Consider the following 54340-nt stretch of genomic DNA (forward strand, 5'->3'; position numbering starts at 1 on the left):
GGGAGTGTTAATAACCGCTGTGGAATCTGTGGATAACTGCCTCTTGGCCAGATGCCGGGCGGCAGGGCCCTGTTGAGTTCCTGTGATTCGCGGTCCACCGAAAGCTGTTTCCCCGGTGGACAGGATCCGCGCGGTTCCGCGGGTTCCACAGCCCGAGCCGCAGTTGTGCCGAGGTTCTCCACCGCAGCCCGGCGGTATTCCACAATTTTATCCACAGGTGTGGGTTCTGTCCTGTGCACAGCCGCTCCACAAGGGGCCGTTTCCTGTGCAGAAGCGGGTCGGCCGGCCCGGAACGGCGCGGCGGCGGCCTGTGGACGAATGACAAGAAAACGGGCCCGCCGGTGTCCCGGCGGGCCCGTCGGCGACGGGTTCGCGGCGGTCAGCCCTCGCGCTGCTGCTGCTTGATGCGGTTCGTCAGTTCGGTGACCTGGTTGAAGATCTGCCGGCGCTCGGCCATCAGGGTGCGGATCTTGCGGTCCGCGTGCATCACCGTGGTGTGGTCGCGCCCGCCCAGCTCCTGGCCGATCTTCGGCAGGGACATGTCGGTGAGCTCGCGCAGCAGGTACATCGCGATCTGCCGCGCCGTGACCAGGGTGCGGGTGCGGGACTTGCTCTTGAGCTCCTCGAGGGTGATGTCGAAGTACACCGCGGTCTGGGCCAGGATCGAGGCCGCGGTGATCTCCTGCGCGCCGTCGTCGGTGATGAGGTCCTTGAGCACCAGCTCGGCCAGGGGCAGGTCCACGGCCTGCTTGTTCAGCGAGGCGAAGGCGGTCACGCGGATCAGGGCGCCCTCGAGCTCGCGGATGTTGGTGGAGATGTGGGAGGCGATGTACTCCAGCACGTCGTCGGGGGCGTCCATGCCCTCGCTGGTGGCCTTCTTGCGGAGGATGGCGATGCGGGTCTCCAGCTCCGGGGGCTGCACGTCCGTGATCAGGCCCCACTCGAACCGGGAGCGCATGCGCTCGGCGAAGCCGGTGAGCTGCTTGGGCGGCATGTCCGAGGTGATCACGATCTGCTTCTCGTGGTTGTGCAGCGCGTTGAAGGTGTGGAAGAACTCCTCCTGCGTGTGCTCCTTGCCCGCCAGGAACTGGATGTCGTCGATCAGCAGCATGTCCACGTTGCGGTAGATCTCCTTGAAGGAGGAGCCCTCGTCGTCGCGGATCGAGTTGATGAAGTCGTTGGTGAACTCCTCCGAGTTCACGTAGCGCACGCGCACCTGCGGGTACAGCCGCTTGGCGTAGTGGCCGATGGCGTGCAGCAGATGGGTCTTGCCCAGGCCGGACTCCCCGTAGATGAACAGCGGGTTGTACGCCTTCGCGGGGGTCTCTGCGACCGCGAACGCCGCGGCGTGGGCGAACCGGTTGGACTGCCCGATCACGAAGGAGTCGAAGACGTACTTCGGGTTCAGCCGCGCCGAGCTGTCCCACTCCCCCACCACGGCGGGGGCGGTGCCGGTGTCCTGCACGGGGCGGCGGGGCGGGGCGGCCTGCGGGTCGCGCGGCGGGGGCAGGGTGCGGCCGCCGCCGGCCGGCTCCGGGCGCGCCGCGGCGAGGTCCAGCACGCGCTGATCGATCTCCATGGCGTCGGCGGTGTCCCCGGCATCGGTCCGGGTGGGCCCGTCGGTGCGGTTGCGCTCGGCCTCCAGCTCACTGATCGGCGGCAGCGCGGCCGTCTGCGGTCCCGGCTCCGGGGCGGGAGCGGCCTCGAGGTCGGCGTCGACGACGAACGCCACGAGCGTCTCCGGGCTGAAGGCGCGTCCCACGGAGGAGCGCAGGACCGAGGCCATCTGGTTCTGGAAGAACTCCCGGGTCAGCTCGTTGGGGACCGCGACGAGCAGCGTGGTGCCGATGAGCCCCTGCGGCTGGGCCAGGGAGATGAACCCCCGGTACCGGCCGGTGGTCATGGGGTCCTCGTACATGTACTGCACGCATTCGGCCCACTGCGCGCTGAGCGCCTGATTGTCCTGCGTGCCCACGCGTACTCCTGCTGTCGTCGGGTTGTCATCGGGATGTCGTCGGGATGACGAGGTGGTTGACGGGTCGTCCCGGCCCTGCTGCGGTGGCCTTTTCCACAGAGTTGTTCACAACGGTGGAAAAGCTGTTCGGGGGCCGACCGGGAGTGCCAGCCTAGAACATGCTCCGAAACTGTTCATAGCTGATCCGCTGGGCTCCCGGGAACTACAGACGTGTAGTTCGGCCCCCGATCCGCGCCGTTCCGCGGCCGGTGGCGCACGGGTTTTCCACAGGATGTGAGCAAGATCCGTGCACAGCTGTGGGTAGGATGTGCACTGCACAGCGCCGCCCGGCCCCGGAGGCCGCACCGGCGCCCGTCCGTCCCCTGCTCCCCCTGCGCCGCACGCCCGGTGCCGCCCGGAGGAGCCGGCGCCCAGGGGCGTCGTCGGCCGCTGATTTGACCGTCCCCGGCCCGTTGTCTAGGGTGAGGTAGTCTCTTGTGTCCCCTGTCATGCCTTTCCGCATGCTCGGACGCATCCACCAGCACTGCTGCGCCCGCCCCTTCGCCGTACCGACCCGGTGCGCCGAGGACCACGCGGCGCACACCCCGACGCCTTTGGAGTAACCAGTGAGCAAGCGGACTTTTCAGCCGAATAACCGCCGTCGCGCCAAGAAGCACGGCTTCCGCGCCCGGATGCGCACCCGTGCCGGCCGCGCCATCCTCGCCGCCCGCCGCAGCAAGGGCCGCACCGAACTCTCGGCCTGAGCCGTCCCATGTCGGCACCGGCGTCCCGGACGACCACCCCTTCCCGGGTGGCAGGATCCGTGCCGGGACCGCCGGAGCACCGGGCCCGTCAGGAGCCGGACCGTGCTGCCTGAGCAGCACCGGATCCGGACCTCGGCCCAGTTCTCGGCCACCACGCGTTCCGGCGCCCGCAACGGGCGCCGGAACGTCGTCGTATATGTGCGCCCCACCGCCGAGGACCGCCCGGCGCGCTTCGGCTTCGTCGTCTCGAAGGCGGTGGGCAACGCCGTCCGGCGCAACAAGGTGAAGCGGCGCCTGCGGGAACTCGCCCAGACCACGGTCAGGCAGGTCCCGTACGGTTGTGATGTGGTCGTCCGAGCGCTCCCGCCCGCCTCCGCCGCGGACTGGGCGGAGCTGGCCGCCGACTACGCAAAGGCCTGGCGGACGGCGTCCGCGCGCGCGGGCGTCCCCCGCGCCGCGGCCGGGACGCCTCCGGCAGAAGACCACCGACCCGGACGGGAGGAGCCAGCGTCATGAGCCAGCACGCCCATGGGCACGAGGACCTCCTCACCGCGGCTCCCCACGAGTACGTCCGCCCGGCGTCGGCGTGGCAGGCTCTCTGGTTCCTGCCGCAGAACGCGCTCATCGCGGGCCTGAAGCTCTACCGGACCATCGTCTCCCCCCTGTACGGGGACGTCTGCCGGTACTTCCCCTCCTGCTCGGCCTACGCCCTCGAGTCCGTCGCGGTGCACGGCGCCGTGCGCGGCCTCGGGCTCAGCGTCCGCAGGCTCCTGCGCTGCCACCCCTGGGCGGCCGGTGGGATCGACAGGGTCCCGGACGGCGGTCGGAGCTTTCCCGACTTCGCGTCCCTGCCCAAGATCGTCCTGCTGAACCACCCCACCCTTGCCGAGCGCCACCAGCACCACCCCGCCGGAGGCACCGGCCCCGCGGCCCAAGGAGAGCCCTCCCCATGAATCTGTTCGAACTGATCCTCTTCCCCTTCAGGTGGGTCGTCTCCGCCGTGCTGTGGGTCTTCCACGAGCTGCTGACGGCCGTCGGGATGGATCCCGCCGCGGGCATCACCTGGGTGCTGTGCATCGTAGGTCTCACCCTGGTCATGCGCACGCTGACCATCCCGCTGTTCCTCAAGCAGATCAAGTCCATGCGCGGCATGCAGGAGCTGCAGCCCGAGATGGCCAAGCTGCAGGCCAAGTACAAGGGCAAGAAGGACCAGCTCTCCCGTCAGGCCATGGCCCAGGAGCAGATGGAGCTCTACAAGCAGCACGGCTCCAACCCGTTCTCCGCGTGCCTGCCCATCCTGGTGCAGATGCCGATCTTCTTCGGCCTGTTCCAGGTCCTCAACGGAGTGCCCACGTCGGCTGCGGCCGGCGAGGGCGTGCACGTGCTCAATGCCGCCACCGTGCAGTCCTTCAACGAGGCCACCTTCTTCGGCGCCCCGCTCTTCTCCACCCTGCTCAACCCGGGCGACGGCAACCACGTCGCCACCGTCGTCCTGGCCGTCGTGATGATCATCGCGATGTCCGCCTCGCAGTTCTTCACCCAGAAGCAGCTGACGGCCAAGAACATGAGCGAGACCGCCAAGGCCTCCCCCATGTACCGCCAGCAGCAGATGATGCTCTACCTGTTCCCGCTCGTCTTCGCGATCGGCGGCATCAACTTCCCCATCGGCGTGCTCATCTACTGGACCGTCTCCAACGTGTGGTCCATGGGCCAGCAGTGGTGGGTCATCCGCAACAACCCGACCCCCGGCTCCCAGGCCGAGCAGGAGCTCAACGAGCGCCGCGCCGCCAAGGGACTCCCCCCGTTCGCCAAGACCCGTGAGGAGCACGAGGCGGAGGTCGAGGAGCAGCGTGCCCGCGCGGCCGCGGGACAGCGTCAGCAGCCGGTCGGCAAGAAGCGGCAGCGGCAGCAGGCGAAGAAGAAACAGGCGGGATGACCGCTGCGGGCCACCCCCGCGACTTCCTCCCCGCACGGGGCCGGGATTCCCGGCCCCGTGCTTCCACGGCCACAGGAGACGACATGAGCGACATCCGGCAGACCACCCAGGACGCCGACGAGGCGCAGCCGACCCCCCACCCCGTCGAGGGCGACGCGCCGGCGGACCCCGCCGCGCAGACCGGCCAGGACCAGGACCCGGCAACGGATCCCACGCTCGATCCCCTCGAGGAGGAGGGCGAGGTCGCGGCCGACTACCTCGAGGAGCTCCTGGACACGGCGGACCTCGACGGGGACATCGACATCGAGGTCCGCGACGGCCGCACGTACCTGTCCGTCGTCGCGGAGGGCGACGACGACGAGAGCCTGTCCGTGCTCGTCGGCGAGGACGGGGAGGTCCTCGAGGCGCTGCAGGAGCTCGTGCGGCTCTCCGTCCTGTCCACGACCGGACGCCGCTCGCGGCTCGTGCTCGACATCGGGGGCTACCGCCTGCGCCGGTCCACCGCGCTGCAGGAGATGGCCCTCGCCGCCGTGCGGGAGGCCCAGGAGACCGGGGAGCGGGTGCACCTCGAACCCCTGTCCGCCTACGAGCGCAAGATCGTGCACGACGTGGTCGCGGAGCAGGGCCTGGTCAGCGAGTCCGAGGGCGAGGGGGCGGGACGGCACATCGTGGTCTCCGCCGAGCAGGCCTGATGGCCGGCGACCCCCGCCCCGCCCCCGCCGCGCAGGAGCCCCCGCTGCCGGACCCCCAGGAGCGTCTGGCCGCCGAGCGGCTGTTCGGGGACCGGCTGGCACTCGCGGAGCGTTACGTCGCGCACCTGGCATCCTCCGGAATCGTGCGCGGGCTCATCGGTCCCCGCGAGGTGCCGCGGCTCTGGAGCCGCCACGTGCTCAACTGCGCCGTGGTGGAGGAGCTCCTCCCCCAGGACGCGAGGGTGGCCGACGTCGGCTCCGGAGCGGGTCTGCCGGGGCTGTGCCTGGCGCTGGCCCGGCCCGATCTGCGGCTCACGCTGATCGAACCGCTGGAGCGCCGGGTGCAGTGGCTCGACGAGGTCGTGGCGGACCTGGGACTGACCAACGTCCGGGTGCTCCGCGCCCGGGCCGAACAGGCCAAGGACGAGGTGGGTGACGTGGACGTCGTCACGGCCCGTGCGGTCTCCGCGCTCGTGGGCCTGCTCGACATCACGCTGCCGCTGCTGCGCGGCACGGGCGAGCTCCTGGCGCTCAAGGGACGCTCCGCCGCCCAGGAGATCGACAAGGCGCAGAAGAAGCTGGCCCGCCACGGCGCCCGCTCCACCGAGGTCCTCACCGTGGGCGACGCCCTTCTCGCCGAGCCGACCACGGTGGTCCGTGTGCGGCTGTGAGCGCTCCGGCCGTCGGCGACGTGCGACGCCGGTAGGCTGGGGGTCGTGTGCCGTGGGCGTGGCGCCGTGGCCGTCCTCTCGGGGTGGTCCTCGCTCCCCCGCCCGGCGGCCGGACCCGGACGCCTCCCGCAGGGAGGATGCGCCCGGAGGGAACCACATCCAGACGAACCGGGAAGGTGCGCGGTCAGATGCCGATCGACGACGGTGAGCAAAGCCCGGTGGGCTTCGGCGAGGAGTTCCCACCGGATCCGATTGATCAACCGCTCAAGGTTGTACCCGACCGCGGCACCCGTGTTTCACGTGAAACCGACGGACAGCTGTCCAAGATGACGACGATGGCGGACGACACACCGCTGGGGAGGACGCTCGTGGAAGAGACCAGGCGACGCGCCAGGCTGAAGAAGGTCCAGCTGGAGAAGCCCGCCGCGACGCGGGTCTTCACCATCAGCAACCAGAAGGGTGGCGTGGGCAAGACGAGCACCTCGGTGAACCTCGCCGTCGCGCTGGCGCGACAGGGCCAGAACGTCCTGGTGATCGACAACGACCCGCAGGGCAACGCCTCGACCGCCCTCGGTGTGGAGCACAGCTCCGAGGTGGACAGCACCTACGACGTCCTCATCGACGAGATGCCGATCGCCGACGTGGTGAAGACCTCCGTCGAGGCCGAGAACCTGTGGGTGGTGCCCGCGACCATCGACCTCGCCGGGGCGGAGATCGAGCTGGTGTCCATGGTGGCCCGTGAGCACCGCCTGCGCCGGGCGCTTGAGGCCTACGCCAGGCAGCGGGAGACGGACGGTCTGGAGCGGCTCGACTACGTCTTCATCGACTGCCCGCCCAGCCTGGGTCTGCTGACCCTCAACGCGTTCGTCGCGGCCACCGAGGTGCTCATCCCCATCCAGTGCGAGTACTACGCGCTGGAGGGACTGAGCCAGCTGCTGAAGAACATCGAGATGATCCAGAAGCACCTCAACCCGGAGCTCAAGGTGTCGACCATCCTGCTCACGATGTACGACGGCCGGACCAACCTGGCGTCCCAGGTGGCCGAGGAAGTGCGGACCCATTTCCCCGCCGAGGTCCTGGAGACCATGATTCCTCGCTCGGTGCGCATCTCCGAGGCGCCGAGCTACCAGCAGAGCGTCATCAGCTACGACCCCAGCTCGACCGGTGCCCTGTCCTATCTCGAGGCCGCCGCCGAGATCGCCCAGCGCACCGGCCGCTGACCGGTTCCACTTCCCAGAGCGCCCGCCTCCCCCGGAGGCGGGCGCTCTGCTGTGCGTGCACCGCGAGCCCGGAGGACCCGGCCCGAGGATTTCCGATGTTTCACGTGAAACGTCCACTGCGCGGGTTCGCTCCGCCCACTGTTGACCGCATTACGTGTGGTGGCCGACGCGGCAGGGCCTATGGTGCTCGCCGTAAGACCACGTCCTGTCGCGGAGCATGACAGCGGGCCGCCCCGCGGTCCTCCGGCCATCGTCGCCGGCGCGGCCGGGGCGTGGAGCGACCGGGCGGGGACGTGGCTCCGCTAGAATTGACCGGATTGCCGCACGAGGAGAGGAACACCGTGAGCGAACGACGACGTGGTCTGGGTCGGGGACTGGGAGCGCTCATTCCGAGCGCGCCGGCCGCAGAGGCACCGACGGAAGCGTCGGCGACGCCGGTCGGTGCCACAGCGGCCGGGGAGGCCGAGGGGCAGTCGTCTCCTCCCCCGGCTCCTGGCACCGGCATCGCAGACGTTTCACGTGAAACGCCGGCCGTCTCGTCCTCGGAGGATGCCCGGACCAGCGGGTCTGGGGGCCGGAGTGAGAGCGCGGTCAAGTCCGCGCCGAAGCGGTCGCGCGCTGCAGCGGGCTCGCCGGCGTCCCGATCCGCGGTCACCTCCGCATCCGCCTCCGCGCAGTCCCCCGAGCCGCCACTGGCCGTCCCCGACCGGAGCGATGAGCAGGGCACCACGGAACGAGGCCCCGCTGACACGCTGTTCGCCGACGAGGCCGTGGCGCCGGAGTCCGGGTCCGACGCGAGTGAGTCGGGGGGAACCCGTACCGAGGGGAGCTCCGCGCCGACCGGCCGCACCGCAGCCGGGCCCCGCAGCCGGTCCGTGAGCCCGGCGGCGCGTCAGAAGGCCATGAAGGCCCGCATGGACATGGGCGAGGCGCTGCGCAACACGACCCTGGTCAGCCGACCGTCCGACATGTTCTTCCTGCCCTCGAGCGCTCCGGACACGCCGGCGAACCCCGAGGCGCCGAGCTCGGCAGCCCAGGACAAGACGGCCGCCGGCAGCGGGACCGTCGCGGAAAACGGCAGGACCGGCACGCCCGAGGACGGATCGCCGACCTGGTCCGAGGACACCAGGGCCCCTGCAGATGACGTTTCACGTGAAACGGAGCCGCGGACACCGGAGCGTCCTGACGCCCAGGAGTCGCCGCAGCCGGCACGGCGTGCGCCGGACGGACAGGCGGTGAGTGGTGACATGGACGGCAACGCGGATGTTTCACGTGGAACGGAGGAGTTGGTTCCAGAGCTGACCGCCGTCCCCGGCGCCACGTTCGCGGAGATCGCGGTCGACGCCATCCACCCGAACCGGAAGCAGCCGCGGCAGGTCTTCGACGAGGAGGAACTCGCCGAGCTGGCGTACTCCATCGGCGAGCTCGGCGTGCTGCAGCCGATCGTGGTTCGCCCCAGCCGGGAGGACGGCGACACGTCCTACGAGCTGGTGATGGGAGAGCGGCGCTGGCGGGCGACCCAGCGCGCCGGCCTCGGCACCATCCCGGCCATCGTCCGGGAGACCTCCGACGACGACCTGCTCCGTGACGCCCTGCTGGAGAACCTGCACCGCAGCCAGCTGAATCCCCTGGAGGAGGCCGCCGCGTACCAGCAGCTCATGGAGGAGTTCAACACGACGCAGGAGGAGCTCTCGCGCCGCATCGGGCGGTCCCGTCCGCAGATCAGCAACACGATCCGCCTGCTGCGGCTGCCGCCGCTCGTGCAGCGCCGGGTCGCGGCCGGTGTCCTCGCGTCCGGTCACGCCCGCGCCCTCCTGTCCCTGGCCGACCCCGCGGAGATGGAGCGGCTCGCGCAGCGCATCGTCGCCGAAGGGCTCTCCGTCCGGGCCACCGAGGAGGCCGTGTCGCTGAGCGAGGGGATCGAGCGGAAGACGCCGCGCGCGGCGGCGCCGGCCGGCCGGCACAAGGAGCGGCTGGACTACATCGCGGAGGCCTTCACCGATCGGCTGGACACCAGCGTCAAGATCGCGCTCGGGGCCCGGAAGGGCAAGATGACCATCGAGTTCGCCTCGGTGGAGGACCTGAACCGGATCATCGAGGTCCTGGACCCGGGGATCGAGCGTTCCTGACGGGAACGGAGACGACGGAGCCCCGGTGTTTCACGTGAAACACCGGGGCTCCGCGCTGTGCGGGACGGCCTCAGCGGCCGTTGAACTCCGCGACGTCGTCCAGGCGCATGGTGCCCGTGGGCACGTCGTCCTCCGCGAGCAGGAACATCCGCTGCAGGCCGAACACGACGGCTTCCGCCAGGTGGCTGCGGTGCTCGGGATCCGCGAGGGCCGCGCGGTCCGTAGCGCTGGAGAGATAACCGAGGTCCAGCCAGACCGTCGGGGCGTCATGGGTGCGCAGCAGCTCCCACTGCCGGGCGTGGCTGCCGAGATCGAGGGCGCCGGTGCGGGCCACCATCTCCTTGAGCACGAGACCGGCGGCACGCTCACCGATGGGGGAGTAGACCTCCGAGTGGTCCTGCTCGCCCCAGTAGTACGAGGCGAGACCCGTGGCGGCGGGGGAGTCGTTCCAGTCGCAGTGCAGTGACACGACGACCGAGTCCGGATGGCCGCCGATGGCGTCGTGCACGGAGGGCACGCACCGGACGTCGTCGCCGCGACGGTCCCTGAGGGTGCGGTCCGGTGCGACGATCGCCGGCTCGGCGCCGATCTCCCGCAGCAGACCGAAGGCCAGGACGGCGACGTCGGTGGTGACCTCGTCCGCGCGCTCGGCGAAGTCCGGGGCGGCCGAGGCCGGTGGCTGCTGTCCCGCGGCGCGCGACGGCACGAGGACCACGGAACGTCCACGGAGCGCAGAGGTGGCGCGCTCGAGCCGGTGGTAGTCCCGCAGCGAGAATGCCTTCGAGGAGGTGATGTTTTTGTTGATCCGGGCGAGGGCGGCGATGGTCTCACGGTCCACCACGCCCGTGGCAGCCACGCCGAGGCTCTGCTGCAGCTCCAGCACGGCATGGTGCGTGCCCCGGGTGAAGATCCCGTTGAGGTGCCCGTAGTAGAAACCCAACCGAGAAAGGTTGTGCTGTAGCCCCGCGACGTCGTCGCCGCGCAACGGGCGGTCCTCGTCGAGATAGAGGGAGCGGTCGCCCAGCGCGTACTGGGCCTCGTTGAGGCCGCGGTCGGTCTCGGGGCCCACCAGGCCGTCGACGATGAGACCGCGCTCCTGCTGGAAGGCCCGCACGGCGGCGTCGACGTGGTCGTCGAAGTAGGAGGGGTCGTTCACGTCCTGCGGCGCGAGGTAGGCCACGGTGACGCCCGCCCGGAGCAGACGCTCCCGGAGGCCCACCACACGCCGGTTCGTCATGCTCCGGCGCAGCATCGGTTCGGTGTCGTCGAGTTTCACAGGTGTCCCACGGGTCGTCGGGTCGGCGTCAGTGCCAGTACAACGGCTCATCCGTCCCCTCCCGCTCGGGGGAGAGGACGGATGAGCGCGGTGCGGCCGGGATGTCGGTACGGCCGATCAGTTCCCGGGGGTCAGGTAATCGGCGAACTCCTTCTCGAGGGCGCTCTTCGGCTTGGCGCCGATGGCCTTCCTGACGACCTCGCCGCCCGAGAAGAGGTAGATCGCGGGGATCGAGGTGATGCCGTACTGGGACGCCACGGCAGGGTTCTCGTCGACGTTGAGCTTGACGACCTCGATCGCCTCGGCGTGCTCGGCGGCGATCGCGTCCAGGACGGGGCCGACCATGCGGCACGGGCCGCACCACTCGGCCCAGAAGTCGACGATGACGGGCTTCTCCGACTCCAGGACCTCGGTCTTGAAGTCGGCGTCGGTGACGTTCTTGGCGGCGCTCATGTTTCTCCTTGTCCGGGCGCCGGCACGCTCGGGGCGTGCTCGGCGCTCTGGGTGGAACTCGTGAAGGGCGGAACTGGTTCGATTATGGACCATGCCGGCCGGGGCGGCCGGAGCCGCCCGGCCCGGCTGCAGGGCCGGGGACGCTCAGCTGTGCAGCACCGAGCGGTCGTGCAGGGCGGCGAGATAGTGTTCGGCGTCGACCGCGGCCACGCACCCGGAGCCGGCGGCGGTGATCGCCTGGCGGTACGTCGCGTCCACGACGTCGCCCGCGGCGAAGACTCCGGCGAGGCTCGTGGTGGAGCTGCGCCCGTCCACCTGGATGGTGCCGTCGACGGTGAGCTCGAGCTGGTCGGCGACCAGCGCGGTGCGCGGGTCGGAGCCGATCGCGACGAACAGTCCCGTCACGGGCAGCTCCGAGGTCTCCCGGGACTCGGTGTCCTGCACGGTGACGGAGCGGACCTTCTCCTCCCCGTTGATGGCCACGACCTCGGCGTTCCACAGCACCTCGATCTTCGGGTCCTCGAAGGCGCGCTGCTGCATGATCTCGGAGGCGCGGAAGCTGTCCCGCCGGTGGATGATGGTCACCTTCGAGGCGAAGCGGGAGAGGAAGGTCGCCTCCTCGAGGGCGGAGTCCCCGCCGCCGACGACCGCGATGTGCTGCTCCTTGAAGAAGAAGCCGTCGCAGGTGGCGCACCAGCTCACACCGTGGCCGGAGAGTCGCTTCTCGTCCGGCAGACCGAGCTCCCGGTACGCGGAGCCGGTCGCGATGATCACGGCGTGCGCGCGGTGCACCGAGCCGTCCTCGAGGGTCACGGTCTTGACCTCGCCCTCGAGCTCCAGGGCCACGACGTCCTCGTAGCGGATGTCGGCGCCGAAGCGCTCGGCCTGCTGCTGCATGTTGGACATCAGTTCCGGGCCCTGGATGCCGTCGATGAAACCGGGGTAGTTCTCGACCTCGGTGGTGTTCATGAGCTCGCCGCCGGCGGTCACGGAGCCCGCGAACACGATGGGCTGGAGGTTGGCGCGTGCGGCGTAGATCGCGGCGGTGTACCCGGCGGGGCCGGAACCGACGACGATCACCTCGTGGACGACCTCGTCCTCGGGGGCGGACGTCGGCTCGCCGCCGCGCGGGGTGAGATCAAGGGCGTTGATCACGGGACCGAAGTCGGGGCTCACTGTTCTGCTGACCTTCCGTACAGGGAGCGGCCGGACGGGTCCGGCCGCGGGGACCACTGGCACAACGGGGGGCGCACGGCGGATATTCCGGTGCCGTGCCCCCCGGCCGCGGCCGCCGGGGGAGCGGGGTGTCAGTCCAGCTGGATCTCGCCGACCCGCAGGCCGTAGGTGAACCCGGCGATGGGGTTGGTCAGCTGCGGCAGCTGGGTCCAGTTGACGATCACGTACTGGTGGCTCTCCTCCCGGGCCCCGGCGGCCAGCGGGACCGTGATCTCCGGGCCGGTGAAGGAGCCGGAGCCCACCTGCTGGGCGCCGTCCAGGGTCGGGGCGTCGTTGACGTAGACGTCGAACATGCCGCCGGACCCGGAGGACTGGCTGAGCCGCAGGCTCTCCACCGGTGCGGGCTCCTCGAGCTCGACGGCCAGGCCCACGCTGGGCGCCTGGTTGCCGAAGTTCTGGTCGGAGAAGCCGTAGCTGATCCAGTAGGTCGAGGGATTGCCGTCCACGGTCTGGCTCAGCTGGGCGTCCTGATCGACCATGAAGTCCGCGTTGCCGGGCACGATCCGGGTCACGGCCGCGGGCTGCGGGTCCGCCTCCGGGGCCTCCGGCTCGGCCTCCGCGCTCGGCTGGGCCTGTTCCGCCCCCTCGTTTCCCCCGGCAGGGGCGCTGGCGGCCGGATCCGGGGCGGTCGCCCCGCCGAAGAGCCCGCCCAGGCGGTCGAAGCTGAACACCACGGCCCCGATCAGCAGTGCGAGCAGCACCACCACCAGCAGGAGGAGGCCCTTGCCGCCCTTCTGGGTGCGCGGAGCGGTGTCCTTGCCGCGCGGCGGCGGGCCGCCGGCCGTCTCCGGCTCGCGGTGGGGGGCCTCCTGGTGCTCGTCGTAGTAGCTGTCGTAGCGGTTGTCGCCGTCGTAGCCGGGATCGATGTCGGTGCCGGCGGTGCGGCCGGCCACGGCGGCGGTGCCGCTCGCGGCCGCCCGGTCGAAGAGCGTGGAGCGGGTCGAGGTGGCGCTGACCCGCACCGGCCGGCCGAGGCGGGTGCGCACCGAGGGCGCGGGCGCGGCGTCGTCGTACGAGTCGTCGTCCCGCCACCGGGTGACCTTGGGCTCGGGGGCCGCGGCGCCGAGGTCGTCGGAGGGCTCGGTGGCGACCACCGGGGTCGGGCTGGTGGGGTCCGGCTCGTCGTAGACGTACGAGGCGCTGCCGGTGCCGCGCGGTGCGCCGAAGATGTCGTCGCTGAGGGACTCGTCCTCGATCTCGTCGGGCTCCACGAGCAGGGAGTCCAGCATGTCCGCGGCCGGGGTGTGCGAGGTGACGAGGTAGGTGTGGTCCTCCGCCTGCCCCAGGTCGAGGATCTGGAACGGGGCGCCGATGCTGCCGTTGGCCATCGAGCGCGCGTTCTCCACCAGCAGGGAGGTGTGCCGCTCCGCGGGCAGCAGGATCGAGACGCGGCGGCCCAGGATCTGGTCCTGGCCCTCGAGCACGTGGTCGCCCTCGGCGGTGGCCAGCACATCGGTGATCACTTTGTAGCGGCCGCCGAGGACGGAACCGAGCTTCATCGGTGCGGGCACGTTGGCTCCCTGGGGGTCGGGAATTCGCGGAGGGGCCGGAATTCGCGGGTGGGGGTGGCCGGCGGGGCAGAAGGGGTGTTCCTGACCCACGTCACCGACCACTCAGCACTTTACCGGTCCCGGCGGCCCGCGGCGGAGAGCCGTGTCACACGGTCAGCGGCCGAGCCGGGCGAGGACCGGGCGCACGAGGCTGTCGAGCTCCCGGACGCGGCAGAGCCGCAGGGCGCCCAGATAGGCGGTCCCCATGACGGTCCCGCCCACGGCCACGGTCGCGATCGCGGTCAGCTGGTTGGTCCAGGGGAAGCCGTCCGGGTCGTAGCCGCCGAGCAGGAACAGGACCACGGCACCCACCAGGCCGGCGAGCAGGGACGCCACGAGGATCCGGGCGTGGGAGTCCATGATGCGGGCGAGGTCGTAGTCCCCGATCCGGCGGACCAGGACGAGGTGGTAGACGAGCGTGCTCAGGATGTTCTGGGCGGCGTAGCACGCGGCGACCGCGAAGATGATGTGGTCCGGGGCGATGAACCACCAGATCAGCAGGGCGGACAGCACCGTGAAGAGCGCCACCCCGACCTGCACCAGGAACGGGGTGCGGGCGTCCTCCTGCGCGTAGAAGGCCCGGCCGAGCATGAAGGAGATGGACATGAAGGGCGCGCCGATCGCGATCACCGTGATCACCTGGCCGATCACGGCTCCGGCGGAGGGCACACCGCCGCTGAAGAGCATGCCGAGGGGTCCCGCGAAGACGATGAGGGCGACGGTGGCGAAGACCGTGGCCACGCCCGTGATCCGCAGGCTCGAGGACAGGGACGCCACCATGCCGGCCCGGTCCCCGTCCGTGGAGGCGGCGGCCATCCGGTTGAACAGCACCGTGGCGATGGACAGCCCGATCACCCCGTGCGGCAGGGAGTACAGCATCGAGGCCTGGTTGAGCGCCGCGACGCCCGCGATCTGCTGCGGTGGGTCCATGGCGAGGTACTCCGGGCGGTAGCCGGTGGGGATCGCGGCGACCTTGGTGAGGGCCAGGAACGCCAGATTGGCGATGATCCCCGTGGCCAGGGTCCAGCCGGCCAGCCGCGCGGCGGTGGAGAGCCCGATGCCGCGCCAGCCGAAGCGGGGGCGCAGCCGCAGTCCCAGCCGGCCCAGCGGCCAGAAGAGCACGAGAGCCTGGGTGGCGACGCCCACGGTCGCCATGGCCGCCAGCCAGAACGTCTTGGCCGGTGTCCAGTCGTCCAGGGAGTGCTCCGTCTGGGCGTACGTCCCGAACTGCTGGATGAACACGAGCAGCGCCGCGATGGCCACCACGTTGTTGACCACCGGCGCCCACATGTACCAGCCGAAGGCGCCGCGGGCGTTGAGCACCTGACCCACCACGGTGTAGAGGCCGTAGAAGAAGATCTGCGGGAACGTGAACAGCGCGAACGTCAGTCCGAGCGAGAGCTGCGCCTCGGTCCAGTCGGTGCCCATGGTCCGCACGATGGGTCCCGCCAGGGCCACCACGACCGCCGTCACCCCCAGCAGCGCGAGCACGGCCAGGGTGAGCAGGCGGGAGATGTAGTCGGCCCCGCCGTCGTCGGCGGTCCTGGAGGCCTTGATGATCTGGGGCACCAGGACGGCGTTGAAGATCCCGCCGGCCACGAGGACGTAGATCAGGTTCGGCAGCGTGTTCGCCAGCTCGAAGACGTCGGAGACGGTCGTGACCGAGCCGATGGCCACCGTGATGAGCACGATCTTGACGAACCCCAGCGCGCGGGAGACGAGCGTGCCGGAGGCCATGATGGCGCTGGAGGCCGCACCCGAGCGCCGGACCGGGGCGGGTGGCGCGTCCTGGCGCTCGCCGGGGGAGCGCTCCGTCTCAGAGCTGGTGGATGATGTATTCACGGGCGATGTCGGCGATGCGCCGCTCGTTGGGGAAGGACAGCTTCCGGCCGAGGTCGTCGATGTCCACCCACGCGACATCCACGGCCTCGTGGTCGGGGTCGTTGTCCGTGGTGAGGTGCCCGCCGGTGGCGCGCAGCAGGAAGTGGTGCACCGTCTTGTGCACGCGGTGCCCGGAGACCGTGAACCAGTAGTCGATGCTGCCCAGTGGGCTCAGCACCTGCCCGGCGATGCCGGTCTCCTCCTCGATCTCGCGGATCGCGGCTTCCTCGTTCGTCTCCTCGCCCTCGGGGTGGCCCTTGGGCAGGCACCACTCGAGGCGTCCGCCCCGGTTGATCCGGGCGATGATGGCCACCGGGTGGGAGGGTGTGGCGAGGTCGACGACGATCCCCCCGGCGGAGACTTCCTCGACCGTGGGCAGCGCGGCGGCCGGCGCGGTGGGCCGCTTCTTCGGTGCGCTGGGGACGGGGAAAGCCATGTCTCCTACCTTGCCACAATCCCCCCGGCTCCCGCCCGAGCGCCGGAGGGTCCGTACGGAGGCCCTCGACGCGCCGGGGCACCCGTCCATGATCGGGTCCGGGAACGGGGCCGCAGGCGGGTCCGCGAACCGGTTCCCGGACCGCCCGAGGGCCCTGTCCGGACGGGCCGGCGGTCCCGGGTCTGGAACAATGGGCGGCACCATGACGCAGCTCCCCGACATCGACGCGATCCATCCCGCCGCCCTCGACCTGGGGCGGCGGTTCGCCGACGCCGGCCACGAGCTCTCGCTCGTGGGCGGGCCCGTGCGCGACCTCTTCCTGGGCCGGCCCGCCCTGGACCTGGACTTCACGACCGACGCCACGCCCGACCAGACCCTCGGCGTGGTCGCGGGCTGGGCCGACGCGGTGTGGGAGATCGGCCGGGACTTCGGGACCATCGGGATGCGCCGGGGCGACGTGCAGCTGGAGGTGACCACCTACCGGGCCGAGGCGTACGACGCCGAGTCCCGCAAACCGCAGGTGGCCTTCGGCACCTCCCTCGAGGACGACCTGTTCCGCCGCGACTTCACGATCAACGCGATGGCGCTGCGCCTGCCCGGGCTCGAGCTCGTCGACCCGCACGGCGGGGTCAAGGACCTGCACGCCCGGGTGCTGCGCACACCCGGCGCCCCGGAGGACTCGTTCTCGGACGACCCCCTGCGGATGATGCGCGCCGCCCGCTTCGCCTCCCAGCTCGACGTCCAGGTGGCCCCGGAGGTGCGCGAGGCCATGACGGACATGGCGGAGCGGATCGCGATCGTCTCGGCCGAGCGCGTCCGGGACGAGCTCGTCAAGCTGATCTGCGGGCGCCGGCCCCGGCAGGGGGTCGATCTCCTCGTGGGGACGGGGCTCGCCGCGGTGGTGCTGCCCGAGGTGCCCGCCCTGCAGCTCGAGCGGGACGAGTACCACCGGCACAAGGACGTCTACCAGCACTCCCTCACGGTCCTCGAGCAGGCCGCGGAGCTGGAGTCCGGCCCGGACGGTCCCGTGCCCGCGCCCGACTTCGCCCTGCGCTTCGCGGCCCTCATGCACGACGTCGGCAAGCCCGCGACCCGCCGCTTCGGGGCCGACGGTGCGGTGAGCTTCCGCCACCACGAGGTGGTGGGTGCCAAGCTCACCGCGAAGCGGATGCGCGCGCTGCGCTTCGACAACGACACGATCCGCACCGTGAGCCGGCTGGTGGAGCTGCACATGCGCTTCTACGGCTACGGGGACGCCGGCTGGACCGACTCGGCCGTGCGCCGATACGTCCGGGACGCGGGGGAGTGCCTCGAGCGGCTGCACCGGCTGACGCGGGCGGACGTGACCTCCCGGAACCGGCGGAAGGTGGCGCGGCTGTCCGCGGCCTACGACGACCTGGAGCGGCGCATCGCCGAGCTCTCCGCGCGGGAGGAGCTCGACGCGGTGCGCCCCGAGCTGGACGGCCAGCAGATCATGGCGGTGCTCGGCGTCCCCCCGGGCCCCGTGGTCGGGCGGGCCTACCGGTTCCTGCTGGACCTGCGTCTCGACGAGGGGGAGCTGGGCCCCGAGGAAGCGGAGCGGCGGCTGCGGGCCTGGGCGGCGGACACCCTGTGAGCACCCGGGTGGAGTCCGTCCCGGACACCCCCCGCACCGCCCCGGACCCGGGGCGGCACTCCGCGCCGCCGGAGCACCCGGTGCCGCAGACGGGCGCCGTCGGCGTCCTGCCGTCCGCCGCCGCGACGACGAACCGGTTTCATGCTCCTCGAGGCATATATCGCGGACTCCATGTCCTGCTCCCGACGGGTGCCCGGAGCGGCATCGCCCTGCACCCGGTGGCGACGGCCTCTCCGGCGGCCCGGGTCACGGCGGACGCGCTGCGCGGACGGCGGTGCACCGGATGAGCCGGCTGGGCGGGCGCCTCGGCGGCCACGGGCTGCAGCTGGCGGGTCTGTGCCTCTACACGGTCATGGTGGCCTACCTGCTGCGGCTGCCCTGCCGGGTGCCCGGTGGGGCGGCCGCCGAGCAGCTTCCCGCGCTGTGCGCCACCGAGGTGACCCCGGCGGCCACGGCCGGGACGCTGGACGGGTTCTTCACGGGAGGCCCCGCCGGGGACCAACCCGCGCTGGTCGGGATGATCACCACGGTGCTCGGGTGGGTCGCGGCCCGGCTCTCCGCACTGCTCGGCACGGACGTGGGCGGCGGGGTGTTCGCGAACCTGTCCGTGGTGCTGCTGGCCCTTCTGTGGCTGGCCACGGTCGCCGTGGTCTCCGGGCTCTCCGGCCGCCGCCGGGCCGATGCCTTCGTCCTGGCCCTGGCCCCGGTGGCGGCACTGGTGGGCTTCACCACGTGGGACCTGTGGGCGGTGCTGCTCATGGTCCTGGCGCTGCTCCTCCACGTGCGCGGCCGCCCGGGACCGGCCGGGGTGTTCCTCGGCCTGGGGGCGTCCGTGGCGCTGTTCCCCCTGGTGGTCCTGCTGGCCGTGCTGTTCCTCGCCGCCCGGTACCGCCAGTTCCGGGACTTCGCGGTGGTACTGGCCGGGACCCTGGCCGCCTGGCTGCTGGTCAACGGCCCGTTCATGATCGCGGCGTGGGAGCAGTGGCTCGGCCGGTTCCGGGCGGCGGCCGACCGCCCGGTGGCAGGCTCCTCCCTGTGGAGCGTCTGGGGCCGGGCGGACGCCGTGCCCGGGGCGGCGGAGACCGGGCAACACGTGCTCCTGGCCCTCGTGCTCGGCTGCGCGGCGGTGCTGGTGCTCACGCTGCTCACCCGCCAGGAGCCCAGCGTCGTCCAGGTCGCCTTCCTGCTGCTCACCGTGCTCGTGCTCACCGGCCCGGGCTACTCCCTGGTCCAGGCCCTGTGGCTCGCCCCGCTGGTGGTGCTCAGCCGGCGCAACTGGATCGAGTTCGCGGCCTGGCAGCTCGTCGAGGTGCTGTGGTGGACCACGCTGGTGCTGCCGGAGGCGGCGTGGCCGGTCCTGCCGTGGACCGGCCGCACGGGCTGGGACGCCCAGGACCTGCTGGCGGCCGTGCGGGTGCTGTTCCTGGTCTGGTTCCTGGTCGTGGTGGCCGTCGACGTCCTGCGCGGACGCCGGGCGATGCAGATCGGCGTTCCCGAGGCGGAGTGAGCGCCGTCGCCTCCTCCGCCGGAAGAGGGAGACCGGGCCCGCGGAGGACCGCGGAGCTCATCCTTCCGAGGGTGCCGGACGGTGTCCCGGGTCCCGTACGTTGAGGGTGGACCGCAATGACGAGTGCTCGGGAGGAGCGCCGGTGATCGAGATCGAGAACCTGACGAAGACCTACGGTGGCAAGACGGCGGTGGACGACGTCAGCTTCACCGTCCGTCCGGGCCGGGTCACCGGGTTCCTGGGGCCCAACGGGGCGGGCAAGTCGACCACCATGCGCCTGCTGGTGGGCCTGGAGTCCGCCACCAGCGGGCACGCCCGCGTCAACGGCCGCCCGTACGCCGAGCACCGCGCCCCGCTCTCGGAGGTCGGCGTGCTCCTGGACGCCAAGGCCGTCCACCCCCGGCGCACCGCCCGGGCCCACCTGTCCGCGCTCGCCGCGACCCACGGCATCCCGCGCTCCCGCGTCCAGGAGGTGGTGGACCTCACCGGGCTCGGCGCCGCGGCGGACAAGCGGGTGGGCGGCTTCTCCCTGGGCATGGGCCAGCGGCTGGGCATCGCCGCGGCCCTGATCGGCGACCCGCACACCGTGGTCCTCGACGAGCCCGTCAACGGCCTCGACCCCGAGGGCGTCGTGTGGGTGCGCCACCTCGCCAGGTACCTCGCCTCGGAGGGCCGCACGGTCTTCCTCTCCTCCCACCTGATGTCGGAGATGGCCCAGACGGCCGACCACCTCGTGGTGATCGGCCGCGGACGGATCCTCGCCGACGCGCCCATCGAGGAGCTCCTGGCGGGGGAGCGCGCCCGCACCCGCGTGCGCACGACCGACCGGGAGGCCCTGCGCCGGGCCCTGCGGGAGGAGCACGCCGAGATCACGGAGTTCGACGACGACGGGGCCCTGGTCACCGGGCCCGCGCCGCGGCGGATCGCCGAGGCCGCGCTGTCCGCGGGGGTGCTGCTGTACGAGCTCACCCCGCAGACCGAGACCCTCGAGGACGTCTACATGGCCATGACGCAGGACGAGGTCGAGTACCGCTCCGGCGGCGCCCCCGTCGAGACCACCCGGGCGCCCTGGGCGGGCCCCGCCGCACGAACCGGAGACCGAGCATGAGCACCAGCACCTCGACCGCACCCCGTCCGGAGACCACCGGCACCGGCCCCACCGGGCACGCCGGCCCCGCGTTCGACGCCCGCCTGGGCTTCGGCCGGGTCCTGCGCTCGGAGTGGATCAAGTTCCGCTCCCTGCGCTCCCACTGGATCCTGCTCGCCGTCGCCCTCCTGCTGGCCCTGGGCTTCGGGGCGCTGAGCGCCTGGAGCACCACCTCCCTGCAGGACATCAACCAGCAGGCCGCGCAGGAGCAGGTCGACGCCACGCTCGACGGGCGCAGCCCCGAGGAGATCGGCCTCACGGAGGAGGAGGTCCAGCAGCAGCGGGACGCGTTCGTCGCGGAGTCCGACCAGCAGATCGCCGAGCAGTCCGGCGTCGCCCTGCCGGAGGGAATGGGCTTCAGCGAGTACCTGGCCATGACCAGCGCCAACGGCGGCCTGCAGCTGGTCATGCTGCTCCTGGGGGCGCTGGCCGTGCTGTTCATCGGCTCCGAGTACTCCACCGGCGCCGTCCGCACCACCATGACGGCCGTGCCGCGGCGCACCCCGGTGATGCTCGCCAAGACGGTGGTGCTCTCCGTGGTCGCGTTCCTCTTCGGAGTGCTCAGCGCGTTCCTGTGCCACCTGCTGGTCCAGCCGATCCTCGCCGGCGGGGACCTGGGCTACGACGTGTGGCAGGAGGCGATCCTGCTCAACATCCTCGCCGTGGGCCTGTTCTACATGATCACGGCGTGGCTGGGCTTCGGACTGGGGGCCCTGCTGAAGTCCACCACGTGGGGGATCGTGGTCCTCGTGGTGCTGCTGCTGGTCCTGGAGTTCGTCCTCTTCGCCCTGTCCTTCGAGTGGCTCGAGGACGCCAAGCCCTACTCCCCCGGGGCGGCGAGCACCCAGCTGACCACGGTGTACCAGCCCTCGGACGCCGTGCTCAACCACGTGGAGTCCGGTCTGGTCTACGGCGCCTGGGGTCTGCTCCTCGTGCTCGCCGGGATCCTCGTGACCAAGAAACGCGCGCTGTAGGGCTCCTCCTGCCGCTGCCGCGGCGCCCGATCTACGATGTGAGCCGGTGGGCCGCAGCGCGGCCCGGAGCACCGGCGCGCGCCGGACGAGCTGGCGTCGGACGGGGAGGCAGCGGTGGCGGTGCCACGGGAACGGGAGCCCGGCGCGGTCCTCACCGCCGAGGACGCCCACGGGCTGCGCCGGACGCTGCTCACCTGGCTGGCGGCGGTCGTGGTCCTGGTCACCGGGCTGAGCTCGGCGTTCAACTGGTTCTTCGTCGACCGCGCCCCCCAGGACCCCGTGCACACCTGGCTGGGCGGCCTCGAGGACGGGCGCTCGCGGCAGCTGCTGTCCCGGGCGGAGGCCGTGGTCGCGGATCCCACCCTCAACATCTTCGCCAACCGGGTCTACCGCAACGCGGCCGGGCGGATCAGCGGCCACGAGGTGCTGCGCGCGGACGTGCAGGACGACCACGCCGAGATCCGGGTGCGCGTGTGGTGGGACGACCCCGAGGGCGGGGACCGCGTCCGGGAGGAGGTGCACACCTACGGCGTGCACCGGGTGGAGCGCAGCGGTCCCTTCAACGACCACTGGGAGCTGGACTCCCCGGACGTGGCGCCCCTGGCCGTCCACCTCCCGGCACCCCTGGACGAGATCTCCGTCAACGGGGAGAGCATCCGCCCGGACCCGGACGAGCGCGTGCCGGACCCCACCGGCCCGGGAGGCGCGTGGCGCTTCGAGGCCCTGCCCGGGGACTACGCGATCGGGCTGCCCGGCAACTCCTACTACCAGGTGCCCGTGCCCCTGCCCCCGGTGCGGATGGCCTTCCGCGATCCGCGCCCGGCGTCCGTGGACCTGCGGATCGAGCCGTCCCCGCGGATGTGGCAGGAGACCGAGGAACGGATCACCCAGTGGCTGCGCACCTGCATGGCCTCGGAGGAGCTCGCTCCGGAGGGCTGCCCGAGCTCGGCGCGCCACACCGGCCCGGAGGAGTCCCCGGACACCGCCGCGGGTCTTCCCGACGGGGGCGGGGCGGGGGACCCGGGCATCACCGACGTCCGCTGGCGGCTCGTCTCCCGGCCCGCCCTGGTGCTGGTCGGCTCGCCGGGGGACCCGCTGCGCTGGGTCGCGGACCCGTACCGGCCCGCCGAGGCGCGGCTGAGCTACCTGGAGGACGGTGAGCCGGTCACGGAGCGCGTGGAGTTCCCGGTGCTCGCCAGTGTGCGCTCCACCGGGCAGAGCGCCGAGATCAGCGTGGGCCTGGACTAGCCACGGGGCCCGACCAGGTCCGGTGTGTGCGCCCGGGCCCGCCGGCGGCGCCCGGCCCGCCTCCGGCGCCGGGTGCCTGACCCCCGAGTGCCTGATCCCCGAGTGCCTGGCCCCCGAACGCCTTGCCCCGCCGCATCCCGCCGCGGAGCATCCGGCTGCGGAGCACCCGTTCGGCCAGGAGCCAGTAGGCCACGCCCGCGGCGAGCGAGGCGACCACGGCCAGGACCGGGTGCACCGGCAGCAGCACGGGATAGACCAGCCAGTGCGTCAGGTAGATGTACAGGGACGCCGCGGCCAGCCGGCCGGTCAGGCGCCGCAGCCCCGCCGGCACGGGCAGGGCCGGCGCCCACAGGAGCAGGAGGATGCCCACGGCGAGCGTGCCCTCCCGCAGCGCGCTGTCGAAGTAGCCCGGGATGCTCAGCACCGTGAGAGCCGACACCAGGCACCGCTGCAGCGGGGTCCGGGCCCGGGCGGCCGCCCAGCCCAGGGCGAAGATCCAGAACACCGGGGCCGGTTTGGGCAGCCCGGGGTCCACCACGTCGTAGCGGCTGAGCAGCCCCAGGCCGAGCAGGAGCAGCGGGAAGACGAACGGGAGACGTCGCTCGGCCCGGTCGGCCCAGGGCAGCGCCATGAGGGCCGTGACGGCCACGAGGACGTAGACCAGCATCTCGACGAACCAGAAGTGCCACTGGCTCGTCAGCTCCTGCGGGCCCACGATCCCGTTGAGCAGCACCACGTTGGCCAGGGTGTAGTCGTCGGTGAGCAGGTGGGCCACGGCGATGAAGGCCACGGAGGGGACCACGATGCGGCCCAGGCTGCGCACGTGGCGCCGCAGGCGGGGCAGGCGCCGACCGGTGAGCTGGAACCGCGCGAAGTTGTAGCCGGCCACCGCGAACAGCAGGTGGGCGGTCTGGAACGTGAACAGCTCCACGTGGGTGCAGACGATGCACACGATCGCGACCGCCCGGAGGACGATGCCGGTCTCCAGGAACGACACCAGGCGCCGCCGGGGCCGGGCCGCCCGGGGGACCAGGTCCCGGACGGGCGTGACGTGCCAGTCCGGAGGCAGGTGCCCGAGGGCCTGCTCCAGCCGGACCGAGGCCGCCACGTAGGACAGCGAGTCGCCCTCGAGGGAGACGAACGTGTCGTCGTCGCCGACGTCGGGGCGGTCCAGCACCTCTGCGAAGATCCGCTTGACGTCCTGCGGACCCTGCGCCGCGCTCTCCGCGGGCGGGGCAGGAACGGTCCGGGGGGCGGCGAGCGCGGCGACGGCCGGGTAGTCCACCTTGCCGGTGGCCAGGCGGGGCAGCTGTTCCACGGCGTGCACCGCGACGGCGGTGCGGGGCAGGCCCACGCTCTGGGCGAGGACCTTGCCCAGCAGCCGCGGTTCGTGCGCGCCCTCGACTGCGACCACGAGGCCTTCGTCCGAGCCCGGGGCCGAGCCGGCGGCCGCCGCCGTCACGCCGAGCTCGGCGAGGGTGCGCTCGACCTGCCCGAGGTCCACGCGCAGGCCCACGATCTTCACGAAGCGGCTGCGCCGCCCCACGACCTCGTACAGCCCGTCGAGGTGCCGGCGGGCCAGGTCGCCGGTGCGCAGCTCCTCGACGGTGCGCCCGGCGGCGAGGTCGGACGGGTGTTCGGCGTAGCCGAGCATGACGTTGGGACCGGTGTAGACGAGCTCGCCGTCGGCCAGGCCCTCCACGGGGTCGATCCGGAAGGCGCCGCCGGGCACGGGGACGCCGATGCACCCGGGACGCTCGGTCGCCAGGCCCGGGGGCAGATAGGCCATCCGGGCGGTGGCCTCCGTGGCCCCGTACATGACGAACAGGTCCCAGCCGCGGCGCCGGCCGAGCTCGGCGTAGTGGCGGACCTTCTCGGGCGCCAGCCGCCCGCCGGCCTGGGTGACGCAGCGCAGCCGGGGCAGGTCCATCTCGGCGAAGCCCACGCGCTCGAGCAGCTCGAAGGTGTAGGGCACCGCGGCGAAGGACGTCGCCCCGTGCTCGCGGAACAGCTCCCAGAAGCAGGGGTCGACCACGGACAGGTCCGTCAGCACGAGCCCGGCCCCGCGCAGCAGGTGGCTGTTGATCACCGACAGCCCGTAGCAGTAGGACATCGGGAGCGTGGTCGCGGCGCGGTCGCCGGGCCCGATGGCCAGGTACTCGGCGATCGCCTCGGCGTTGGCGGCCAGGTTCTCGTGCGAGAGGCGCACGAGCTTCGGGGAGCCGGTCGAGCCGGAGGTGCTCAGCAGCAGCGCCAGGTCGGGGTGCAGGTCGTGACAGGTGCCGGGGCGCCGTTCCTCCACCACGAGGGAGCCGTCCCCGGACCGGAGCACGACGTCGGGGTCGTAGGCGGCCACGAGGGAGGCCAGGGCCTCCGGCTTGTCGGCCGGGACCAGCAGCAGCGGGTGGCCCGCGCTGAGGGCGGCGAGATAGGCGACGAGGGAGTCGAGGTCGTTGGCCGCGGCCAGGGCCGCCAGCCGGCGTCCACCGCCCAGGCGGGCGGCAACGGCGTCGACGCGCTCGGCCAGCTCGCGGTAGCTCAGCGTCCCGTCGCGGGTGAGGGCGGCAGGACGGTCCCCGTGCCGGGCGAGCCCGGCCACGAAGGGGATGCGGGCCAGATCCGGTTGCGTGGTCACGGCGCCACCTTAGAAGAATCGATTAGCGAAGAAAAGTCTTGTCCAATTCGTCGGACATGGGGGAACGTCCGGCCCCGGACCGGGTCCGCGGCGGAGCGGTGACCGCCCGGTCGTCGACGAGCAGCGTCGGGGTGGTGCCCGCGGCCACCGTCACGGCCACGGGGGTCCCCACGGGGTGGCGGACGTTGTGGGGCTGCCAGGAGCGCAGCGTCCGGCCCGAGGCCAGGCGCACGTGGTGGAGCACGAACGCGCCGTGGTACTCGACCGCCGAGACCCGTGCGGGGGAGTCCGGGTCCGGGCGCAGCGCCACCTCGTGCGGGCGCAGCACCACGTCGACCGCCACGTCGCTGTCGGCCCAGCCCGGCACCGTGGAGACGATGCCGATCTCGCAGGTCAGCAGCGCCCGGTGCACCCGCGCCGGGAGGAAGTCCGCGTCGCCCATGAAGGAGGCGACGAACCGGGTGCTGGGCTGCTCGAAGACCTTCTCCGGGGTGTCGGCCTGCTCGATCACCCCGTCGTGCATGACCACCACGCGGTGGCCCACGGAGAGGGCCTCCGTCTGGTCGTGGGTGACCAGCACCGCGGTGGTGCCGGTCTCGCGCAGCGTGGCCGTGGTGTCGCGGCGCACCTGGGCGCGGAGGGACTCGTCGAGGCTGGAGAACGGCTCGTCCAGCAGGACGACGGCCGGCCGGGGCGCCAGCGCCCGGGCCAGGGCCACGCGCTGCTGCTCGCCGCCGGAGAGCTCGTGCGGGTAGCGGTCGGCGAGGTGGCTCAGCCGCACGAGCTCGAGGACCTCCCCGACCCGGGCCCGGCGCCCGGCCCGCGGGGACCGGTCGAGCCCGAACGCGACGTTCTTCGCGACCGTCAGGTGCGGGAACAGCGCGTGGTCCTGGAAGACCAGGCCGACCCGGCGGTGCTCGGGCTCCTGGAACCGGCGCCCGTCCGCCACCACCTCCCCCGCGATGCGGATCGTCCCCTCGTCGGGCCGTTCGAGCCCGGCCACGAGCCGCAGCGTCGTGGACTTCCCGCAGCCGGAGGGCCCGATCAGCGTCACCAGCTCCCCGGGCGCCACCGTCAGGTCCAGGGCGCTGGCGCCGGCGGAGTCCCCGTAGTGCTTGCTGACCCGGTCGAGGACCAGGGCGGGCGGCGCCTGGCCGGCGCGGGGTGCGCGGTCCGCGCTCACGGTCCGCACGGTCATCGGCCCACCTTTCCGCGGTGCTCGGCCCGGCGCGTCTGCCGGACCAGGACGAACACGGGCACGACCGCCGCCGCCACGATCACCAGCGCCGGCAGGGCCGCCCGTTCCCAGAAGTTCTCGCGGGCGAGCTCGTAGACCCACACGGACGTCGTGGTGAACCCGAACGGACGCAGCAGCAGCACGATGGGCAGCTCCTTGACTGCGTCGATGAGCACGAGCACGAGGGCCACCGCCACGCCGGGGCGGGCCAGGGGCAGGTGCACCCGGGTCAGGACCCGCAGCGGGGAGGCGCCCAGGCTGAGCGCGGAGGAGGTGATCGTCGGGGAGATCTTGCCCAGGCTCGCGTCCACGGCCTGGTAGGCCGGGGCGAGGAAGCGGATCACGTACGCGTAGAGGATCCCCAGGACCGAGCCCGTCACCAGCAGCCCGGTGCCGCCCGGGACCCCGGCGCGCTCCAGGGCGGTGTCCAGCCCGGCGAAGGCGATGAGGACGCCGATGCCCACCACGGCGCCCGGGACGGCGTAGCCGAACGTCGTGAGCTGGGCCGCGGAGGCCGCCAGCCGCCCGCCGCTCATCCGCACGCCGTGCGCGATCGCCAGGGAGAGCAGCACGCAGGCCCCGGCGGCGATCGCCGCGACCACGAGGCTGTTGGTGAGGTGGTCCGCGAAGCGCGGGTCGGTCAGGGTGGCGGGATCGCCGACCACCTCGCCGATGGCCCACACGAGCAGCTGGAGCACGGGCAGGAGGAAGCCGGCGGACAGGGCGGCGACGCCGAGGAGCGTGGCGCCCCAGGCGCGCCACCCGGTGAGCCGCTCCGGCTGCAGCCCCTGGCCGCGGCCGCCCCGCTGGTGGAACCGGGCCCGGCCGCGGAGCAGGCGCTCGCCGGCCAGGACGGCCACCGCGAAGAGCAGCACGAGCACGGCCAGCTGGGTGGCCGCGTGGAAGTCGAAGCTGCCCTTCCACACCAGGTAGACCCCCACCGAGACCGTCTGCACGTTGAAGTACTGCACGGTGGCGAAGTCGGTGAGCGTCTCCATCATCACCAGGGCCAGTCCGGCGGCCAGGGAGGGACGGGCCAGGGGCAGCAGGACGCGGCGCAGCGCCCGGGCCCGGCCGGCGCCCAGCGTCCGCGCGGCGTCGTAGGTGCCCGCCGTCTGCTCGGCCAGCGCGGCTCGGGCCAGGAGGTAGACGTAGGGGTAGAGGGTCAGGGTCATCACCAGGATCGCGGCGGGCAGCGAGCGCACCTCCGGCGTCCACACGTTCGTGCCCAGCACCGCCCGCAGGGCGGACTGCACCGGCCCGGAGACGTCGAAGGTGGACAGGAACACGAAGCCGAGGATGTAGGCGGGCATGGCCAGCGGCAGGACCAGCAGCCACACCAGGACGTCGCGCAGCGGGAAGCGGTAGGCCGTGACCAGCCACGCCAGCCCCCCGCCCACGACCAGCGTCCCCGCTCCGACGCCGAGCATGAGCGTCAGGGTGGTGAGCACCATCCGGCCGAGCCCGCGCGGCGGGCTGCCCTCGCCCAGGCTGCCGAGGCCGTCGGCCACCACGGCCAGGACGGGGGTCGCGACGAGGACCGCGACGAGGACGACGAGGGCCGTCCACCACGGGCGGCCCGTGCCCGCGCCCCGGCGCGGGCGGGGGACGGGTGGCCGGGCCTCGGCGAGGACGGCCGTCTCGGTCACCGGTATCCGGCCTCGGCCAGCAGATCGACCGCCTCGGCGTTGAGGTCCCCGTAGGCCTCCGCGTTGAGCGGCATGCGCTCGAACTCCCCGAAGGCGGCGATCGTCGGCTCGGGCTCCACCGCGGGGTTGACGGGGAACTCGTGGTTGGCGTCGACGAACGCGTTCTGGCCGTCGGTGGCCAGCCACTCGATGAGCCGCTGCGCGTCCTCGGGGTTGTCGGACCCCTCGACCACGCCCGCCCCGGAGATGTTCACGTGGGTGCCGGCGCCGTCCTGGCTGGCCCAGAACAGGTCGACGTTCAGCTCGGGGTTCTCCTCGAGGGTGCGGGCCAGGTAGTAGTGGTTGTTGATCCCCACGTCGCAGGTCCCGGCGTCGATCGACTCGAGCAACAGCACGTCATTGCTCTGGATGTCCACGTCGTTGGCCACCCAGCCCTCCACGATCTCCAGGGCCCTCTCCCGGCCGTGCAGGTCGATCAGGCTCGCGACCAGGGACTGGGTGTAGGCGGAGGTGGCGTCCCGCATGCACAGCCGTCCCTTCCACTTCGGGTCGGCCAGCCCGGCGTAGCTCTCCTGGCCGTCGAACTCGGCGGGGTCGACGTTGTCCGGGTTGTAGGTGAGCGTGCGCGCCCGCATCGCCAGGCCGAACCAGCGGTCCTGGGAGTCCCGGAGGTCCTCGGGCACCGCCTCGTCCAGGGTCGGGGAGGAGATCACGGCGAGCTCGTCCTGCCGGGCGGCGTTCCAGAGATTGCCCGCGTCGACGGTCATGAACACGTCCGCCGGGGTGTCGTCCCCCTCGGCCTTGAGCCGCTCGAGGAGCTCGGCGTCGTCGCCGCTGATGAACTCCACCGTGATCCCGGTCTCGTCCGTGAACTGGCCGAACGCGCCCTCGAGGTCGTAGTGCCGTGCCGAGTAGATCTGCAGGTCGGCGGGCTGTTCGCCCAGGCCGAGCGTGCCGCAGCCCGTGACGACCGCCGTCATCGCGGTCAGGATGCCGGTGGTGACGTACAGGGGGCGACGGCGCATCGGGGCCTCTTCCTCGGGCGCGGCGGTCCGGGTGACCGCACGACGATCATTTGACAAGAAAAGCGTAGCCTAATCGGAATACCCCTGTGCCGCGGCCGGCTCCGGGGGAATCCGCCACCGACCCGACAGGAGCACCCGTGCCGCAGGATGCCAAGATCACCGTCCGCCACGCCCCCGACCGGCACCGCTACGAGCTGCTCGACGGCGGCACGGTCGTCGGGGAGGCCCACTACCGTCCCTTCGGCACCCCGGCCGGGCCCCAGCGGATCTTCTTCCACACCACGGTGGACGACGACCGGGAGGGCGAGGGCCTGGGCAGCCGGCTGGCCGCCGCCGCGCTCGAGGACACCGTGGCCGCAGGCCTGACGATCGTGCCCGTGTGCCCGTTCGTCGCGGCCTGGCTGCGCGGGCGCGAGGAGTTCGCCGGGCACGTGGGGCCGGTGCGCCCCGAGCACCTCGCGGCGGTCCGCCGCCCGGAATAGCGCTCACCGACCGGTCGTTGTGCTGGTCGAGGCCGTCCCCCGGACGGTCCCCCGACATCCCGTCCGCCCGGACGGCCCGCCCCCGAGAGGACCCCCGTGGCTCCCGAGCCCGAGTACTACCGCCCCGTCCCGCTGAACGACGATCCCGGCCGTGCCGGCTACCGCGGCGCGCCCTACGGGCAGCCGTTCGGAACCGGTCAAGGGGCGCCCACCGGGTATCCCCGCGCGCCGTACGGACAGCCCTACGGGAGCGGGCACGGCGTGCCCGCCGGGGCGCCCGTGGTGAACGTGGTGGGCGGCAAGTCCCTGCTCCTGGCCTACGTCCTGTGGTTCTTCCTGGGCTCGCTGGGAGTGCACAAGTTCTATCTCCGCCAGCCCGTCTGGGGCCTGATCTACCTGTTCCTGGGCGGTCTCGGCTGGAGCACGGTGGGCATCGGCATCGGTCTGCTGTTCCTCGTGCCGTGGGCGCTGCTGATGTTCCTGGACATCTTCACCATGCCGTTCCGCACCGCGTTCGTGAACGCCTCGATCGCCCGGAGCGCCTACCGCCGGTGAGCGTCCCCCGGACGTGGCTGCCCCGGCCGGGCGCCCCGTTCGGTGCGGAGCCGCGGATGTAGTAGTGTTGTGAGGTCTGTGTGCCCGCCGCCCGACGTGCGGCGCCGGTGCGCGGACGACGCTACAGAACCTCCTGCTGCGGAAGGACCGCAGCCGCTCAGCCCGAAGGAGGTGGGTTCGAACATGCGTGAATACGAACTGATGGTGATCATCAACCCCGAGGTCGAGGATCGTGCCGTGGAGCCGACTCTCAAGAAGTTCCTCGAGGTCGTCACCAAGGACAACGGCACCGTCGACAACGTCGACATCTGGGGCCGCCGTCGCCTCGCCTACGAGATCCAGAAGAAGTCCGAGGGCATCTACGCCGTGGTCCGCTTCACCGCGACCCCGCAGACCGCCCAGGAGCTCGACCGTGTGCTGAACCTCAACGAGGCGATCATGCGCACCAAGATCATCCGCCCGGAAGAGCAGAAGATCTCCGCCGAGTAAGGACTTCACAGGCTGATCGCCGAGGGTGCCCCGCGAGGGCCCACCGGTGAGATGCTGGAGATCCCCAGCACGTCCCGTACGACCGCGAACTTCTTCGACCCGGGAGGTCCACATGGCTGGTGACACCGTCATCACCGTAATCGGCAACCTGACCGCTGACCCCGAGCTGCGCTTCACCCCGTCGGGTGCGGCCGTGGCCAACTTCACCGTTGCGTCCACGCCCCGCACCTTCGACCGCCAGTCCAACGAGTGGAAGGACGGGGAGACCCTGTTCCTGCGCTGCTCCGTGTGGCGCGAGGCGGCCGAGAACGTGGCGGAGTCCCTGCAGAAGGGCATGCGCGTCATCGTCCAGGGTCGGCTCAAGTCGCGCTCGTACGAGACCAAGGAAGGCGAGCGGCGCACCGTCACGGAGCTCGACGTCGACGAGGTCGGTCCCTCGCTGCGCTACGCGTCCGCCAAGGTCAACCGCAACGCCCGCTCCGGCGGGCAGGGCGGCGGCTTCGGCGGCGGCGGCGGCCAGCAGGGCGGTGGCTTCGGCGGCGGCGCCCCGCAGGGCGGCGGCGGATTCGGGGGCGACTCCGGGTTCGGCGGCGGCCAGCAGGGCGGCGGCTTCGGCGGTGGCCGTGGTGGCGGCGGCGGGCGTCAGCCCGCTCCGCAGGCCGCGCCCCAGAACGATCCGTGGAGCCAGTCCTCCGGCGGCAACTACGACTGGGGCAGCGGACAGGACGACGAGCCGCCGTTCTAGGCCTTCCCCGCTTTTCCCGACACACACCCCATCCCGCGGTGACCAGCCGCGGGCTCCACTTGAAGAACAAGGAGCACCACGATGGCCAAGGCTGAACTTCGTAAGCCCAAACCAAAGCAGAACCCGCTCAAGGCTGCCAAAGTCACTGAGATCGACTACAAGGACGTTGCGCTGCTGCGCAAGTTCATCTCCGATCGCGGCAAGATCCGCGCCCGCCGCGTCACCGGTGTGACCGTGCAGGAGCAGCGCAAGATCGCTCTGGCGATCAAGAACGCCCGCGAGGTCGCGCTGCTGCCCTACTCCGGCGCCGGCCGCTGATCAGAGAGGACAGACACTCATGGCAAAGATCATCCTGACGACCGAGGTCACCGGCCTCGGCGCTGCCGGTGACGTGGTCGAGGTCAAGAACGGGTACGCCCGCAACTACCTCTTCCCGCGCGGCTTCGCGACCCCGTGGTCCCGCGGCGGCGAGAAGCAGATCGAGAGCATCAAGGCCGCCCGCGCCGCCCGCGAGGTCGCCTCGCTCGAGGACGCCCAGGCCCTGGCCCAGAAGCTGACCTCCGCCACCGTGACCATCCCGGTCAAGGCCGGCGCCGAGGGACGTCTCTTCGGCACCGTCAAGGCCGAGGACGTCGCCCACGCCGTCGAGGCCGCCGGCCTCGGCTCCGTGGACAAGCGCAAGGTCGAGCTCAACCAGCACATCAAGACCACCGGTGTGTACCAGGCCTCCGTGCGCCTGCACGAGGACGTCAACGCGAACGTCGAGTTCGAGGTCGTCCCCGCCTGACCGGTTCCCGGTCCTGCACGGCAGAAGGGCCCCCGCGGTGCGCCGCGGGGGCCCTTCCGCATGTCGGGGGGCCTCAGCGGGGCCGGACCCCCTCGACGACGACGTCGAGCGCGGTCGGCGTCGTGCGGACCTGCTCGGCGCGCAGCAGGTCCAGGCCCTTGCCCTCGAGCACGGCCACCGTCTCCTCCAGGTCCGGGCGCGGCACGGTCGGCGGCGGGCCCTCCACGCTGCCGGGGGCGTGGGTGATCCACAGCAGCCGGCCGCCCGGCGCGAGCCACTCGGTCGCGCGGCGCAGCAGCGAGAGGTCGTGCTGGAAGTAGACGGCGAGCACCAGGTCGAACTGCCGGGGCACCACATCGGGCCCGGAGAGCTGCTCCTGCTCGGGGCTCCAGGTCCGCAGGTCCGCCACCAGGGCGCGGCCGGGCAGACCCCGCTCGGCCAGCGCGTCGGCGAGGACGCGCGCGGCGCTCGGGGAGAAGTCCACGGCCGTGGGGTCGTAGCCGGCCAGGGCCAGGGACAGGGTGTGTCGACCCGTGCCGGCCCCGAGGTCGAGCGCGGCCGGGGTGCGGCCCGCGTGCTCCCCGGCCGTCCGCTCCAGGAGGGCGGCGACCTCCGGATGCGGACGGGTGCCGTCCGGGGAGTCCTCCCCGGAGGCGTACCGGTCCTCCCACATGCGCTGGCTGTCGTCCACGGGGCCTCCTCGGCGGCTCGGGCGCCCGGGGGGCGCTCCTGGAGCGGTGTGCCGGTGCGGCGCGGATCCTCGGGGGACAATGGGTGCATGCCGTCCCTGATCCCGCGTGTCACACCGTCCGCCCTGTACTGGTTCGGCGTGGGGTGCCTGCTCTTCACGGTACTGGCTTTCGTCGTCGCTTTCCTGGGAGGCAACTCCGGAGGAGCCGAGACCGCGATGACGGTCTTCGTGGTCGGCTTCGTGGCCGCGGCGGTGGGGGCCACCGTCACGGCGGTGGTCGCACTGGCCGGAGCCGTCGGGTTCGCGGGCGCTCGGACCCGCTTCCTGGTGCTGCTGGCGCTGTCCGTGCTGTGCCATCCGCTGCTGTGGCTGGGCGTGCTCTCCTCGGTGCTCTGAGCACGGCCGGGCGCGTCTGTGCTGTGGATGACACCGGTGGCGGCCCCACCGGTCCTGCACAGCCTGTGAGTGATCGTTTGGCCTGGTCAGCGCAGGATTGATTGTTTCTTGTGGACAAATTTCCACAGGGTTTCCCCCACCCTGTGCACAGCCGCGCCCGGCGTTTTCCACCGGTTGTCCACAGGGTGGAAAACTCGTGTGCGGAACGGGCGGAGCGACGTCTCCACCCGGTGGGCGGGACGTGGTCCTTTCCTCCCGTGCAGGTTCCCTGCCACCCTGGGCAGGGAACCTGCACGGGCCGTCCGGCGGCCGGGGAAGGAGCGGCTGATGAGCAGCACCACGCGCGTGGCCCTGGCCCTGGGCAGCGGGGGTGCCCGCGGCTACGCCCACATCGGCGTGATCGAGGTGCTCGAGGAGCGGGGCTTCGAGATCGTGACCATCGCGGGCAGCTCGATGGGGGCGCTCGTCGGCGGGCTGCACGCGGCGGGACGCCTGGGCCCGTACGCGCAGTGGGTGCAGGGACTGACCCAGCGGGACGTGCTCCGGCTGCTCGATCCCTCGCCGTCGTCCCCCGGGGTGATCCGGGCCGAGAAGATCATGGCCAAGGTGCGCGAGCTGCTGGACGGCGCCCTGATCGAGGACCTGCCCATGCCCTTCACCGCCGTGGCCACCGACCTGCTGGCCCGCAAGGAGGTCTGGTTCCAGGAGGGCCCGGTCGACGTCGCCGTGCGGGCGTCGATCGCCCTGCCCAGCATCATCACCCCGGTCATGATCAACGGACGGCTGCTCGCGGACGGCGGCATCCTGAACCCCGTGCCCATCGCCGCGACCGTCGCCTCCCGCGCGGACGTCACCGTGGCCGTGTCCCTGTCGGGGGAGCGGATGCCCGGCGAGGGCAGGGTGCCGGCCCGGGAGACGGCCGCGGCGCGCCCCGCGGAGGAGCGGGCGGAGCGGTTCCGCCGCAGCGCCGCCCATCTCCTGGACCGGGAGCTGGCGCGCACCGTCATGGAGCGCATCGCGGAGACTCGGGGTCGCGGTGCCGAGGCCCGCACCCGCCGGCTCGGGGAGGAGTTCCCCGGGGAGGTCCCGGAGGAGCTCCCGCAGGTGCTCGACGCCGAGCTCCTCGAGGAGGCGGCCGAGGACGTGCTCGGGGTGCTCCCCGCCGGACTGCGCACGCTCGACGTCATGCAGCTGTCCCTCGAGGCGCTGCAGTCCATGGTGCTGCGCTACCGGCTGGCCGGCTATCCTCCCGACCTGCTCATCACGGTGCCCAAGCAGACCGGCCGCCTCCTGGACTTCCACCGCGCCGAGGAGCTCATCGCCTTCGGGCGCCGGGCGACCGAGGAGGCCCTCGACCGTGCCGAGGGCTTCCCGCCCCCGCGCGCCGGTCCGTAGGTGCGGCCGGCTGCCCGCACCGGGGGTCGCCGGTTGCTCACCGTGACACCGGGTCCTCCGGGGCCAGCAGGTGCAGCTCGGACCGCCGGGGCATCCCCTCCCAGTCGCCGGGCACCAGACATGCGAAGGCCCCCACCTGCGTCGCGGTGCGCAGCCGCTGGTCGGCCTCCGCGCCCCGGAGCAGCTCCGCGAGATAGCCGCCGACGAAGGCGTCGCCCGCTCCCACCGTGTCGACCACGCGCACCGGCACCGCGTCCCGGGCGTACTCCTTTCCGTCGATCAGCGCCAGGCACCCCTGGGCGCCGCGCTTGAGGACAGCCTGGGACGGACCCTCCGCGGCCATCCGGCGCGCGAGCTCCCAAGGATCGGAGGTCGGACCGACAGCGATCCCGGCCTCGTCGTCTCCCGCGAAGACGATGTCCACCTTGGTCATGATGCGGCGGAACTGCGCACCGGCGTCCTCCCGCGACCACAGGGCGGCACGGTAGTTGAGGTCGAAGGACACCGGGACGCCGGCCTCCCGGGCGAGGTCGACGGCGTGATGGGTCGCCGCGGCCGCCGACGGTGACAAGGCGGGCGTGATGCCGGTGACGTGCAGCAGCTTCGCCTCCCTGACGAGCTCACCCGGCACGTCCTCGGGCTCGAGCCGTGAACCGGCGCTGCCCGAACGGTAGTACCAGACCTTGAGCGCGTCGGCGGTCCGGCGCTCCTTGATCATCAGCCCGGTGGGGGCGGTCTCGTCCCGGACGGGCACGACGTCGATCCCCTCGCCACGCAGTTCACGCACGACCAGCTCGCCCAGACTGTCCGCACCGACACGTCCCACCCAGGCCACGGACGTGCCCAGGCGCCGCAGGGCGACGGCCACGTTGCTCTCGGCTCCGCCGATGCCGAGGCTCAAGGAGGGGACGTGGGGCAGCGGTCCAGGGGTGTCCGCCGTGAACAGCGCCATCGTCTCACCGAACGTGACGACGTCGGGGGCCCCGCCGCGGACGATGCCGTTCATGCCGACTCCTTCGCCGCGACGGCCTCGGCCACGAGGTTGCTCAGCCTGACGGCGCGGTCGGACAGCTCCCCGAGGTCCCCGCCCCGGAAGGCGTCCCGGAGCAGCGGCCCGCCCAGGCTCACGGCGAGCGCACCGGCAGCGATCCAGTCCGCCGCGTCCTCGATCCCGACGCCCCCGGAGGGGACGACCTGGAGATCCGGGAAAGGGCCACGCAGCTGACCGATGTATCCGGGGCCCACGGTGGAGGCCGGGAACAGCTTCACGGCCGTGGCACCCGCCTCCCACCCGGACAGCAGCTCGGTGGGCGTCAGCCCGCCGGGCAGCACCGGAACAGCTCGTGCCACCGCGCTCGCCACGACGGGCAGGGTCATCGTGGGGGTGACCAGGAAGCGTGCTCCACCGTCCATCGCACGCTCCGCCTGCTCCGGTGTGGTGACGGTGCCCACCCCGATCTCCGCCTCGCCGCCGAAACGGTCTGCGAGCGCAGGCAGCTGCTCGAACACGCCACGGGTGCTCAAAGTGAGCTCGATGGTCCGCACCCCGCCGCGCACCAGGGCGGCGACCACGGGTTCGTACTCGCGGGCGTGTTCGGCGCGCAGCACTGCGATGACCGGGTTCCGCCGCAGATGCTGAGCTGCGGCAGCTCTGTCGACTGCGCTCATCGGGCCAGCCACCCCCCGTCGACCGGAAGGACCACGCCGTGGACGTAGTCGGCGGCGGGGGACGCCAGGAAGACGACCGCTCCGGCCAGGTCCTGGCCCACACCCCAGCGGCCTGCCGGGATCCGGGCGGAGATCTGCTCGTTGCGCTCGCTGTCAGCCAGCAGCGCCGCGTTCATGTCGGTGGCGAAGTATCCCGGCGCCACGGCGTTGACGTTCACCCCTCGGCCGGCCCACTCGTTGCACAGCGCCTTGGTGAGCTGGGCCACCGCGCCCTTGGACGCCGCGTAGGCGGGGACCCGGTAGCCGCCCTGGAAGCTGAGCAGGGAGGCGAGGTTCACGATCCGGCCGTGTCCGCGCTCCAGCATCCCGGGCGCGAACCCGCGGCACAGCTGGAAGACGGACCGCAGGTTGACGTTCATGACCGCGTCGAAGTCCTCCAACGGGAAGTCGGTGGAGTCGTGCCGGATCTGCGTCCCCGCGTTGTTCACCAGGATGTCGACCCGGTGCTTGGCGAGCGTGTCGGCGATGGCCGCCGCGACGGACGCCTCGCTGCTGAGGTCCACGGCGACGTGGTCCAGCCGCACACCGGCCGCCCGCGCCCGGTCGAGCAGTTCTTCGGGGGGAGCGGCGCGCTGCATCGCGACGACGTCCGCGCCGGCCTCGATCAGGCCGGCGGCGATGCCGAGGCCGATGCCGCGGGAGGCCCCGGTGATGACGGCTGTTCGCCCGCTCAGGTCGAAAGGACTGGTCATGATGTGCGCACGCTCCTTGCACGGTCGTGGTCGAGGGGTGGCCGGGCGGGACTGACGAGGACCTTGAGCACGCCGCCGGCCGACATGGCCTTCTCGAAGGCCTCCTCGACGTCCTCGAGCGGGAAGACCTCCACGGGCAGGCGGCCCAGTCCCAGCGCATCGGTCTCCAGCAGCTGCACCGCCCTCTCCACGTCCGCGCGGGTGTAGACCCGGACGCCGACCACGGTGTTCTCCGCGAAGGTCAGGGCCTGGAGGTCCACCTCGACGGGCTTCTTGTACACACCTACGAGGACGACCGTCCCCAGGACGGACACGGCACGGCCGAGGACGGCGGCCACGGAGGGATGGGCGGCCGAGTCGAAGACGATGTCGGCGCCGTCACCGTCGGTCGCCCGGAGGACGGCGTCCACCGGATCGGCGCCGGCGGGGACGGTGTCGAACCCGAGGCTCTCGGCGATCCGGCGCCGCTCCTCGCTCGGCTCGGCGACGAGGACGTGCCCGGCGCCGGCGTGCCGGGCCACCAGGGCGGTGAGCATGCCGATGGGCCCCGCGCCGAAGACCATGACCTGCTCCCCGCCGGCCAGCCCGGAGCGGGCGACGGCGTGGACGGCGACGGCGAGCGGTTCGGCCAGGGCCGCCTCCAGCACGGGGACATCGGGACTGATCGGCACGAGGGCCTCCGGGGGCAAGGCCACGTACTCGGCGAGCGAGCCGGGCTCGTCGATGCCGTAGAGCCCCAGGCGGCGGCATACATGGGTGGCGCCGCTGCGGCAGGCGGAGCACGTCCCGCAGGAGATCAAGGGCTCCACCGTGACGCGGGTCCCTGCCGGAGGGCCGGTCGGTGCCGCGGTCTCCACGACGCCGGTGATCTCGTGACCCATGATGAGCGGGGCCTGCGCTCGCGGGTGGGTGCCGTGCAGGATGGAGAAGTCCGTCCCGCACAGACCGGTGTACTCGACCCGGATCACGGTCCGGCCGTCGTGCGGCTGGGGCACCGGTACCTGCTGGTTCTCCAGGCGGTCGGGACCGGTCCACACGGCAGCCCGCATGGTGGCCCGCTCTGCGGACGGGGAGAGCGCGGATGTCATGACAGCACCTCGGGGTTCAGGATGTTGCGCGGCGTGCGGCCCGCGCACACGTCCACCACGTTCTCGATGGCGCGGCGCTTGAGCTCGCTGTAGGACTCCTCGCTGTACCAGGCGGCATGCGGGGTGAGGACCGTGTTGGGCAGGTCGACGAGCGGGCTGTCCAGGGGCAGGGGTTCCTCCTCGAACACGTCGAGGGCAGCGCCCTTGAGCCGGCCCGACCGCAGGGCCCGCACGACGGCCGCCGTGTCGACCACGCCGCCGCGGCAGGTGTTGACCAGCACGGCTCCCTCCTTGGTCCGGGACAGGGCGGCGTCGTCGACGAGATGGTGGGTGCTCGCGTCCAGGGGGACGTGCAGGGACACGATGTCCGCCCGTTCCAGCAGGGCGTCGAACTCCACCGCCTCGATCCCCTCCTCCGCCTCCGTGCGCGGCGGGACGTGCGGGTCGCAGCCGATCACGGTGAAGCCCAGGGCGCGGGCCTTGGCCGCGGTGGCGGTTCCGATCCGGCCCATCCCCACCACGCCGAAGACGAGCTCCTTGACCCGGTGCAGCGGCTTGACGGACGTGAGCGCGTGCTGTCCGGCGCGCACGCCGCGGTCGAGCTGGACCACGCCGCGGACCAGTGCGAGCGCCAGGGCGACCGCGTGGTCGCTGACGTCCTCGGTGCCGTAGTCCGGCACGTTGCTCACCGCGACCCGGCGCGCCGTGGCCGCGTCGACGTCGACCGTGTCGACGCCGACGCCGTACCTGCCGATCGCCCGGAGCCGGGGGAGCGCCTCCAGGACGCGGTCGGTGACCGGTGCGTACTGCACCAGGATGCCGTCGGCGTCGCTTGCGGCCTCGATGACCTCGTCCTCGGAGCGGCACCGGGCCTGCACCACCTCCACCCCGTGCTGCGCCGCGACGTCCAGTTCCTCCTCGATCGTCTCGTGGTCACAGTCCGTGATGACGATCCTCATGTGCATCCACCTCTCACATCCATCGTTCGAGCACTGCCGCGATCGGGACCCCTGACGCGGGAGGCCGGGTGCGCCGGCGTCCGGAAGCTGTCGGGGGAGTCCGTCACAGAGGCGATTTTCAGTGTGACCCTAGACACACTAACCGAGTCGTGCCACAGTAGGAAACCGGTTTTCTAAACAGTTTTCCGAGGACTCCCCACCGCTGGAAGGTGCCCATGGCGAAGATCGAGTCGGTTGTCACCGACCACTACCGCGTCCCTCTGCCCGTCAAGCTGACCGACAGCATGCATGGCGACATGGACGACTTCGAGCTCATCACCGTCCGCATCACGGACACGGACGGGGTCGAGGGAATGGGCTACACCTACACCGTCAACGCCGGGGGCGCGGCGGTGGCGGTGATGATCGACCGGTACCTGTCCGACGTGCTCGTCGGCGCGGACCCGGAGCGCATCGAGGGGCTGTGGGAGAAGATGTGGTGGCACCTGCACTACGCCGGCCGCGGTGGGCACCAGACCTCGGCGATCTCCGCGATCGACGTCGCCCTGTGGGACCTCAAGGGCCGCCGGCTGGGCATGCCGCTGTGGAAGCTCTTCGGCGGCTACGATCCGAGGGTCCCCGTCTACGCGGGCGGCATCGACCTGCAGTTCAGCACGGAGCGCCTGCTCGAGCAGGCCGACGGTTTCCTCGAGCAGGGCTTCCGGGCGATCAAGATGAAGGTCGGCCGCGCCAACGTGCGCGAGGACGTCGACCGGGTGCAGCGCATGCGGGAGCACCTCGGCGACGAGTTCCCGCTCATGGTCGACGCGAACATGCGCTGGAGCGCCGACCAGGCCATTACCGCCGCCCGGGAGCTGCGCGCGTTCGACCTCGTCTGGCTCGAGGAGCCGACCATTCCCGACGACCTGCCCGGCCACGCCCGCATCCTGCGCGACGGCGGCATCCCCGTGGCCGGCGGGGAGAACCTGCACACGCTCCACGAGTTCCGGGCCGCCATCGACGCGCGGGCGATCTCCTACCCGGAGCCCGACGTCAGCAACTGCGGCGGGATGACCGTCTTCCGGAAGATCGCCGGGCTGGCAGAAGCGCACAACCTTCCCGTCACCAGCCACGGCGTGCACGACCTGACCGTGCACTGCCTGGCAGCCGCTCCGAACCGCGCGCACATGGAGGCGCACGGGTTCAGCCTGGAGCCCTACATCGCCGACCCGATGCCCGTGGTGGACGGTTTCGTCACGGCCCCGGAGGCGCCCGGGCACGGCATCGACCTCGACTTCGCGGCCCTCGAGCCCCACCGAGCCTGATCCACCCACCCTTCCGCACCAGCAAAGGACGATCCCATGGCACGCACGCACATTCTCCGCACCACAGCTGTCCTCGCCGCGGCGACGACCATCGCCGTCACCGGCTGCACCAAGAGCGCCGAGGAGGCCTCCGGCGGCTCCGGGGGCGCGGTCGGCAACGAGGAGGCCTCACAGGTGATCGAACGGACCTCAGAGGAGACCTGCACGAACCCGTCCCCCTCGGACATGGATCTGTCCGAGATGACGGTGGGCTTCTCCCAGTCGGAGAACGAGCAGAACCCCTTCCGCGCGACCGAGACCGAGTCCGTGCGCGCCGCCGTGGAGGAGAATGCGCAGGAGCTCGTGTACACCAACGCCAACAGCGACCAGGCCAAGCAGCTCAGCGACATCCGTTCGATGATCAACCAGGGAGTCGACGCGCTGATCGTCGCCCCCATCAGTGCCACCGGTCTGCAGAGTGCTTTCGACGCGGCCAACGAAGCCGGCATTCCGGTCGTGACGATCGACCGGCAGACTGAAGGCACTCCGTGCGAGGACTATCTCACCTTCCTGGGCTCGGACTTCCGGGAGCAGGGGGTGCGTGCGGCCGAGGCCATGGTCGAGGCCATCGACGGGGAGGGGCGCATCGCCGAGATCCAGGGTGCGCCGGGAAGCGACGTCGCGACGCTGCGCACCGAAGGGTTCGAGTCGGTCATCTCCGAGAACCCGGACATGCAGATCGTCGCCCAGCAGCCGGGCAACTGGTCCACCAGCGAGGCGCAGCAGGTGATGAGCCAGCTCCTGATCTCCAATCCCGACATCAACGGTGTGTACACCCACAGCGACACCATGGCCCTCGGCGCGCTGACCGCGATCCAGAACTCCGGCAAGACCGCGGGAGAAGACATCCAGGTGGTCTCCATCGACGGCACGCGGGACGCCGTGTCCCGGGTGGCCGAGGGAGAGATCGAGGCCGTGGTGGAAACCAACCCGCGGTTCGGGCCGGCGGCGATCCAGATGCTCGAGGACTGGTTCGCCGGTGAGGAGGTGCCGCAGGAAGTGATCATGAAGGACTCCCTCTACACCGAGGACAACGCTCAGGAGGCCCTGGACTCCGGAAAGGCCTACTGACCCGGGCCTCGCCCGGCCGAGCCGAACGAGAAGAGACATCGATGTCCAATCACGAGAAACCAGTAGTTCTGGAAGCCCGGAACATCCACAAGTCCTTCAACGGGGTGCACGCCCTCGAGGCTGCCTCCCTGACGCTGCGGGCCGGGGAGGTGCACGGCCTCAACGGGGAGAACGGCGCCGGCAAGTCCACCCTGATCAAGATCATCACCGGGTTCCACCAACCGGACGAGGGGGAGCTGCTCCTGGACGGTGAGCCGGTGTCGTTCGGCAAGCCGTTGGAGTCCCAGCACGCCGGTGTGAATACCGTGTACCAGGAGATCAACCTGATCCCCGAGCGGACCGTGGCCGAGAACATCCTGCTCGGCCGGGAACCACGCCGCGCGGGGCTGCTGGACAAGAAGGCCGCCGTCGAACAGACCCAGAAGATCATGGACCGCTTCGAGTTGAGCATCGATCCGCGCAGCAAGCTCTCCTCCCTGGGCCTGGGCCTGCAGCAGATGGTGGCCATCGTGCGGGCCGTGGCCTTCGAGGCCAAGGTCGTGATCCTCGACGAGCCGACGTCCGCGCTGAACGGCAACGAGATCGAGGTGCTCTTCCGCGTCATCCGCAGGCTCCGTGACGAGGGTGTCGCCCTGCTGTTCGTCAGTCACCGGATGTCCGAGCTCTACGAGCTGTGCGACCGTTTCACGGTCCTGCGGGACGGTCAGTTCGTCCTGGAGAGCACCCCGGCCGAACTCCCCCGCGCCGAGCTGGTCAATGCGATGCTCGGCGGTGTCGAACTGACGGAAGGCGTCGACGACCCCGACCGCGAACGGGAGCGGATCGACCGGTTGGCTCACGCCGAGATCGGGCTGTCGGTGCGCGGTCTGAACTGGACCAGCCGTGTCCGGGATGTCTCCTTCGACGTGCGCAAGGGCGAGATCGTGGGCCTGCTCGGACTGCTGGGGTCGGGCCGCACCGAGACCTGCAAATCGATCTACGGTGCGGTGAAGGCCGACAGCGGTGAGATCGTCGTCGACGGCACGCCACTGACCCGGCCCACGCCCGCCAAGGCGCTGGCCGCAGGGGTGGCCTACCTGTCCGAGGACCGGCGCAACGAAGGCATCTTCCCCGGGCTGAGCGTGAAGGAGAACATGACGGCAGCCGTGCTCCGGAAGATCTCCAGGTTCGGTCTCGTGCCCCGGTCCGCGCAGGACGACCTCGTGGACCAGTACTCGGACGAGCTCCGGGTCAAGGCAGCCGATGCCGAGCAGCCCGTCAGCGAGCTCTCCGGTGGCAACCAGCAGAAGGTGCTGCTCGCCCGCTGGCTGGCCATCGACCCCAAGGTCGTCCTGCTGGACGATCCCACCCGCGGCATCGACGTGGGTGCGAAGGCGGAGGTCCACCGGGTGGTCCGGGCCCTGGCCGACCGCGGCATCGCCGTGGTGATGACCTCGAGCGAGACCGAGGAGCTGCTGTCACTGTGCGACCGGCTGATCGTCCTCAACGAAGGCCGGGCCACCGGCGAGATGGATCCGCACGACATCGAGTACGAGGACATCCTGTCCCTGCTGGCCGGCCAGGGGGCCCAGACCGGGGCCGGGACACCACCTGCTGGAGGAACCGCATGACCACGCAGACACAGGAGCAGACGGCTCCAGGACAGACACAGAAATCACCGAGGCACGGCACCGCACTGGACTGGGCAGGCAAGTACTCCGTCTACCTCGCCCTGGTGGCGCTGGTCCTCGTCAACCTGGTCGCGACCAACGGTTTCGCCAGCGTCCTGACGCTGGAGAACATCCTCTTCGGCGCGGCACCCATCATCCTCATCGCCGTGGGCCAGACCCTCGCGATCGGCACCGGGGGCATCGACCTGTCCGTCGGCTCAGTGATGGCCTTCTCCTCCGCCGTGATCGCGCTCTACCTCGGCTACGGAGAGATCGCCGCGCTGATCATCGCCGTCCTCGCGGCAGCATTGATCGGCACCTTCAACGGGTCCTTGATCGCGTTCCTGAAGATCAATCCGCTGATCACCGGGCTCGGCCTGCTGGTGGCGGTCCGCGGTCTCGCCCAGGCGGTCTCCGGCGGTTCGCGCAACAGCATCCCATCAGGAGGCCTCTTCACCTGGCTGGGCACCGCCGCGTGGTTCGGGATCCCCGCCGTGGCCGTCATCGCCTTCGCGGTGGCCGGGATCGTCGCCCTGCTGGTCCGCCGCACAACGTTCGGCCGCTATGCCCTGTTCGCCGGATCCAACCGGGAGGCCGCCTTCCTGACGGGAACTCCTCGCAACACCATGCTCGTGAGCATCTACACGCTCAGCGCGATGCTCGCCGGGATCGCCGGCGTCATGGTCTCGGCGCGCATCGGCGCGTCCGATCCCAGCTTCATCGGCATCAACCTGGAACTGACGGCCATCGCGGCGGTCGTGATCGGCGGCACCCCGCTCGTCGGAGGGCGAATCACCGTCCTCGGGACCGTGGCCGCCGCGCTGTTCCTGCAACTGATCGACACGACGTTCGTGATGAACGACATCAACTTCGCCTACGCACAGATCCTCAAGGCGGCACTCATCGTGGCCGCCCTGTATCTGCAGCGCTCGTGGAAGGACACCCGATGACCACCACGGTCTCACCCCAACCGCCTGCTGACACCACTGGACGGCGTCGGCGAGTGCTGGAACTCGTCCAGTCCTACGGCGTGATCGGCGCGCTCCTCCTGCTCGGGCTCGTCGCCACGGCCTTCTCGCCCAGCTTCGCCAACCCGGGCAACCTCACCGCGATCGTCACTGCGGCCTGTTTCATCGGCCTGATCACCATCGGCCAGAGCTTCGTGCTCATCTCCGGGGGGATCGACCTCTCCGTCGGCTCGATGGTCGGGCTCGGAACGGTCGTCGCGGCCCTCGCCGCCCCGTACGGGTGGGCCCTCGCACTGATCGCTCCCATCCTGACGGGTGCGGTCATGGGTCTGATCAACGGGCTGCTCATCGGCAAGGCCCGCATGGCACCGTTCATCGTCACGCTCTCGGCGCTGCTGGCGGTGAAGGGCATCGCCCTCGTGCTCGCGGGTTCCAGCATCGTCATCCCCGGCGGGACCTTCACCGCGATCAGCAACGGCTCCCTGCTCGGCGTCTCTAACCTCATCTGGATCCTCCTCGCCGCCTTCGCCTTGGCCGCCCTGGTGCTCAATCGCACCACCTTCGGCTCGAGGGTCTTCGCGCTGGGCGGGAACGAGGACGCGGCCAAGATGCTGGGTGTGGACGTGGGCAACATCAAGGTCGCCGTCTACACGATCAGCGGCGCACTGGCCGGCCTGTCCGGGGCGCTGCTCGCGTCCCGGCTCTCCTCCGGCGTCGCCACACTCGGCACAGGCTACGAACTCCGTTCCATCGCCGCCGCCGTGATCGGGGGAGTCCTGCTGACGGGCGGTGTGGGCAGCATGCTCGGCGCCCTCTGCGGGGCCCTGCTCATCGCCACCATCGGCAACGTCATCAACCAGATCGGCTCTCTCAACGCCTACTACCAGGACCTCGTCACCGGCCTCTTCCTGGTGTTGGCCGTGGTGATCCAAGGCGTCCTGACCAACCGGCGCAGGCAATGACCGCGTCCGCGCACCAGAACCACAACGACACACCACTCACCAGCACGAAGGAGAACAGCATGGGAACGCTCGAGAACAAGGTCGCCCTCATCACCGGCGCAGCCTCCGGCATGGGCAAGGCGATGGCACACGGCTACGCGGCCGAAGGCGCTCACGTCGTCATCGCGGACCTCAACCTCGACGGCGCCGAGGCCGTGGCCCAGGAGATCCGCAGCGCCGGAGGTGCGGCCTCGGCCAAGGCCTTCAACGTGACCGACACCGAGGGATCCAAGACCCTCGTGGACGAGATCGTCGCCGAGCAGGGAAGCCTGGACATCCTCGTCAACAACGCCGGCATCGGCCTGATCAAGACCGTGTGGGAGACGACGCCCGCGGAGTGGGACAGGATCTTCGACGTCAACGTCAAGGGCCTGTTCTTCCTCTCCCAGGCGGCCAGCGAGCCCATGCGCCGCCAGGGCAGCGGAAAGATCATCAACATGGCCTCCGTGGCCGGTCGCCGCGGTGAGGCCCTGGTGTCGGCCTACTGTGCGTCCAAGGCCACGGTCGTCTCCATCACCCAGTCCGTGGCCCTGGCCCTGGCCCCCTACGGCGTCAACGTCAACGCCATGGCGCCCGGCGTGGTCGACACCCCCTACTGGAAGGAGGTCGACAAGCAGTTCGGTGAGATCACCGGCAAGGCCGAGGGCGAGACCTTCAAGAGCGTCGCCGACACCATCCCGCTCGGCCGTACCTCCGTGCCGGCCGACGTCGTGCCGCTGGCGGTCTTCCTCGCCGGACCAGGCTCCGACTACATCACCGGCCAGACGTACAACGTCGAGGGCGGCACCTACTTCAACTGACGGTCCCCGGCCGTCATGAGCACCGCTCCCTCCCGGCCCCGTGCCGGGCGGGAGCCCAGCCACGGACACAGATGGAGGACATCTTGACCACCACGACAACCACTTCGATCCTGGGCAGCGGCACGCTCCTGGGCCCCGAGCCCAGGATGCTGGTCGGAGGCGAGTGGATCTCCACCTCCGCCACCCGCCCCGTCGACAACCCGGCCACCGGAGACGTCTTCACCGGCGTGCCCGAGGCCGAGGAGGAGCACGTCGACCAGGCCCTGCGGCGCGCCCGGGCCGCGCAGCGGACGTGGGCCCGCCTCCCCCTGGCGCAGCGCGCCGACGTCCTCGCCGAGATCGTCCGGCAGGTCGACCTGCACGCCGAGGAACTGGCCCGGATCGTCGTCGCCGAGCAGGGCAAGACCATCACGGAGGCGCGGGGGGAGATCCAGGGCGTCAAGAGCTTCTTCGACTTCGCCCTCAGCCAGAAGTACCGCAACGTGGGCGAGCTCGTGGCGCCGTCCCGGCCCGGGGCCCAGCTGACGATCCGGGAGGAGCCGGTCGGCGTCGTGGTCGCCATCATCCCCTGGAACTTCCCCGCGGCGATCTTCGCGCGGAAGGTCGCTCCGGCGCTCATGGCCGGCAACGCCATCGTCCTCAAGCCCAGCGAGGTGACGCCGCTCTCGGCGCTGGCCATGGCGAGGGTGTGCCAGCTGGCAGAGGTGCCGGACGGTCTCCTCAGTGTCATCACCGGCCCTGGCCGCAGCATCGGCAAGGCTCTTGTGGAGCACCCGGTCACCGACATGGTCACGGTGACCGGGTCCACCCGGGCGGGCCGCGAGATCCTCGCCCAGGCGGCCGAGAAGATCATCCCGGTCTCCCTGGAGCTCGGCGGCAAGGCCCCCGTCATCGTGTTCGACGACGCCGATCTGGAGCTGGCCGTGCAGGACGCCTTCGAAGCACGGTTCTGGAACTGCGGGCAGGTCTGCACCTGCAACGAGCGCACCTACGTCCAGCGGGGCGTGTACGACGAGTTCGTCCGGCGCTTCGTCGACAAGGTGCGAGGCCTCAAGGTCGGCGACCCCACCGACGAGTCGTCCCAGATGGGCCCCAAAGTCTCCGCGGCGGAGTGGGCGAAGGTCAAGGAATTCGTGGACAACGCCGTCGCCGCGGGCGCGAAGGTCGAGATCGGGGGCGGCCGGCCCGAGGGGGTCGACGAGGGCGGACACTGGTTCGCGCCCACCGTGCTGACCGGTGTCACCAACGACATGGAGATCGTGCAGCACGAGGTCTTCGGCCCCGTGCTGCCGATCATCCCGTTCGACACCTACGAGGAGGTCATCGAGTGGGCGAACTCCACGGTCTACGGGCTCACCTCGCACGTGTACACCGAGAACATGCGGGTCGCGATGACCGCCACCGACGATCTCGAGTTCGGCGAGGTCTACATCAACCGGATCGGTCCCGAGGAGGTCGGCGGCTTCCACACCGGCTGGAAGCTCTCCGGCATGGGCGGTGACGACGGCCAGCACGGGTTCGAGCGCTACACCCACCGCAAGACCGTCTACGTCGACTACGGTCCGCAGCGGTAGGCCCGCCGCCGGCCGGCCATCGGGCGGAGCGCCGGGTCCCTCGCACGGGGACCCGGCGCTCCCGTCCCGACGTGCCCGGACGCCGGACGGTCGGCGTCGTGGTTCACTCGAACGATGGGCCAGGCACCGGACCGCGTCCGGATGCCCGTCGTCCGCCGCACACACCGACCTACAGGGGGAGCAGCCGTGGAACCCGCCACGCCCGTCCGGACGCGTGTCCGTCTCGTCGACGTCGCCGAGCTGGCCGGAGTGACGAAATCGGTGGCCTCGCGCGTGCTCAACGGGGACACGACCATCAACGTGCGACCCAGCACGAAGCAGCGGATCCTCGATGCCGCGCGGACTCTGAACTACGCGCCGCACGCCGGGGCGAAGGCACTGGCAGGCGCCCGGACCAAGGCTCTGGCGCTGCTGATCCCGGATCTGATGAACGCGGTCTACGCCCGGATCGCGCGCGGGGCCTATCAGCGAGCTCGCGAGCACGGGTACGTCGTACTCCTCGCGGAGGACACGGTGGACTCCAACGCCCAGTCCGACTACACCGATCTGGTCGGGGCAGGGCGCGTGGAGGGACTGCTCATCGCCTCCGCCCGGCAGGGACATCCCCTCCTGGACTCCGGACAGCTCAACACCATTCCCCATGTCTTCGTCAACCGCTCGGTGCCGGGCTCGGGACGGAGCCTGACGGTGGACCTCCAGGGCGCGAGCCAGATCGCGTTCGACTACCTGAGGGGCCTCGGCCACGAGCGCATGGCTCACATCTCCGGGCCCGGCGTCCTGATGCCCGCGCAGGAGCGCGAGAAGGGCTTCGTGGCGGCCGCCTCCGCGGCGGGCTACCCCGCACCGTTCGTGGTGCGGGAGATCTTCGACGAAGCAGGCGGCTTCCGCGCCGCCCAGCAGATCATCGGGGCGCGGCCCGACGTCACGGCCGTCTACGCCGGGACCTTCTCGCAGTCGGTCGGCGCCCTGAAGGCGCTCCGGCGTTCGGGCGTCGACGTCCCCGGCGACGTGTCCGTGCTCTCCTACGACGACCTGCCTCTGGCGGAGTACTTGGATCCGTCGCTGACCACCATGTCGCTCCCCCTGCTGGAGCTGGGACAGCTGGCCGTCGACGCCCTGGTGGCCCAGCTGCAGGGAACCCCGCCGCGCGACATCGTCCTGCCGGAGAGGCCGATCATCCTGGAGCGCGAATCGACGGCGAAGGCTCCCGGCACCGCGTGACGGCGGTGCCCCCGGACGGAGCCGCAGCCCGGCGTCCCGGTCCAGGACCTCCTCGCCACGGCCTCACCGCTCCCGCAGCAGCGCCTCCACCGTCCGGGCGAGGTCCAGCAGCACGGCGTCCGCGCCCGGACCGGCCGCCAGCTCGAGACCCACGGGCAGCCCCGCCGCGGTGCGCCCGGCGGGGAGGGTGATCCCCGGCGTGCCGATGGTGTCCGCGAGGTCGGAGTGGCGCGTGAAGGTCTCGAGCGTGGGCACACGGCGGCCGTTGAGCTCCACGGTCCCGTCGTCGCCGAGCGGGCGGGCCGTCACCGGGCAGGTCGGCTGCACCAGGGCCGTGACGCCCCGGGCCTCCAGCGCCCCGGTGTAGAGCCGCAGGGCCAGCCGGCGGGCCTGCTGGGCGGCCCGGTACTCGTCGTCGGCGGCGCGGAACACCTCGGCCAGCTCCCAGATCCGCCGGACGTCCGGGCTGCCGATCCCGCGCCGCACCTGCTCCAGGGAGGGCCCGCCGCCCCGGTCCGCCAGGTACGCCTGCAGGTCCGGCAGGAACTCGTGCAGGACGATCGCCATCCCGGCGGCAGCCGCATGATCCCGGGCCGGGGCGACGTCCACCTCGACGAGTTCCGCGCCGGCGGCCTCGAGCGCTCGCAGGGCCGCGCCGAACACCGTGTCCACCCCGGGCTCCAGGTCCCGGAGGAACAGCCCGGGGACGCCCAGCCGGAGTCCGTGCAGCGGGCCGGGACCCTCGTCCTCGACCTCCAGGTGCCGGGCGCGGGGCGGGCCGCTCGGGCGCTCCCCGGCCAGCAGCGCGTCCAGCAGGACCACGTCGTCCACGGTGCGGGCCACGGTGCCGATCGTGGCCCGGGAGTGGGCGATCGACAGGACCCCCGACGACGGATAGCGGCCCAGCGTGGGCCGGAACCCCACGATCCCGCAGAGGGCGGCGGGGATGCGGGAGGAACCGCCCGTGTCCGCGGCGACCGCCGCCGGGACCAGGCCGACCGCCACGGCCACCGCCGAGCCCCCGCTGCCGCCGCCGGCGGCCAGCGCGGGGTCCAGCGGGTGGTGCACCGGGCCCAGGGAGCCGTGGGTCGAGGTGATGCCGAAGGACAGCTCGTGCGGGTTGGTCTTCAGGAACAGGATGGCGCCGGCCGCCCGCAGACGCCGGACCGCGGGGGCGTCCCGGCCCACCACATGGTCCTCCAGCGCCCGCGTGCCACCCGTGGTGGGGAACCCGGCCACGTCCACGACGTCCTTGACGCCCAGGGGGATCCCCGTCAGCGGCCCCCACGTCTCCCGGCGGTCCAGGGCGTGGGCGAAGGCGCGCGCCAGCTCCGGGTCCACGCTGATCACCGCCCCGAGCCGCTGGGCCGGCGGCAGACGCTCCAGCAGGGCGTCGAGGTGCTCCACATGGCTGATCCGGCCCGCGGCCAGCTCTTCCCGCGTGGTCCGGATGTCCCACGAACAGGGACCGCTGAGGTCTGTGGTGAGCGCCATGGTCCATGGTGTCCACGGACACCACCGGGCGGCAAGCGGTGTCCGCGGTCGGTGCGAGAATGGTGGGGCCGCCCGCAGACGAGGCGGCGTCGTCGTTCGTCCGTCCGTGCCCCCGCGCGGGCGCAGGGAGAGGTGGGCACGTGTCGGAGCAGTCGTCCGGAGGCGATCGGGAGTTCGGACGGACCCCGCCGCAGGACAACGTCGCGGAGCAGTCGGTGCTCGGCGGCATGATGCTGTCCAAGGACGCCATCGCGGACGTCGTGGAGGTGCTGCGCGGCGTCGACTTCTACAAGCCGGCTCACGAGTCCATCTACGAGGCCGTCATCTCCCTGTACGGGCGCGGCGAGCCCGCCGACGCCATCACGGTGGCCGACGAGCTGACCAAGCGCGGCGAGATCGAGCGCGTGGGCGGGCCCGCGTACCTGCACACCCTCATCTCCTCGGTCCCGACCGCCGCCAACGCCGGGTTCTACGCCGAGATCGTGCGCGAGCGCGGGGTGCTGCGCCGCCTCGTGGAGGCCGGCACCAAGATCGTGCAGCTGGGCTACAGCTCCGACGGCGAGGTCGACGACATCGTCAACGCCGCCCAGGCCGAGATCTACCAGGTGGCCGAGCGCCGCTCCTCCGAGGACTACACGGTGCTCAAGGAGGTCATCGAGTCCACCGTCGACGAGATCGAGGCCGCCGGCTCCCGCGGCGAGGGCATGCGCGGCGTGCCCACCGGCTTCATCGAGCTCGACGAGCTGACCCAGGGCTTCCAGGGCGGGCAGATGATCGTCATCGCGGCCCGCCCGGCCATGGGCAAATCCACCCTGGCCCTCGACGTCGCGCGGTCCGCGGCGATCAAGCACAACCAGACCACGGTGATCTTCTCCCTGGAGATGAGCCGCAACGAGATCGCCATGCGCCTGCTCTCCGCCGAGGCGACGCTGAACATGCAGGACCTGCGCAAGGGGCGCCTGCAGGACGAGCAGTGGGCGAAGATCGCCACCACGATGGGCAAGATGGACTCCGCACCGCTGTTCATCGACGACTCCCCGAACATGTCGCTGATGGAGATCCGGGCGAAGTGCCGCCGGCTCAAGCAGAAGCACGACCTCAAGCTCGTGGTGCTGGACTACCTCCAGCTGATGAGCTCGGGCAAGAAGGTCGAGTCCCGTCAGCAGGAGGTCTCGGAGTTCTCCCGTGCCCTGAAGCTGCTGGCCAAGGAGCTGGAGGTCCCGGTCATCGCGCTGTCCCAGCTGAACCGTGGCTCCGAGCAGCGCCAGGACAAGAAGCCGATGGTCTCGGACCTCCGCGAGTCGGGCTCGATCGAGCAGGACGCCGACATGGTGATCCTGCTGCACCGCGACGACGTCTACGACAAGGAGTCACCGCGCGCCGGTGAGGCGGACGTGATCGTGGCGAAGCACCGCAACGGTCCCACCAAGACGATCGTGGTGGCGTTCCAGGGCCACTACTCCCGGTTCGCCAACATGGCCCACGAGGGGCTGTAGACCGTCCCCGGCGTCGCATCGGCGCTGGGGGAGAACCTGTGAGTCTTCGACCGTTCGCGGGCTTATCAGCGTGCAGGCCCGTCTGTAGGATGATTGCAACTGCAAAGCACATGCTTTTGCCGCGATTCCTAGGAGCCCCTCATGAACCGCAACTTCTCCGCCGGTGCCGCCATCACGCTCGTTCTGGGACTGATCCTGGTCTTCGCCACCAGCGGCAACACGATCAGCCTCGGCTCGTTCGCCATCAGCCTGGTCACGGTGGGGTGGATCCTCACCGTGGTCGGCGCGGTGCTGCTGGTGATCTCCCTCATCCCACGGCGCACCAGCACCCAGACCCGACACGTCGACCCTGCCGGCCGGGAGTCCGTCACCGAGCGCGACTCGCACCTCTGAGCCCGGCCGGGCGAATCCTGCGCTCCTGAGGCGTAATCGCCACGGTCATGGCACAGGCCGGGACCACGGAAAAGGGGAGCGCACCCGGGGCCTTCCTGGCCGGCGTGACGCACACGCCGCAAGAATCGGGTAATGTCTTCCCGTGGCTCCTGCTGGAGCCACGAATGCGGCAGTAGCTCAGCTGGTAGAGCGCCACCTTGCCATGGTGGAGGTCGCGGGTTCGACTCCCGTCTGCCGCTCTTCCCGTACCCTCTCGCAGGGTGAGACGGAGGACCTTTCCGTCATCGACGGATCCAGGTGTCGAACGAATTCACCGGCCGCAGATGTCCTCGCCACAGAGATGGCGCGTGATCACGCGGATGCGCACCGCTCGATCACCACGACTCGATCCCTCGTCCGCAGCACGTCCGCTGCAGCCCCGCCCGCAGCGATGACTCGCCTGTCCCGGGCAGCGGCCGGCTCAACAGCCGACGACGTCGCCGAGCGGCCCAGCAGGCACCACAGATCCCATGGCCCACGGATGCGGCCGGGACCGACCCGCATTGCTCCGCAGGGGCGCTCGCGCTGGCGCAGGGCGCCGGATCGATCGGGCGCCACATCCTTGGTGATTCACGGTGCAGCACGACGATGCCGCCAGTGCCCCCACCGTCCGACCTGCGGCTGCCGGGGAGGGGGCTGTCCGGTCCGTCAGCACAGACCCTCGGCAGCAGAAAGTCCGTCGCAGCAAAGTTGCCCGATGCCGTTCCGGGTCTGCGGGCACACCCCGTTCGTGCGGTGTCGGTGGGTGTTTTGACGGGGTGTGGGGGTGGGTGTAGTGTCGTCCGGGTTGCTGCGGGTGGGCGAGGTTCTCGCCCCGTGGTGGCGGTAGGTTTCCGGTGGTTGGTTCTTCTCCGGAGTCGTTCTGGTGCTGTCGTGTCCCGCTGGGCGGGGTGCGGGAGTTGCGTGGGGCGGGTCGGGGAGGTAAATTAGCTGAGTCGCTGCGGCCGGGACGGGTTGTCCGGGGCCGGGAGGCGGCGAAGATTCCACTCACGAGTTTCGGGGCCTTTCGGGTCCTGGTTCTTGGTCTGTTGTTTGAGAACTCAATAGTGTGCCATGTTTGTTGATACCGATTGTTTTATCGGTTGATGGTTGTCGTGCGCCTCGCCTCCGTGGGGTGGCGGCAGCTTTTCGGCCGGGTTCGAAATGTTTTTCGTTGTTTTTTGACGGAGAGTTTGATCCTGGCTCAGGACGAACGCTGGCGGCGTGCTTAACACATGCAAGTCGAACGATGATCTCCCGCTTGCGGGGGTGATTAGTGGCGAACGGGTGAGTAATACGTGAGTAACCTGCCCTTGACTCTGGGATAAGCCTGGGAAACCGGGTCTAATACTGGATACTACTCCTCATCGCATGGTGGGGGGTGGAAAGGGTTCTACTGGTTTTGGATGGGCTCACGGCCTATCAGCTTGTTGGTGGGGTAATGGCTCACCAAGGCGACGACGGGTAGCCGGCCTGAGAGGGTGACCGGCCACACTGGGACTGAGACACGGCCCAGACTCCTACGGGAGGCAGCAGTGGGGAATATTGCGCAATGGGGGGAACCCTGACGCAGCCATGCCGCGTGAATGAAGAAGGCCTTCGGGTTGTAAAGTTCTTTCGGTATTGAGGAAGGTTGATGTGTTAATAGCACATCAAATTGACGTTAAATACAGAAGAAGCACCGGCTAACTCCGTGCCAGCAGCCGCGGTAATACGGAGGGTGCGAGCGTTAATCGGAATAACTGGGCGTAAAGGGCACGCAGGCGGTTATTTAAGTGAGGTGTGAAAGCCCCGGGCTTAACCTGGGAATTGCATTTCAGACTGGGTAACTAGAGTACTTTAGGGAGGGGTAGAATTCCACGTGTAGCGGTGAAATGCGTAGAGATGTGGAGGAATACCGAAGGCGAAGGCAGCCCCTTGGGAATGTACTGACGCTCATGTGCGAAAGCGTGGGGAGCAAACAGGATTAGATACCCTGGTAGTCCACGCTGTAAACGCTGTCGATTTGGGGATTGGGCTTAGAGCTTGGTGCCCGTAGCTAACGTGATAAATCGACCGCCTGGGGAGTAG

General features: G+C 71.0%; 49 protein-coding genes, 1 tRNA gene and 1 rRNA gene. 33 read left to right on the top strand and 18 right to left on the bottom strand.

Annotated features, from left to right (window positions below):
- Positions 1–379: 379 nt before the first annotated feature.
- On the bottom strand, positions 380–1918 hold the full coding sequence (gene dnaA, locus ABL57_RS19225; protein ID WP_047805136.1) for a chromosomal replication initiator protein DnaA: 1539 nt from the start codon (positions 1916–1918) through the stop codon (positions 380–382).
- A 662-nt stretch (positions 1919–2580) separates the two neighbouring features.
- Between dnaA and rpmH the strand changes: the two genes are divergently transcribed.
- From rpmH to ABL57_RS19265, 8 genes are all read left to right on the top strand, one after another.
- Entirely contained in the window at positions 2581–2718 is a 138-nt protein-coding gene (gene rpmH, locus ABL57_RS21540; protein WP_019181680.1) for a 50S ribosomal protein L34, read from the top strand.
- 102 nt (positions 2719–2820) lie between these two features.
- Positions 2821–3234 carry a ribonuclease P protein component gene (gene rnpA, locus ABL57_RS19230; RefSeq protein ID WP_047805090.1) on the top strand — a complete coding sequence of 138 codons (414 nt, stop codon included), beginning with the start codon at positions 2821–2823 and terminating at the stop codon, positions 3232–3234.
- Positions 3231–3671 carry a membrane protein insertion efficiency factor YidD gene (yidD, locus tag ABL57_RS19235; RefSeq protein WP_047805091.1) on the top strand — a complete coding sequence of 147 codons (441 nt, stop codon included), beginning with the start codon at positions 3231–3233 and terminating at the stop codon, positions 3669–3671. The genes rnpA and yidD overlap by 4 nt, the downstream gene beginning before the upstream one ends.
- Entirely contained in the window at positions 3668–4654 is a 987-nt protein-coding gene (yidC, locus tag ABL57_RS19240; RefSeq protein WP_047805092.1) for a membrane protein insertase YidC, read from the top strand. Before yidD ends, yidC begins: the two co-directional genes overlap by 4 nt.
- Positions 4655–4737: 83 nt before the next feature.
- Complete coding sequence (locus tag ABL57_RS19245; protein WP_047805093.1) at positions 4738–5346, top strand: R3H domain-containing nucleic acid-binding protein; 609 nt, start codon at positions 4738–4740, stop codon at positions 5344–5346.
- A complete protein-coding gene (rsmG, locus tag ABL57_RS19250; RefSeq protein WP_047805094.1) occupies positions 5346–6017 on the top strand; it encodes a 16S rRNA (guanine(527)-N(7))-methyltransferase RsmG in 672 nt (223 codons plus the stop codon). The genes ABL57_RS19245 and rsmG overlap by 1 nt, the downstream gene beginning before the upstream one ends.
- Before the next feature lie 335 nt (positions 6018–6352).
- A complete protein-coding gene (locus ABL57_RS19255; RefSeq protein ID WP_047805095.1) occupies positions 6353–7237 on the top strand; it encodes a ParA family protein in 885 nt (294 codons plus the stop codon).
- 920 nt (positions 7238–8157) lie between these two features.
- Positions 8158–9366, top strand: a complete 1209-nt coding sequence (locus ABL57_RS19265; RefSeq protein WP_238986140.1) for a ParB/RepB/Spo0J family partition protein — start codon at positions 8158–8160, stop codon at positions 9364–9366.
- Positions 9367–9436: 70 nt separating this feature from the next.
- On the opposite strand, the gene ABL57_RS19270 is transcribed toward ABL57_RS19265, so the two are convergent.
- The 6 genes from ABL57_RS19270 to ABL57_RS19295 all read right to left on the bottom strand — a co-directional run bounded on the left by ABL57_RS19270 (position 9437) and on the right by ABL57_RS19295 (position 16198).
- The gene (locus ABL57_RS19270) at positions 9437–10603 is read right to left on the bottom strand and encodes an N-acetylmuramoyl-L-alanine amidase (RefSeq protein WP_047805137.1); all 1167 of its coding nucleotides are present in this window, start codon (positions 10601–10603) and stop codon (positions 9437–9439) included.
- 156 nt (positions 10604–10759) lie between these two features.
- Positions 10760–11095, bottom strand: a complete 336-nt coding sequence (gene trxA, locus ABL57_RS19275) for a thioredoxin (protein WP_047805098.1) — start codon at positions 11093–11095, stop codon at positions 10760–10762.
- A 144-nt stretch (positions 11096–11239) separates the two neighbouring features.
- Positions 11240–12271 (bottom strand): thioredoxin-disulfide reductase, encoded by a 1032-nt coding sequence (trxB, locus tag ABL57_RS19280; protein ID WP_082157594.1) that lies wholly within the window; start codon positions 12269–12271, stop codon positions 11240–11242.
- Between the two features lie 131 nt (positions 12272–12402).
- Positions 12403–13842: a hypothetical protein gene (locus ABL57_RS19285; RefSeq protein ID WP_152683472.1), complete on the bottom strand. Its 1440-nt coding sequence runs from the start codon at positions 13840–13842 to the stop codon at positions 12403–12405.
- Between the two features lie 153 nt (positions 13843–13995).
- A complete protein-coding gene (murJ, locus tag ABL57_RS19290; protein ID WP_047805100.1) occupies positions 13996–15618 on the bottom strand; it encodes a murein biosynthesis integral membrane protein MurJ in 1623 nt (540 codons plus the stop codon).
- Positions 15619–15697: 79 nt separating this feature from the next.
- Positions 15698–16198: an NUDIX domain-containing protein gene (locus tag ABL57_RS19295; RefSeq protein WP_047805101.1), complete on the bottom strand. Its 501-nt coding sequence runs from the start codon at positions 16196–16198 to the stop codon at positions 15698–15700.
- A gap of 190 nt (positions 16199–16388) precedes the next feature.
- On the opposite strand from ABL57_RS19295, the gene ABL57_RS19300 reads away from it, so the two are divergent.
- From ABL57_RS19300 to ABL57_RS19320, 5 genes are all read left to right on the top strand, one after another.
- Positions 16389–17813, top strand: a complete 1425-nt coding sequence (locus tag ABL57_RS19300; protein ID WP_047805102.1) for a CCA tRNA nucleotidyltransferase — start codon at positions 16389–16391, stop codon at positions 17811–17813.
- Positions 17814–18096: 283 nt separating this feature from the next.
- Positions 18097–19320, top strand: coding sequence for a glycosyltransferase 87 family protein (locus ABL57_RS19305; RefSeq protein ID WP_047805139.1), 1224 nt, complete (start codon positions 18097–18099; stop codon positions 19318–19320).
- Positions 19321–19462: 142 nt separating this feature from the next.
- Entirely contained in the window at positions 19463–20428 is a 966-nt protein-coding gene (locus tag ABL57_RS19310; protein WP_047805103.1) for an ABC transporter ATP-binding protein, read from the top strand.
- Positions 20425–21441: an ABC transporter permease subunit gene (locus tag ABL57_RS19315; protein WP_047805104.1), complete on the top strand. Its 1017-nt coding sequence runs from the start codon at positions 20425–20427 to the stop codon at positions 21439–21441. The genes ABL57_RS19310 and ABL57_RS19315 overlap by 4 nt, the downstream gene beginning before the upstream one ends.
- A 114-nt stretch (positions 21442–21555) precedes the next feature.
- A complete protein-coding gene (locus ABL57_RS19320; protein ID WP_047805105.1) occupies positions 21556–22689 on the top strand; it encodes a hypothetical protein in 1134 nt (377 codons plus the stop codon).
- Here the strand turns inward: ABL57_RS19320 and ABL57_RS19325 are convergent.
- The 4 genes from ABL57_RS19325 to ABL57_RS19340 are packed head-to-tail and all read right to left on the bottom strand — an operon-like array spanning position 22670 to position 29235.
- Positions 22670–25324 carry an AMP-binding protein gene (locus ABL57_RS19325; protein WP_082157595.1) on the bottom strand — a complete coding sequence of 885 codons (2655 nt, stop codon included), beginning with the start codon at positions 25322–25324 and terminating at the stop codon, positions 22670–22672. The genes ABL57_RS19320 and ABL57_RS19325 overlap by 20 nt on opposite strands.
- A 22-nt stretch (positions 25325–25346) precedes the next feature.
- A complete protein-coding gene (locus ABL57_RS19330; RefSeq protein WP_047805106.1) occupies positions 25347–26522 on the bottom strand; it encodes an ABC transporter ATP-binding protein in 1176 nt (391 codons plus the stop codon).
- Positions 26519–28210, bottom strand: coding sequence for an iron ABC transporter permease (locus ABL57_RS19335; RefSeq protein WP_047805107.1), 1692 nt, complete (start codon positions 28208–28210; stop codon positions 26519–26521). Before ABL57_RS19335 ends, ABL57_RS19330 begins: the two co-directional genes overlap by 4 nt.
- Positions 28207–29235, bottom strand: a complete 1029-nt coding sequence (locus tag ABL57_RS19340; RefSeq protein ID WP_053005202.1) for an extracellular solute-binding protein — start codon at positions 29233–29235, stop codon at positions 28207–28209. Before ABL57_RS19340 ends, ABL57_RS19335 begins: the two co-directional genes overlap by 4 nt.
- Positions 29236–29372: 137 nt before the next feature.
- On the opposite strand from ABL57_RS19340, the gene ABL57_RS19345 reads away from it, so the two are divergent.
- From ABL57_RS19345 to rplI, 6 genes are all read left to right on the top strand, one after another.
- Positions 29373–29717, top strand: a complete 345-nt coding sequence (locus tag ABL57_RS19345; protein WP_047805108.1) for a GNAT family N-acetyltransferase — start codon at positions 29373–29375, stop codon at positions 29715–29717.
- A 96-nt stretch (positions 29718–29813) separates the two neighbouring features.
- Positions 29814–30272, top strand: a complete 459-nt coding sequence (locus ABL57_RS19350; protein ID WP_047805109.1) for a TM2 domain-containing protein — start codon at positions 29814–29816, stop codon at positions 30270–30272.
- Between the two features lie 183 nt (positions 30273–30455).
- Positions 30456–30761: a 30S ribosomal protein S6 gene (rpsF, locus tag ABL57_RS19355; protein WP_047805110.1), complete on the top strand. Its 306-nt coding sequence runs from the start codon at positions 30456–30458 to the stop codon at positions 30759–30761.
- Between the two features lie 112 nt (positions 30762–30873).
- Positions 30874–31506 (top strand): single-stranded DNA-binding protein, encoded by a 633-nt coding sequence (locus ABL57_RS19360; protein WP_047805111.1) that lies wholly within the window; start codon positions 30874–30876, stop codon positions 31504–31506.
- An 81-nt stretch (positions 31507–31587) separates the two neighbouring features.
- Positions 31588–31824, top strand: a complete 237-nt coding sequence (gene rpsR / locus ABL57_RS19365; RefSeq protein ID WP_017835048.1) for a 30S ribosomal protein S18 — start codon at positions 31588–31590, stop codon at positions 31822–31824.
- Between the two features lie 19 nt (positions 31825–31843).
- The gene (gene rplI / locus ABL57_RS19370) at positions 31844–32293 is read left to right on the top strand and encodes a 50S ribosomal protein L9 (protein ID WP_047805112.1); all 450 of its coding nucleotides are present in this window, start codon (positions 31844–31846) and stop codon (positions 32291–32293) included.
- Between the two features lie 73 nt (positions 32294–32366).
- Here rplI and ABL57_RS22540 read toward each other — a convergent pair whose 3' ends face one another.
- The gene (locus tag ABL57_RS22540) at positions 32367–32984 is read right to left on the bottom strand and encodes a bifunctional 2-polyprenyl-6-hydroxyphenol methylase/3-demethylubiquinol 3-O-methyltransferase UbiG (RefSeq protein ID WP_053005204.1); all 618 of its coding nucleotides are present in this window, start codon (positions 32982–32984) and stop codon (positions 32367–32369) included.
- 87 nt (positions 32985–33071) lie between these two features.
- Between ABL57_RS22540 and ABL57_RS22545 the strand changes: the two genes are divergently transcribed.
- On the top strand, positions 33072–33380 hold the full coding sequence (locus tag ABL57_RS22545) for a hypothetical protein (protein ID WP_047805113.1): 309 nt from the start codon (positions 33072–33074) through the stop codon (positions 33378–33380).
- 327 nt (positions 33381–33707) lie between these two features.
- Positions 33708–34775, top strand: a complete 1068-nt coding sequence (locus ABL57_RS19385) for a patatin-like phospholipase family protein (protein WP_047805114.1) — start codon at positions 33708–33710, stop codon at positions 34773–34775.
- Between the two features lie 37 nt (positions 34776–34812).
- On the opposite strand, the gene ABL57_RS19390 is transcribed toward ABL57_RS19385, so the two are convergent.
- From ABL57_RS19390 to ABL57_RS19410, 5 genes are read right to left on the bottom strand one after another with little or no spacing between them, the layout of a single operon-like run.
- Complete coding sequence (locus ABL57_RS19390; protein WP_047805115.1) at positions 34813–35781, bottom strand: sugar kinase; 969 nt, start codon at positions 35779–35781, stop codon at positions 34813–34815.
- The gene (locus ABL57_RS19395; protein WP_047805116.1) at positions 35778–36443 is read right to left on the bottom strand and encodes a bifunctional 4-hydroxy-2-oxoglutarate aldolase/2-dehydro-3-deoxy-phosphogluconate aldolase; all 666 of its coding nucleotides are present in this window, start codon (positions 36441–36443) and stop codon (positions 35778–35780) included. The genes ABL57_RS19390 and ABL57_RS19395 overlap by 4 nt, the downstream gene beginning before the upstream one ends.
- Complete coding sequence (locus tag ABL57_RS19400) at positions 36440–37195, bottom strand: SDR family oxidoreductase (RefSeq protein ID WP_047805117.1); 756 nt, start codon at positions 37193–37195, stop codon at positions 36440–36442. The genes ABL57_RS19395 and ABL57_RS19400 overlap by 4 nt, the downstream gene beginning before the upstream one ends.
- Complete coding sequence (locus ABL57_RS19405; RefSeq protein WP_053005206.1) at positions 37192–38283, bottom strand: zinc-binding dehydrogenase; 1092 nt, start codon at positions 38281–38283, stop codon at positions 37192–37194. The genes ABL57_RS19400 and ABL57_RS19405 overlap by 4 nt, the downstream gene beginning before the upstream one ends.
- Positions 38280–39242 (bottom strand): C-terminal binding protein, encoded by a 963-nt coding sequence (locus tag ABL57_RS19410; RefSeq protein ID WP_082157597.1) that lies wholly within the window; start codon positions 39240–39242, stop codon positions 38280–38282. The genes ABL57_RS19405 and ABL57_RS19410 overlap by 4 nt, the downstream gene beginning before the upstream one ends.
- A gap of 215 nt (positions 39243–39457) precedes the next feature.
- Between ABL57_RS19410 and ABL57_RS19415 the strand changes: the two genes are divergently transcribed.
- The 8 genes from ABL57_RS19415 to ABL57_RS19450 all read left to right on the top strand — a co-directional run bounded on the left by ABL57_RS19415 (position 39458) and on the right by ABL57_RS19450 (position 48869).
- Positions 39458–40546, top strand: a complete 1089-nt coding sequence (locus tag ABL57_RS19415) for a mandelate racemase/muconate lactonizing enzyme family protein (protein WP_047805119.1) — start codon at positions 39458–39460, stop codon at positions 40544–40546.
- 36 nt (positions 40547–40582) lie between these two features.
- On the top strand, positions 40583–41656 hold the full coding sequence (locus ABL57_RS19420) for an ABC transporter substrate-binding protein (RefSeq protein WP_047805120.1): 1074 nt from the start codon (positions 40583–40585) through the stop codon (positions 41654–41656).
- A 41-nt stretch (positions 41657–41697) separates the two neighbouring features.
- On the top strand, positions 41698–43266 hold the full coding sequence (locus tag ABL57_RS19425; RefSeq protein ID WP_047805121.1) for a sugar ABC transporter ATP-binding protein: 1569 nt from the start codon (positions 41698–41700) through the stop codon (positions 43264–43266).
- A complete protein-coding gene (locus ABL57_RS19430; protein ID WP_082157598.1) occupies positions 43263–44255 on the top strand; it encodes an ABC transporter permease in 993 nt (330 codons plus the stop codon). The genes ABL57_RS19425 and ABL57_RS19430 overlap by 4 nt, the downstream gene beginning before the upstream one ends.
- A 53-nt stretch (positions 44256–44308) precedes the next feature.
- Entirely contained in the window at positions 44309–45235 is a 927-nt protein-coding gene (locus ABL57_RS19435) for an ABC transporter permease (RefSeq protein WP_203225690.1), read from the top strand.
- 59 nt (positions 45236–45294) lie between these two features.
- Positions 45295–46074 (top strand): glucose 1-dehydrogenase, encoded by a 780-nt coding sequence (locus ABL57_RS19440; RefSeq protein ID WP_047805123.1) that lies wholly within the window; start codon positions 45295–45297, stop codon positions 46072–46074.
- 83 nt (positions 46075–46157) lie between these two features.
- Positions 46158–47648: an aldehyde dehydrogenase family protein gene (locus ABL57_RS19445; RefSeq protein WP_238986137.1), complete on the top strand. Its 1491-nt coding sequence runs from the start codon at positions 46158–46160 to the stop codon at positions 47646–47648.
- A gap of 186 nt (positions 47649–47834) precedes the next feature.
- Positions 47835–48869, top strand: coding sequence for a LacI family DNA-binding transcriptional regulator (locus ABL57_RS19450; RefSeq protein WP_238986138.1), 1035 nt, complete (start codon positions 47835–47837; stop codon positions 48867–48869).
- Between the two features lie 63 nt (positions 48870–48932).
- Here the strand turns inward: ABL57_RS19450 and ABL57_RS19455 are convergent, their stop codons facing one another.
- The gene (locus ABL57_RS19455; RefSeq protein WP_047805124.1) at positions 48933–50363 is read right to left on the bottom strand and encodes an amidase family protein; all 1431 of its coding nucleotides are present in this window, start codon (positions 50361–50363) and stop codon (positions 48933–48935) included.
- 59 nt (positions 50364–50422) lie between these two features.
- On the opposite strand from ABL57_RS19455, the gene dnaB reads away from it, so the two are divergent.
- The 4 genes from dnaB to ABL57_RS22780 form a co-directional block, all read left to right on the top strand.
- Complete coding sequence (gene dnaB, locus ABL57_RS19460) at positions 50423–51859, top strand: replicative DNA helicase (protein ID WP_082157602.1); 1437 nt, start codon at positions 50423–50425, stop codon at positions 51857–51859.
- A gap of 141 nt (positions 51860–52000) precedes the next feature.
- The gene (locus tag ABL57_RS19465) at positions 52001–52252 is read left to right on the top strand and encodes a DUF6458 family protein (protein ID WP_047805126.1); all 252 of its coding nucleotides are present in this window, start codon (positions 52001–52003) and stop codon (positions 52250–52252) included.
- Positions 52253–52418: 166 nt separating this feature from the next.
- Positions 52419–52491: transfer RNA gene (locus ABL57_RS19470), tRNA-Gly, on the top strand.
- Positions 52492–53451: 960 nt separating this feature from the next.
- Positions 53452–54340 (top strand): 16S ribosomal RNA (locus ABL57_RS22780); the annotation flags it as partial.

Source organism: Kocuria sp. SM24M-10, assembly GCF_001027955.1.
In the GTDB taxonomy this organism is placed as follows: Bacteria; Actinomycetota; Actinomycetes; order Actinomycetales; family Micrococcaceae; genus Kocuria; species Kocuria oceani.

What these genes read in the sequence shown, in the direction of transcription:
- ABL57_RS19315 (WP_047805104.1), top strand. Translation starts at nt 20,425, where the DNA reads ATGAGCACCAGCACCTCGACCGCACCCCGTCCGGAGACCACCGGCACC.
- ABL57_RS19390 (WP_047805115.1), bottom strand. Translation starts at nt 35,781, where the DNA reads ATGAACGGCATCGTCCGCGGCGGGGCCCCCGACGTCGTCACGTTCGGT.
- ABL57_RS19360 (WP_047805111.1), top strand. Translation starts at nt 30,874, where the DNA reads ATGGCTGGTGACACCGTCATCACCGTAATCGGCAACCTGACCGCTGAC.
- yidC (WP_047805092.1), top strand. Translation starts at nt 3,668, where the DNA reads ATGAATCTGTTCGAACTGATCCTCTTCCCCTTCAGGTGGGTCGTCTCC.
- ABL57_RS19405 (WP_053005206.1), bottom strand. Translation starts at nt 38,283, where the DNA reads ATGACATCCGCGCTCTCCCCGTCCGCAGAGCGGGCCACCATGCGGGCT.
- ABL57_RS19420 (WP_047805120.1), top strand. Translation starts at nt 40,583, where the DNA reads ATGGCACGCACGCACATTCTCCGCACCACAGCTGTCCTCGCCGCGGCG.
- ABL57_RS19295 (WP_047805101.1), bottom strand. Translation starts at nt 16,198, where the DNA reads ATGGCTTTCCCCGTCCCCAGCGCACCGAAGAAGCGGCCCACCGCGCCG.
- ABL57_RS19440 (WP_047805123.1), top strand. Translation starts at nt 45,295, where the DNA reads ATGGGAACGCTCGAGAACAAGGTCGCCCTCATCACCGGCGCAGCCTCC.
- ABL57_RS22545 (WP_047805113.1), top strand. Translation starts at nt 33,072, where the DNA reads ATGCCGTCCCTGATCCCGCGTGTCACACCGTCCGCCCTGTACTGGTTC.
- rplI (WP_047805112.1), top strand. Translation starts at nt 31,844, where the DNA reads ATGGCAAAGATCATCCTGACGACCGAGGTCACCGGCCTCGGCGCTGCC.
- ABL57_RS19455 (WP_047805124.1), bottom strand. Translation starts at nt 50,363, where the DNA reads ATGGCGCTCACCACAGACCTCAGCGGTCCCTGTTCGTGGGACATCCGG.
- ABL57_RS19425 (WP_047805121.1), top strand. Translation starts at nt 41,698, where the DNA reads ATGTCCAATCACGAGAAACCAGTAGTTCTGGAAGCCCGGAACATCCAC.
- rpsR (WP_017835048.1), top strand. Translation starts at nt 31,588, where the DNA reads ATGGCCAAGGCTGAACTTCGTAAGCCCAAACCAAAGCAGAACCCGCTC.
- ABL57_RS19410 (WP_082157597.1), bottom strand. Translation starts at nt 39,242, where the DNA reads ATGAGGATCGTCATCACGGACTGTGACCACGAGACGATCGAGGAGGAA.
- ABL57_RS19300 (WP_047805102.1), top strand. Translation starts at nt 16,389, where the DNA reads ATGGGCGGCACCATGACGCAGCTCCCCGACATCGACGCGATCCATCCC.
- ABL57_RS19305 (WP_047805139.1), top strand. Translation starts at nt 18,097, where the DNA reads ATGAGCCGGCTGGGCGGGCGCCTCGGCGGCCACGGGCTGCAGCTGGCG.
- ABL57_RS19415 (WP_047805119.1), top strand. Translation starts at nt 39,458, where the DNA reads ATGGCGAAGATCGAGTCGGTTGTCACCGACCACTACCGCGTCCCTCTG.
- dnaA (WP_047805136.1), bottom strand. Translation starts at nt 1,918, where the DNA reads ATGTACGAGGACCCCATGACCACCGGCCGGTACCGGGGGTTCATCTCC.
- murJ (WP_047805100.1), bottom strand. Translation starts at nt 15,618, where the DNA reads ATGGCCTCCGGCACGCTCGTCTCCCGCGCGCTGGGGTTCGTCAAGATC.
- ABL57_RS19265 (WP_238986140.1), top strand. Translation starts at nt 8,158, where the DNA reads ATGGGCGAGGCGCTGCGCAACACGACCCTGGTCAGCCGACCGTCCGAC.
- ABL57_RS19255 (WP_047805095.1), top strand. Translation starts at nt 6,353, where the DNA reads ATGGCGGACGACACACCGCTGGGGAGGACGCTCGTGGAAGAGACCAGG.
- ABL57_RS19385 (WP_047805114.1), top strand. Translation starts at nt 33,708, where the DNA reads ATGAGCAGCACCACGCGCGTGGCCCTGGCCCTGGGCAGCGGGGGTGCC.
- ABL57_RS19245 (WP_047805093.1), top strand. Translation starts at nt 4,738, where the DNA reads ATGAGCGACATCCGGCAGACCACCCAGGACGCCGACGAGGCGCAGCCG.
- ABL57_RS19400 (WP_047805117.1), bottom strand. Translation starts at nt 37,195, where the DNA reads ATGACCAGTCCTTTCGACCTGAGCGGGCGAACAGCCGTCATCACCGGG.
- ABL57_RS19430 (WP_082157598.1), top strand. Translation starts at nt 43,263, where the DNA reads ATGACCACGCAGACACAGGAGCAGACGGCTCCAGGACAGACACAGAAA.
- ABL57_RS19465 (WP_047805126.1), top strand. Translation starts at nt 52,001, where the DNA reads ATGAACCGCAACTTCTCCGCCGGTGCCGCCATCACGCTCGTTCTGGGA.
- ABL57_RS19270 (WP_047805137.1), bottom strand. Translation starts at nt 10,603, where the DNA reads ATGACGAACCGGCGTGTGGTGGGCCTCCGGGAGCGTCTGCTCCGGGCG.
- trxA (WP_047805098.1), bottom strand. Translation starts at nt 11,095, where the DNA reads ATGAGCGCCGCCAAGAACGTCACCGACGCCGACTTCAAGACCGAGGTC.
- ABL57_RS19395 (WP_047805116.1), bottom strand. Translation starts at nt 36,443, where the DNA reads ATGAGCGCAGTCGACAGAGCTGCCGCAGCTCAGCATCTGCGGCGGAAC.
- dnaB (WP_082157602.1), top strand. Translation starts at nt 50,423, where the DNA reads ATGGTGGGGCCGCCCGCAGACGAGGCGGCGTCGTCGTTCGTCCGTCCG.
- rpsF (WP_047805110.1), top strand. Translation starts at nt 30,456, where the DNA reads ATGCGTGAATACGAACTGATGGTGATCATCAACCCCGAGGTCGAGGAT.
- ABL57_RS19330 (WP_047805106.1), bottom strand. Translation starts at nt 26,522, where the DNA reads ATGACCGTGCGGACCGTGAGCGCGGACCGCGCACCCCGCGCCGGCCAG.
- yidD (WP_047805091.1), top strand. Translation starts at nt 3,231, where the DNA reads ATGAGCCAGCACGCCCATGGGCACGAGGACCTCCTCACCGCGGCTCCC.
- ABL57_RS19340 (WP_053005202.1), bottom strand. Translation starts at nt 29,235, where the DNA reads ATGCGCCGTCGCCCCCTGTACGTCACCACCGGCATCCTGACCGCGATG.
- rsmG (WP_047805094.1), top strand. Translation starts at nt 5,346, where the DNA reads ATGGCCGGCGACCCCCGCCCCGCCCCCGCCGCGCAGGAGCCCCCGCTG.